Annotated in this window: 57 protein-coding genes (2 of these 57 running past the window's edge); 32 read left to right on the top strand and 25 right to left on the bottom strand. The window is 64.9% G+C overall.

What is annotated here, in order from left to right; genetic code table 11:
• A protein-coding gene (arc, locus tag ACZY1I_RS25895) for a proteasome ATPase (protein WP_463759140.1) crosses the window boundary here: on the top strand, positions 1–1,606 show its 3' portion. It extends 224 nt beyond the left edge of the window; 1,606 of the gene's 1,830 nt are visible here — the last part of the coding sequence; the start codon falls outside the window, past its left edge; it ends in the stop codon at positions 1,604–1,606.
• A 136-nt stretch (positions 1,607–1,742) separates the two neighbouring features.
• Here the strand turns inward: arc and ACZY1I_RS25890 are convergent, their stop codons facing one another.
• Positions 1,743–2,366 (bottom strand): hypothetical protein, encoded by a 624-nt coding sequence (locus tag ACZY1I_RS25890; protein WP_463759137.1) that lies wholly within the window; start codon positions 2,364–2,366, stop codon positions 1,743–1,745.
• 21 nt (positions 2,367–2,387) lie between these two features.
• Positions 2,388–3,566, bottom strand: a complete 1,179-nt coding sequence (locus ACZY1I_RS25885) for a hypothetical protein (protein ID WP_463759135.1) — start codon at positions 3,564–3,566, stop codon at positions 2,388–2,390.
• Positions 3,567–3,780: 214 nt separating this feature from the next.
• On the opposite strand from ACZY1I_RS25885, the gene dop reads away from it, so the two are divergent.
• The 4 genes from dop to prcA all read left to right on the top strand — a co-directional run bounded on the left by dop (position 3,781) and on the right by prcA (position 7,215).
• On the top strand, positions 3,781–5,277 hold the full coding sequence (dop, locus tag ACZY1I_RS25880) for a pup deamidase/depupylase (RefSeq protein ID WP_463759132.1): 1,497 nt from the start codon (positions 3,781–3,783) through the stop codon (positions 5,275–5,277).
• A gap of 110 nt (positions 5,278–5,387) precedes the next feature.
• Positions 5,388–5,582 carry a ubiquitin-like protein Pup gene (locus ACZY1I_RS25875; RefSeq protein ID WP_046188935.1) on the top strand — a complete coding sequence of 65 codons (195 nt, stop codon included), beginning with the start codon at positions 5,388–5,390 and terminating at the stop codon, positions 5,580–5,582.
• Positions 5,579–6,445: a proteasome subunit beta gene (prcB, locus tag ACZY1I_RS25870; RefSeq protein ID WP_463759129.1), complete on the top strand. Its 867-nt coding sequence runs from the start codon at positions 5,579–5,581 to the stop codon at positions 6,443–6,445. The genes ACZY1I_RS25875 and prcB overlap by 4 nt, the downstream gene beginning before the upstream one ends.
• Positions 6,442–7,215, top strand: coding sequence for a proteasome subunit alpha (gene prcA, locus ACZY1I_RS25865; RefSeq protein WP_463759126.1), 774 nt, complete (start codon positions 6,442–6,444; stop codon positions 7,213–7,215). The genes prcB and prcA overlap by 4 nt, the downstream gene beginning before the upstream one ends.
• 33 nt (positions 7,216–7,248) lie before the next feature.
• On the opposite strand, the gene ACZY1I_RS25860 is transcribed toward prcA, so the two are convergent.
• Both ACZY1I_RS25860 and ACZY1I_RS25855 read right to left on the bottom strand, forming a co-directional pair.
• Entirely contained in the window at positions 7,249–8,790 is a 1,542-nt protein-coding gene (locus ACZY1I_RS25860; protein WP_463759123.1) for a PP2C family protein-serine/threonine phosphatase, read from the bottom strand.
• 133 nt (positions 8,791–8,923) lie between these two features.
• Entirely contained in the window at positions 8,924–10,540 is a 1,617-nt protein-coding gene (locus ACZY1I_RS25855) for a PPE domain-containing protein (protein WP_463759119.1), read from the bottom strand.
• Between the two features lie 215 nt (positions 10,541–10,755).
• Here ACZY1I_RS25855 and pafA point away from each other — a divergent pair, with 215 nt between their 5' ends.
• Positions 10,756–12,114 (top strand): Pup--protein ligase, encoded by a 1,359-nt coding sequence (pafA, locus tag ACZY1I_RS25850; protein ID WP_463759117.1) that lies wholly within the window; start codon positions 10,756–10,758, stop codon positions 12,112–12,114.
• A 72-nt stretch (positions 12,115–12,186) separates the two neighbouring features.
• Here pafA and ACZY1I_RS25845 read toward each other — a convergent pair whose 3' ends face one another.
• The 3 genes from ACZY1I_RS25845 to ACZY1I_RS25835 form a co-directional block, all read right to left on the bottom strand.
• Entirely contained in the window at positions 12,187–13,113 is a 927-nt protein-coding gene (locus ACZY1I_RS25845; RefSeq protein WP_463759115.1) for a ferritin-like domain-containing protein, read from the bottom strand.
• Between the two features lie 105 nt (positions 13,114–13,218).
• Positions 13,219–13,389: a CsbD family protein gene (locus ACZY1I_RS25840; RefSeq protein WP_463759112.1), complete on the bottom strand. Its 171-nt coding sequence runs from the start codon at positions 13,387–13,389 to the stop codon at positions 13,219–13,221.
• 131 nt (positions 13,390–13,520) lie between these two features.
• Positions 13,521–13,838 (bottom strand): hypothetical protein, encoded by a 318-nt coding sequence (locus tag ACZY1I_RS25835; protein ID WP_463759109.1) that lies wholly within the window; start codon positions 13,836–13,838, stop codon positions 13,521–13,523.
• Positions 13,839–14,364: 526 nt separating this feature from the next.
• Here ACZY1I_RS25835 and ACZY1I_RS25830 point away from each other — a divergent pair.
• Together ACZY1I_RS25830 and ACZY1I_RS25825 are read left to right on the top strand one after the other, a co-directional pair.
• Complete coding sequence (locus ACZY1I_RS25830) at positions 14,365–15,072, top strand: GAF and ANTAR domain-containing protein (RefSeq protein WP_463759105.1); 708 nt, start codon at positions 14,365–14,367, stop codon at positions 15,070–15,072.
• 67 nt (positions 15,073–15,139) lie between these two features.
• Positions 15,140–15,898, top strand: a complete 759-nt coding sequence (locus tag ACZY1I_RS25825; protein ID WP_463759102.1) for a GAF and ANTAR domain-containing protein — start codon at positions 15,140–15,142, stop codon at positions 15,896–15,898.
• Between the two features lie 21 nt (positions 15,899–15,919).
• Here the strand turns inward: ACZY1I_RS25825 and ACZY1I_RS25820 are convergent, their stop codons facing one another.
• Complete coding sequence (locus ACZY1I_RS25820; protein ID WP_463759098.1) at positions 15,920–16,708, bottom strand: GAF and ANTAR domain-containing protein; 789 nt, start codon at positions 16,706–16,708, stop codon at positions 15,920–15,922.
• Positions 16,709–16,849: 141 nt separating this feature from the next.
• On the opposite strand from ACZY1I_RS25820, the gene ACZY1I_RS25815 reads away from it, so the two are divergent.
• The 6 genes from ACZY1I_RS25815 to ACZY1I_RS25790 all read left to right on the top strand — a co-directional run bounded on the left by ACZY1I_RS25815 (position 16,850) and on the right by ACZY1I_RS25790 (position 23,816).
• Positions 16,850–17,848 (top strand): helix-turn-helix transcriptional regulator, encoded by a 999-nt coding sequence (locus ACZY1I_RS25815; protein ID WP_463759096.1) that lies wholly within the window; start codon positions 16,850–16,852, stop codon positions 17,846–17,848.
• Complete coding sequence (locus ACZY1I_RS25810) at positions 17,845–18,825, top strand: helix-turn-helix transcriptional regulator (RefSeq protein ID WP_463759094.1); 981 nt, start codon at positions 17,845–17,847, stop codon at positions 18,823–18,825. The genes ACZY1I_RS25815 and ACZY1I_RS25810 overlap by 4 nt, the downstream gene beginning before the upstream one ends.
• Before the next feature lie 125 nt (positions 18,826–18,950).
• Positions 18,951–19,214 carry a Sec-independent protein translocase subunit TatA gene (gene tatA / locus ACZY1I_RS25805; RefSeq protein WP_463759090.1) on the top strand — a complete coding sequence of 88 codons (264 nt, stop codon included), beginning with the start codon at positions 18,951–18,953 and terminating at the stop codon, positions 19,212–19,214.
• Positions 19,215–19,239: 25 nt separating this feature from the next.
• A complete protein-coding gene (gene tatC / locus ACZY1I_RS25800) occupies positions 19,240–20,193 on the top strand; it encodes a twin-arginine translocase subunit TatC (protein ID WP_463759087.1) in 954 nt (317 codons plus the stop codon).
• 24 nt (positions 20,194–20,217) lie between these two features.
• Positions 20,218–22,974: a DEAD/DEAH box helicase gene (locus ACZY1I_RS25795; RefSeq protein ID WP_463759085.1), complete on the top strand. Its 2,757-nt coding sequence runs from the start codon at positions 20,218–20,220 to the stop codon at positions 22,972–22,974.
• 95 nt (positions 22,975–23,069) lie between these two features.
• A complete protein-coding gene (locus tag ACZY1I_RS25790) occupies positions 23,070–23,816 on the top strand; it encodes a DUF4333 domain-containing protein (RefSeq protein WP_463759083.1) in 747 nt (248 codons plus the stop codon).
• A 3-nt stretch (positions 23,817–23,819) separates the two neighbouring features.
• Here the strand turns inward: ACZY1I_RS25790 and ACZY1I_RS25785 are convergent, their stop codons facing one another.
• Complete coding sequence (locus tag ACZY1I_RS25785; RefSeq protein WP_463759081.1) at positions 23,820–24,773, bottom strand: 5'-3' exonuclease; 954 nt, start codon at positions 24,771–24,773, stop codon at positions 23,820–23,822.
• A gap of 40 nt (positions 24,774–24,813) precedes the next feature.
• Here ACZY1I_RS25785 and ACZY1I_RS25780 point away from each other — a divergent pair, with 40 nt between their 5' ends.
• Positions 24,814–25,941: a M24 family metallopeptidase gene (locus ACZY1I_RS25780; protein ID WP_463759078.1), complete on the top strand. Its 1,128-nt coding sequence runs from the start codon at positions 24,814–24,816 to the stop codon at positions 25,939–25,941.
• Positions 25,942–25,957: 16 nt separating this feature from the next.
• Here the strand turns inward: ACZY1I_RS25780 and ACZY1I_RS25775 are convergent, their stop codons facing one another.
• Positions 25,958–26,806 carry a DUF5632 domain-containing protein gene (locus tag ACZY1I_RS25775; protein WP_463759075.1) on the bottom strand — a complete coding sequence of 283 codons (849 nt, stop codon included), beginning with the start codon at positions 26,804–26,806 and terminating at the stop codon, positions 25,958–25,960.
• Between ACZY1I_RS25775 and ACZY1I_RS25770 the strand changes: the two genes are divergently transcribed.
• A complete protein-coding gene (locus tag ACZY1I_RS25770) occupies positions 26,805–27,011 on the top strand; it encodes a hypothetical protein (protein ID WP_463759073.1) in 207 nt (68 codons plus the stop codon). The genes ACZY1I_RS25775 and ACZY1I_RS25770 overlap by 2 nt on opposite strands.
• A gap of 1,117 nt (positions 27,012–28,128) precedes the next feature.
• Here the strand turns inward: ACZY1I_RS25770 and ACZY1I_RS25765 are convergent.
• The 5 genes from ACZY1I_RS25765 to ACZY1I_RS25745 all read right to left on the bottom strand — a co-directional run bounded on the left by ACZY1I_RS25765 (position 28,129) and on the right by ACZY1I_RS25745 (position 32,865).
• Entirely contained in the window at positions 28,129–28,671 is a 543-nt protein-coding gene (locus tag ACZY1I_RS25765; protein WP_463759071.1) for a hypothetical protein, read from the bottom strand.
• A gap of 108 nt (positions 28,672–28,779) precedes the next feature.
• Complete coding sequence (locus ACZY1I_RS25760; RefSeq protein ID WP_463759069.1) at positions 28,780–29,721, bottom strand: hypothetical protein; 942 nt, start codon at positions 29,719–29,721, stop codon at positions 28,780–28,782.
• Between the two features lie 115 nt (positions 29,722–29,836).
• Positions 29,837–32,200, bottom strand: coding sequence for a putative alpha/beta hydrolase (locus tag ACZY1I_RS25755; protein ID WP_463759066.1), 2,364 nt, complete (start codon positions 32,198–32,200; stop codon positions 29,837–29,839).
• On the bottom strand, positions 32,182–32,496 hold the full coding sequence (locus ACZY1I_RS25750; RefSeq protein ID WP_463759064.1) for a DUF2563 family protein: 315 nt from the start codon (positions 32,494–32,496) through the stop codon (positions 32,182–32,184). Before ACZY1I_RS25750 ends, ACZY1I_RS25755 begins: the two co-directional genes overlap by 19 nt.
• Positions 32,497–32,601: 105 nt before the next feature.
• Positions 32,602–32,865, bottom strand: a complete 264-nt coding sequence (locus ACZY1I_RS25745; protein WP_463759061.1) for a hypothetical protein — start codon at positions 32,863–32,865, stop codon at positions 32,602–32,604.
• Positions 32,866–32,968: 103 nt separating this feature from the next.
• Between ACZY1I_RS25745 and ACZY1I_RS25740 the strand changes: the two genes are divergently transcribed.
• On the top strand, positions 32,969–34,129 hold the full coding sequence (locus tag ACZY1I_RS25740; protein WP_463759059.1) for a PI-PLC domain-containing protein: 1,161 nt from the start codon (positions 32,969–32,971) through the stop codon (positions 34,127–34,129).
• Positions 34,130–34,143: 14 nt separating this feature from the next.
• Here the strand turns inward: ACZY1I_RS25740 and ACZY1I_RS25735 are convergent, their stop codons facing one another.
• On the bottom strand, positions 34,144–34,554 hold the full coding sequence (locus ACZY1I_RS25735; RefSeq protein WP_463759057.1) for a F420-dependent biliverdin reductase: 411 nt from the start codon (positions 34,552–34,554) through the stop codon (positions 34,144–34,146).
• Positions 34,555–34,588: 34 nt separating this feature from the next.
• Here ACZY1I_RS25735 and ACZY1I_RS25730 point away from each other — a divergent pair, with 34 nt between their 5' ends.
• From ACZY1I_RS25730 to bla, 6 genes are read left to right on the top strand one after another with little or no spacing between them, the layout of a single operon-like run.
• Complete coding sequence (locus tag ACZY1I_RS25730) at positions 34,589–35,338, top strand: SDR family NAD(P)-dependent oxidoreductase (RefSeq protein WP_463759055.1); 750 nt, start codon at positions 34,589–34,591, stop codon at positions 35,336–35,338.
• Positions 35,335–36,504, top strand: coding sequence for a precorrin-6y C5,15-methyltransferase (decarboxylating) subunit CbiE (gene cbiE, locus ACZY1I_RS25725; protein ID WP_463759052.1), 1,170 nt, complete (start codon positions 35,335–35,337; stop codon positions 36,502–36,504). Before ACZY1I_RS25730 ends, cbiE begins: the two co-directional genes overlap by 4 nt.
• Entirely contained in the window at positions 36,501–37,256 is a 756-nt protein-coding gene (gene cobM / locus ACZY1I_RS25720) for a precorrin-4 C(11)-methyltransferase (protein WP_463759309.1), read from the top strand. The genes cbiE and cobM overlap by 4 nt, the downstream gene beginning before the upstream one ends.
• Positions 37,253–37,981, top strand: coding sequence for a cobalt-precorrin-6A reductase (locus tag ACZY1I_RS25715; RefSeq protein ID WP_463759049.1), 729 nt, complete (start codon positions 37,253–37,255; stop codon positions 37,979–37,981). Before cobM ends, ACZY1I_RS25715 begins: the two co-directional genes overlap by 4 nt.
• 39 nt (positions 37,982–38,020) lie before the next feature.
• Complete coding sequence (locus tag ACZY1I_RS25710) at positions 38,021–38,509, top strand: DUF2505 domain-containing protein (protein WP_463759045.1); 489 nt, start codon at positions 38,021–38,023, stop codon at positions 38,507–38,509.
• A 3-nt stretch (positions 38,510–38,512) separates the two neighbouring features.
• The gene (bla, locus tag ACZY1I_RS25705) at positions 38,513–39,421 is read left to right on the top strand and encodes a class A beta-lactamase (protein WP_463759043.1); all 909 of its coding nucleotides are present in this window, start codon (positions 38,513–38,515) and stop codon (positions 39,419–39,421) included.
• Between the two features lie 9 nt (positions 39,422–39,430).
• Here bla and ACZY1I_RS25700 read toward each other — a convergent pair whose 3' ends face one another.
• Genes ACZY1I_RS25700 through ACZY1I_RS25685 form a run of 4 tightly spaced genes read right to left on the bottom strand, consistent with a single transcriptional unit; the run spans position 39,431 to position 42,845 of the window.
• Entirely contained in the window at positions 39,431–40,915 is a 1,485-nt protein-coding gene (locus tag ACZY1I_RS25700; RefSeq protein WP_463759041.1) for a precorrin-2 C(20)-methyltransferase, read from the bottom strand.
• Entirely contained in the window at positions 40,912–41,538 is a 627-nt protein-coding gene (locus ACZY1I_RS25695) for a precorrin-8X methylmutase (RefSeq protein WP_463759037.1), read from the bottom strand. The genes ACZY1I_RS25700 and ACZY1I_RS25695 overlap by 4 nt, the downstream gene beginning before the upstream one ends.
• A gap of 9 nt (positions 41,539–41,547) precedes the next feature.
• Positions 41,548–42,648, bottom strand: coding sequence for a precorrin-3B synthase (gene cobG, locus ACZY1I_RS25690; RefSeq protein ID WP_463759034.1), 1,101 nt, complete (start codon positions 42,646–42,648; stop codon positions 41,548–41,550).
• A gap of 35 nt (positions 42,649–42,683) precedes the next feature.
• Positions 42,684–42,845 carry a hypothetical protein gene (locus ACZY1I_RS25685; protein WP_463759032.1) on the bottom strand — a complete coding sequence of 54 codons (162 nt, stop codon included), beginning with the start codon at positions 42,843–42,845 and terminating at the stop codon, positions 42,684–42,686.
• A gap of 105 nt (positions 42,846–42,950) precedes the next feature.
• Here ACZY1I_RS25685 and ACZY1I_RS25680 point away from each other — a divergent pair, with 105 nt between their 5' ends.
• The 4 genes from ACZY1I_RS25680 (at position 42,951) to ACZY1I_RS25665 (ending at position 47,119) form a co-directional block, all read left to right on the top strand.
• Positions 42,951–43,625, top strand: a complete 675-nt coding sequence (locus ACZY1I_RS25680; RefSeq protein ID WP_463759030.1) for an alpha/beta hydrolase — start codon at positions 42,951–42,953, stop codon at positions 43,623–43,625.
• A gap of 155 nt (positions 43,626–43,780) precedes the next feature.
• On the top strand, positions 43,781–45,196 hold the full coding sequence (locus ACZY1I_RS25675; RefSeq protein WP_463759027.1) for an FAD-dependent oxidoreductase: 1,416 nt from the start codon (positions 43,781–43,783) through the stop codon (positions 45,194–45,196).
• Between the two features lie 16 nt (positions 45,197–45,212).
• Positions 45,213–45,599, top strand: coding sequence for a nuclear transport factor 2 family protein (locus tag ACZY1I_RS25670; protein ID WP_463759024.1), 387 nt, complete (start codon positions 45,213–45,215; stop codon positions 45,597–45,599).
• Positions 45,600–45,661: 62 nt separating this feature from the next.
• A complete protein-coding gene (locus tag ACZY1I_RS25665) occupies positions 45,662–47,119 on the top strand; it encodes a flavin-containing monooxygenase (RefSeq protein WP_463759021.1) in 1,458 nt (485 codons plus the stop codon).
• 19 nt (positions 47,120–47,138) lie between these two features.
• Here ACZY1I_RS25665 and ACZY1I_RS25660 read toward each other — a convergent pair whose 3' ends face one another.
• Positions 47,139–47,675 (bottom strand): PE family protein, encoded by a 537-nt coding sequence (locus ACZY1I_RS25660; protein WP_463759019.1) that lies wholly within the window; start codon positions 47,673–47,675, stop codon positions 47,139–47,141.
• 148 nt (positions 47,676–47,823) lie between these two features.
• Here ACZY1I_RS25660 and ACZY1I_RS25655 point away from each other — a divergent pair, with 148 nt between their 5' ends.
• The 4 genes from ACZY1I_RS25655 to ACZY1I_RS25640 are packed head-to-tail and all read left to right on the top strand — an operon-like array spanning position 47,824 to position 51,541.
• Entirely contained in the window at positions 47,824–48,654 is an 831-nt protein-coding gene (locus ACZY1I_RS25655; RefSeq protein WP_463759307.1) for an ABC transporter permease, read from the top strand.
• Between the two features lie 10 nt (positions 48,655–48,664).
• On the top strand, positions 48,665–49,420 hold the full coding sequence (locus ACZY1I_RS25650) for an ABC transporter ATP-binding protein (protein WP_463759017.1): 756 nt from the start codon (positions 48,665–48,667) through the stop codon (positions 49,418–49,420).
• Between the two features lies 1 nt (position 49,421).
• Positions 49,422–50,432, top strand: coding sequence for an ABC transporter substrate-binding protein (locus tag ACZY1I_RS25645; protein ID WP_463759015.1), 1,011 nt, complete (start codon positions 49,422–49,424; stop codon positions 50,430–50,432).
• A 14-nt stretch (positions 50,433–50,446) separates the two neighbouring features.
• Positions 50,447–51,541, top strand: a complete 1,095-nt coding sequence (locus ACZY1I_RS25640; RefSeq protein WP_463759013.1) for an LLM class flavin-dependent oxidoreductase — start codon at positions 50,447–50,449, stop codon at positions 51,539–51,541.
• A 4-nt stretch (positions 51,542–51,545) separates the two neighbouring features.
• Here ACZY1I_RS25640 and ACZY1I_RS25635 read toward each other — a convergent pair whose 3' ends face one another.
• Positions 51,546–52,376, bottom strand: a complete 831-nt coding sequence (locus ACZY1I_RS25635; RefSeq protein WP_463759009.1) for an SDR family oxidoreductase — start codon at positions 52,374–52,376, stop codon at positions 51,546–51,548.
• Between the two features lie 117 nt (positions 52,377–52,493).
• On the opposite strand from ACZY1I_RS25635, the gene ACZY1I_RS25630 reads away from it, so the two are divergent.
• Complete coding sequence (locus ACZY1I_RS25630; RefSeq protein ID WP_463759006.1) at positions 52,494–54,044, top strand: molybdopterin-dependent oxidoreductase; 1,551 nt, start codon at positions 52,494–52,496, stop codon at positions 54,042–54,044.
• A gap of 4 nt (positions 54,045–54,048) precedes the next feature.
• Here ACZY1I_RS25630 and ACZY1I_RS25625 read toward each other — a convergent pair whose 3' ends face one another.
• From ACZY1I_RS25625 to ACZY1I_RS25615, 3 genes are all read right to left on the bottom strand, one after another.
• Complete coding sequence (locus ACZY1I_RS25625) at positions 54,049–54,252, bottom strand: hypothetical protein (RefSeq protein ID WP_463759003.1); 204 nt, start codon at positions 54,250–54,252, stop codon at positions 54,049–54,051.
• A gap of 34 nt (positions 54,253–54,286) precedes the next feature.
• The gene (locus ACZY1I_RS25620; RefSeq protein ID WP_463759000.1) at positions 54,287–54,577 is read right to left on the bottom strand and encodes a CDGP domain-containing protein; all 291 of its coding nucleotides are present in this window, start codon (positions 54,575–54,577) and stop codon (positions 54,287–54,289) included.
• A gap of 74 nt (positions 54,578–54,651) precedes the next feature.
• Positions 54,652–56,843, bottom strand: the 3' portion of a protein-coding gene (locus ACZY1I_RS25615) for a PE family protein (protein ID WP_463758998.1). It continues 1,306 nt past the right edge of the window; 2,192 of the gene's 3,498 nt are visible here — the last part of the coding sequence; its start codon lies off the right edge, out of view; its stop codon occupies positions 54,652–54,654.

Raw genomic sequence — 56,843 nt, 5'->3', positions numbered from 1 at the left:
AACTCTTAAAGAGGCGCGCCAACAACTTTTGGCGCTTCGCGAAGAAGTTGATCGGCTGGGGCAACCGCCCAGCGGATACGGCGTGCTGTTGGCGGCCCACGAGGACGAAACCGTCGACGTATTCACCTCGGGTCGCAAGATGCGCCTGACGTGCTCGCCGAACATCGAGACCGCGACCCTGCGCAAGGGGCAGACGGTTCGGCTGAACGAAGCGCTGACCGTCGTCGAGGCCGGCACCTTTGAATCCGTCGGTGAGATCTCCACGCTGCGCGAGGTCCTCGCCGACGGCCACCGGGCTCTGGTGGTCGGCCACGCCGACGAGGAACGCATCGTCTGGCTGGCTGATCCACTGGTTGCCGAGGATTTGCCGGAAGGTGTTCGCGACTCGCAGGACGACGACACCCGGCCGCGCAAGTTGCGGCCCGGAGACTCCCTGCTGGTCGACACCAAAGCCGGCTACGCCTTCGAGCGCATTCCCAAGGCTGAGGTCGAGGATCTGGTCCTCGAAGAGGTCCCCGACGTCAGCTACGAGGACATCGGTGGCCTGACCCGTCAGATCGAGCAGATCCGCGACGCCGTCGAACTGCCTTTCCTGCATAAGGACCTGTACCGCGAGTACGCGCTGCGTCCGCCCAAGGGGGTGCTGCTCTACGGCCCGCCTGGTTGCGGTAAGACGCTGATTGCCAAGGCGGTGGCGAACTCGCTGGCCAAGAAGATGGCCGACATTCGCGGCGAGGACGCTCGCGAGGCGAAGTCGTACTTCCTCAACATCAAGGGCCCCGAACTGCTGAACAAGTTCGTCGGCGAGACCGAGCGCCACATCCGGCTCATCTTCCAGCGCGCCCGGGAGAAGGCGTCAGAAGGCACTCCGGTGATCGTGTTCTTCGACGAGATGGACTCGATCTTCCGCACCCGCGGCACCGGCGTCTCCTCCGACGTGGAGACCACCGTCGTCCCGCAGCTGCTGTCCGAGATCGACGGCGTGGAAGGGCTCGAGAACGTCATCGTGATCGGCGCCTCCAACCGTGAGGACATGATCGACCCGGCCATCCTGCGGCCCGGACGCCTTGATGTGAAGATCAAGATCGAGCGGCCGGATGCTGAAGCGGCGCAAGACATCTACTCGAAGTACCTGGTCGAGACGTTGCCGTTGAACGCCGACGATCTCGCCGAGTTCGAAGGCGACCGGACAGCGTGCATCGAGGCGATGATCGAAAAGGTCGTCGAGCGGATGTACGCGGAGATCGACGACAACCGGTTCCTGGAAGTCACCTACGCCAACGGCGACAAAGAAGTCATGTACTTCAAGGACTTCAACTCCGGGGCCATGATCCAGAACGTCGTCGACCGCGCCAAGAAGAATGCGATCAAGTCGGTGTTGGAGACGGGCCAACCGGGTCTGCGTATTCAGCACCTGCTCGACTCGATCGTCGACGAGTTCGCCGAGAACGAGGACCTGCCCAACACCACCAACCCCGATGACTGGGCGCGGATCTCGGGCAAGAAGGGCGAGCGGATCGTGTACATCCGCACCCTGGTCACCGGCAAGTCGTCGAGTGCGTCGCGGGCCATCGACACCGAATCGAACTTGGGGCAGTACCTGTAAAACGAACCGCGTGGGCCTGTCGGTAGCTTCGGTTTGCCGTCACGCCCACGCGATTTCGTTTCGGATAGATCACTGGCCAAGGCGGCGCGCAAAGCTGCCGTCCGCCATCGCAGTTGGTTGGCGAAACTGGCAGCAATCAGCTCACTAAGGAATAGCTGTTGGTCAGATCGTCCTGCAGGACCTCGGCGGACTTGTGCAGCGTGTCAATTCGCAGCTCGTCAGTCAGAACGCGCGTGTGATAGGTCCACCCGGTCGGCAGGCTCAGGCGGTCGCCGAGCTTCAGGAGGTCTCCTCGGGCCAGTTCGGGGTCTACCACCTGGCTCCAGGTCTGCATCACCCATTGCCGACCGTGCGGGTCCTGCAGTTCGTAGATCTGCTGCCCGGCGTCGAAGACGAAGACCGTGTGACGGCTCACCTGATTGACGGTGTACGGGGTCGGGTTCATCGACGACAGCAAGACGGTGGCCTGAAGCAGCATGTCGATGCCGCCGAAGGTCTTGATGATCTGCGGGCCTTTTGAATTCTTCTCGATGTGATTCATCAGCCAATACCGCGGACCGTTGAGAAGTGCTGTGGCAGCGCCGTTTTCGGTCGCGATGGCGTGCGCGTCGAGCGCAGACCATAGCTCCGCGGGGCAGTCATTGAGTGGGTAGCTGTTGTAGACGGTGGCCTGTGGGCCAGCCTCGCCAGGGGTTACTAGGAGTACTTCGCCGTAACGCTTCCCGGATAAATCGGCTGAGTTCGATTGAGGGGCTGACACAGGGTGAACCTAATCAGCCAGCTAGGTGGCGTCAACAGTGGTGTCCGGCGCGGTCGTCACCCGACTGCGGTAGCGGTTGCGGGCGGTCAGGGTGGCGTGCAGATCGTCGATCAGGGGGTCGACGAATGTCGAGCGGTAATCGTCGTCGCCGGCCGCCCGGGCGGCGATGTACATGAAGGTCAACGCGCCAAGGAAAAGACACAGATGGACGAGCGGGTCCGGTACCGGGACCGTGAGGCCCAGCACCGTCGCGTTGTTGGCGGTGGTACGCGCCCATTCCTGGAGTAGCTCGGGCGTGAGCACGATCATGCCGAGGGTCACATAGATCGCGGAGGTGAGGATCGCGACTACCAGAATCTGCGCCAGTTGGGATGCGGCCAGCACGAAGACCACGTTGACGCGTTCGAACTTGGTCAGCGGGGGGCTGATTGGCGGGTCCGGCATGGTCTCAAATGGTGTGTCGGCCAACATTTCAGCGTCCCGGAGAACCGCTGCGGGCGATCTCAGCATCGGTCGTACTCGCTCGGCCGTCGCCGACACCACGAACGCGACCGCGATGCCGGTCAGAAACAACATTGCCAACGCCAAGCGTTCCCCGCTTATTGTCGCGGACATGAGCCAGACGTTGCCGTTGAAGAACACCAAAGTGGTCAGCAGGACCACGGGCAACGCCCGAACCGCGAGCCCGCCGATCATGGTGAGGTGCGAGAGCGTCATCCGTACGGACCAACCGACCACCGACCCGACGCCACAGCCAGTCAGGATCATCATGATTACTGCGGCGACGGCAACATCGGAGAGGTGCGACGGGCTTGTCTCGATGACCACGACGAACGCCACCAGAGTGATCGCTATCGTCGCCGCCATCGCCCGCTTGCGCTGATCAGATATCCGGGACACCAGCCAACCGATAGCGATCATCGCTATCGGGGCCGATCCGATGAGCGTCAGGAGGAACCATTCCTCTGCCGAGGGCTTGCCGTCGATGATGACGTCTTTGCCGCCGGTGACCACCATGAAGGGCAGGGTCCAGCAGTGCAGAGTGGCGTAGGCCGCCAGCCCCGGGGCTGAGCGCGACCAGAGCCGCCGCCACCGCCCGCGGGTCGTCAGCACCGACGGCAGACCGCGTTTCAGGAACCAGCTTTCAGCGTCGTCGGTCGCCGACCCTCGGCGTACCAGCGAGCGAAAAGAAGGGTTCATGCCGGGTCACATTAGCCTCGGCTGAGCTGTTGCGCTGGGCTGTGGTCAGGTTCGCAGGCGCGGTGTTACCGGCACCGAGACACTGCTCTTCGCGCCGAGACTGTCTTGACCGCGTCCTCTCCTCGCGAGACACGACCTGTGTGCAGTGTCGGCGCTAGCAACTCCGGACCATCCCGCGGACAGTCCGCATGGTCACCGGGCCTAGGCTCAAGGCATGCAACGGATTATCGGGACGGAGGTCGAGTACGGCATCTCCTCGCCGTCGGACCCGACTGCCAACCCGATCCTGACTTCGACCCAGGCGGTCCTGGCCTATGCGGCGGCCGCAGGCATTCAACGCGCCAAGCGGACCCGTTGGGACTATGAGGTGGAATCGCCGCTGCGCGATGCTCGTGGGTTCGACCTGAGCCGGTCGGCCGGGCCACCACCAGTGGTCGACGCTGACGAGGTCGGCGCCGCCAACATGATCCTGACCAACGGGGCTCGGCTCTACGTCGACCACGCACACCCGGAGTATTCGGCGCCCGAATGCACCGACCCGATGGACGCGGTGATCTGGGACAAGGCCGGAGAGCGCGTGATGGAGGCGGCCGCCCGGCACGTCGCCAGTGTGCCGGGAGCGGCGAAACTGCAGCTGTACAAGAACAACGTCGACGGCAAGGGCGCCTCGTACGGGACGCACGAGAACTATCTGATGTCTCGGCAGACACCGTTCTCGGCGATCATCGCCGGCCTGACGCCGTTTCTGGTGTCACGGCAGGTGGTGACCGGTTCTGGCCGGGTCGGGATCGGTGCGTCCGGTGACGAAGCCGGTTTTCAGCTTTCGCAACGCTCCGACTACATCGAGGTCGAGGTTGGTCTGGAGACGACCCTCAAGCGGGGCATCATCAACACCCGCGACGAACCCCATGCCGACGCCGACCGTTACCGCCGCCTGCACGTCATCATCGGTGACGCGAATCTGGCCGAAACCTCCACGTACCTGAAAGTCGGCGCGACGGCGCTGGCGCTCGACCTGATCGAAGAGGGCATCGACCTCAGCGATCTCGCGCTGGCTCGCCCGGTGCACGCGGTGCACGCGATCAGCCGCGACCCGTCGTTGCGCCAAACCGTGGCTCTGGTCGACGGCCGCGAACTGACCGCACTTGCGCTGCAACGGATCTACCTCGATCGGGTGGCCAAGTTGGTCGACAGCCGCGATCCGGACCCGCGCGCATCCCACGTCATCGAAACCTGGGCTCACGTCCTCGACCTGCTCGAGCGCGACCCGATGGAGTGCGCCGAACTGCTGGACTGGCCGGCCAAGCTGCGGCTGCTCGAAGGCTTCCGGCAGCGGGAGAATCTGAGCTGGTCGGCACCCCGCCTGCATCTGGTTGACCTGCAGTACTCGGATGTCCGGCTGGACAAGGGTCTGTACAACCGCCTGGTGGCGCGCGGATCGATGAAGCGGCTGGTCACCGAGCACCAGGTGCTCGAGGCGGTCGACAATCCACCGACCGACACCCGCGCGTATTTCCGTGGTGAGTGTCTGCGCAGGTTCGGCGCCGACATTGCCGCGGCCAGCTGGGACTCGGTGATTTTTGATCTCGGTGGTGACTCGCTGGTTCGGATCCCGACGCTCGAGCCGCTGCGCGGTAGCAAAGCGCACGTAGGAGCGCTCCTGGACTCGGTGGACAGCGCGGCCGAGCTGGTAGAACAACTAACCAGTTGAGTGGCTTAAGCCGAGAACGTCGGTGTTGACCGGTAGGGTAGAGAAAAGCCTGCGGGCGTGTGACGCGCGCAGCGGCCTCTGAGCAGGCCACGACATAGCAGGAGGCGGCGATGGCGCAGGAGCAAACTAAACGCGGCGGTGGCGGCGGAGACGATGAAGACCTCACCGGGAGCACTGCTGCGGGCCAGGAGCGTCGCGAAAAGCTGACCGAGGAAACCGATGATCTGCTCGACGAGATCGACGACGTCCTCGAGGAAAACGCCGAGGACTTCGTACGCGCGTACGTGCAAAAGGGCGGCCAGTGACCTGGCAGTCGCCCCACCGCTTACCCATCAATTCAGCACTTCCCGGAACATCAGGTGTAGACCTGTCGTCTTTTGCCGACTATCTGCGGCGTCAGGCACCTGAATTGCTGCCGGCAAGCTTCAGCGGTTCGCCAGTCGGGGACCAGTTGCCGCATGGCACCACCATCGTCGCGCTGAAGTATCCCGGCGGTGTCCTCATCGCCGGTGACCGGCGCGCGACGCAGGGCAACATGATCGCCGGGCGCGACGTGCGCAAGATCCACGTCACCGACGACTACACCGCGACCGGCATTGCCGGCACGGCGGCAATCGCGGTTGAGTTCGCCCGCCTGTACGCCGTCGAACTCGAGCACTACGAGAAGCTCGAAGGCGTGCCGCTGACTTTCGCCGGCAAGGTCAACCGACTTGCCATCATGGTGCGGGGCAACCTGCCCGCCGCGATGCAGGGGTTGGTGGCGTTGCCGCTGTTGGTGGGCTACGACCTGCACGATGCAGACGCGGAGGGGGCCGGCCGCATCGTGTCTTTCGATGCCGCCGGTGGCTGGAACATCGAGGAGGAGGGCTACCAATCGGTGGGCTCCGGATCGATCTTCGCCAAGTCCTCCATCAAGAAGCTGTACTCCCAGGTCGTTGACGGCGATTCGGCGTTGCGGGTGGCGGTGGAAGCTCTCTACGACGCCGCTGACGATGACTCCGCAACCGGGGGACCGGATCTGGTCCGCGGTATCTACCCCACGGCCGTCACCATCGACGGCGACGGAGCAGTGGAAATCCCTGAACGGCGGATCGCCGAATTGGCGCGCGATGTCATCCAAAGCCGTTCGCGTGCAGATACTTTCGGCCCTGACGGCGGTGAGAAGTGAGCTTTCCGTATTTCATTTCGCCGGAGCAGGCGATGCGCGAGCGCAGCGAGCTCGCGCGCAAAGGCATCGGTCGAGGCCGCAGCGTCGTGGCGCTGGCGTACGCCGGCGGCGTGTTGTTCGTCGCGGAGAACCCGTCGCGATCTCTGCAGAAGATCAGCGAACTCTACGATCGGGTGGGATTCGCCGCAGCCGGCAAGTTCAACGAATTCGACAATCTGCGCCGCGGCGGCATCCAATTCGCCGATACCCGCGGCTACGCCTACGACCGCCGCGACGTCACCGGCCGCCAACTGGCCAATGTCTATGCGCAGACGTTGGGCAGCATCTTCACCGAGCAGGCCAAGCCGTACGAGGTCGAGTTGTGTGTGGCCGAGGTCGCACACTACGGCGAGTCCAAAGCGCCTGAGCTGTACCGGATCACCTACGATGGCTCGATTGCCGACGAGCCGCATTTCGTGGTGATGGGCGGCACCACCGAGCCGATCACCAACAAGCTCAAAGAGACTTACGCCGAGAATGCCGATCTTCGCGATGCGCTGAAGATCGCGGTTGAGGCGTTGCGTGCAGGCAGCAACGAAAACGGCCAGTCCCGCGTTGCAGTTGCCAGCCTCGAAGCCGCAGCCCTGGACGTCAGCCGGCCGCGGCGGGCTTTTCGTCGACTCACTCGCCCGATGCTGGAATCGCTTTTGCAGGAACCGGATTCGGGTGAGGCTGAGGACGAGAACGAGGCAGCCGAAGAGTCCGACGCGAAAGACGATTCGTCGAGCTGACCGCCCACGTCGGCAGGCGCAGACCTACCGAGGCTACTTTGCGGTGATCGCCAGTAAGGCGATGTCGTCTTCAGGTCCCAGTTTTGGTATCAACATGGTGATTTCGTCGACCAGGCCCGGGGCACCCATTGAGGCTCGCGCGGCTGCAAAGGCTGCCAGGCTGTCCTGGTCAAATGGATCCGCGCCGCGGCGGGCCTCGACGATCCCGTCGGTGTAGAACAGCAGCGTCTGTCCTCGGCGCAGGTGAATGTCGCATGCGTCGAAAATGACGTTTCGCATCATGCCGACGAGCATGCCCTCGCTCGAGCGGACCTCTTGTGCGTTTCCGCTGATGGGGTCGAGCAGTATGGCGGGTGGGTGACCACCCGTGGCCATGGTGATCCGGAATCCCTGATGGTTCTCGTGCGGCTCGAAGGTTCCGTAAAGCACTGTGCAGAAACGTCGGGGATGCAACTCGCGTAGCAGCACCGAATTGAGCTCGGCGAGACCGTCAGTGGGGTCGCGATAGTGCAGCGCAGCGGATCTCAGGGTGTAGCGAATCAATGACGTCGCCACTGCGGCTTCGACTCCGTGGCCTTCGACGTCACCGATAAAGAATGCCCATCGGTTATCGCCGATTGCGAACACGTCGTAGAAATCGCCGCCGACGCGGCGCGAAGAAGCCGGGTGGTAGTGCGACGCCATCGAGAGGCCCTCGATCTTCGGCAGCGCAGGCGGAAGCAAGGTTCGCTGCAGAACCGACGCATATTCTTCGGTCAGGTCTCGGTCGTACTCGGCGATGCTGCGATCCCGAACTGCGATATCGCGATCCAGTCGCGCGTAGTCGCGGTCGCGCTGGGCCTCGTCGCGAGCCCGTTGAGCGTCGGTGCGGTCTAATCGTGCGCCGTCGCGGTCTCTCTGGGCGTCGTCGAAGTCGCGGCGCGCCGTGTCGCGGGCCCGCCGGGCGGTGTCGAGTTCCAGGCGGGCGTCGTCGCGGTCGCGCCGGGCCGCGTCGCGGTCCCGTTGGGCGGCGTCGCGGTCTACCCGGGCCTCGTCGCGGGCAAATTCGGCTCTATCCCGAAGCGTCCGTTCCATTCCGATGGCTTCGAGCGCGGATCGCCGCGCCTCGAGTTGGTCCATCACCAGAGCGGCCAAATCCTCGAGCGCAGAAAGCTGTTCGTCGGTGGCGCCGTGTGCCGCGGTGTCCATCACCGCGACGGTGCCCAGCCGATGCCCGTCGTAGGTCACGACGGGTGCGCATGCCTGGAACCGGATCTGGTGCTCGCGCACGAAACCATTGCCCGCTGTTGCCGGGGTCGCGAGCGCGTCGCGCACCACGTGGGCAGTACGTGCGTTGGGTGACCCCCACAACCTGTCGTCCCAGGGGATCCGCTGTACGAACGGAAGTCCGAAAACCCCCAGCAGGCAGATGCCGTCACGGCCGATGATCGAAACGGAAGCCATTGGCGCGCTGAACAATCGCGCGGCGAGAGCAGCGGTGCGGGTGAAGATCCGATCGGGGGACGTGTCGAGCACACGGTAACGCTCAACCGCGCGCGCACGTGCCGCGTCGGAGTCTCCGTCCGTAAAAGTCATCTCAGAAATGGTTCGCCAAGTCCTGCGCCGCAGTTACCGTCACACGCCCCGAGGCCCAAAGGGGACTGACGTCACTATAGCCAAACTCGCTACTGGCAGACCGGCGTTTGTCGACGCCGATACCAACGCAAAATTACTTCCAGATGCTCGGCACCATCGGAGTCTTCGGACCGCCACCGAAGTGGTCGCCCGCCAATGTCGTCAACCCGGCCGCCTCGAAAGCGGCGTCTGCGCGAACGGTCCCGGGCAGTCCGAAATGTCCGGCGCCCCGCTCGGATGAAGTAGCAGCGCCGGGTTCGTCGCCAAGTGGGGCGTCAAATTCCGGATCGACCTCGACATCCATGTCCATGAATTCGTCGCCGTGCTGCCGTTGCGTCGTCCGCTTGCGTTGTCGCGCCCGCGCTTGCCGGCGGATCGCCGCCAGTGATTTCGCCGTTGCCGCGGCGCTGTCGGGTTCGGGCGCCTTCCTCTTGGCGCTAACACTGGCACCGGCGGCCATCCCCGAATCGAACCCAATGCTGGGCGGACCCACCACGTAGGGAGGCATGAATCCCGGACCTGTGGCTGATGGTGTCAGCGGCGCCGCTCCGGCGGGGGCGGGGCCACTTGGGGGAGTAGAGGCCGGTGCCGGGGCCGGCGCCGAGGTGGAGACGAATGTGCTTGCGGGAGAGCTCATTCCCGTGGCGGACAGCTCCACGGAGGCCAGCGCGGGTGATGCGGCAGACGCGGTGGGATGCGGTGTCCCCGCCAACCCGGCCAACCCAGCCAGGCCGCCGGCAGCCCCGGCGGGGACCACCATCGCTGCCCCCCCGGCGGCCAGCAGCAGCGGCGATTGCATCACGGCGGTTCCGAGTTGAGCGATGTGGGTCGGCCAGTCGAACACCGAAAGGGCCACGAAATACTGCAGCGCTTGGGCCGGGTTCTGCGACATCTGCATTGTGTCTCCGATGAGTTCGAGACCTCGAGCGAGATACCACATCGGTTGGGTCGCGTCCGCGTAATACTCGTAGTCAAGGCCGTTGAGCAAGCCCGCGCCGGGGTTCCAATCGATGCCGAAGTACTCCAGAATATCGGCGATGAATTCAGTGACCACGTTGGAGACCAACGGATTTCGGATGAGTGGGTCGATGCCGAGACTGTTCAAAAGCGGTTCGAAAGCGCGAAGCAACGCCCGCCCCGGATCCAGGGATGCTGCCGGTGGTGCTCCCGCCGATTTCACGACCTGCGGCGCCGGGTCGGACTGCGGCGTCGATGCGACCGCCGCCGCGGCATTGGCTTGATAGACCGTCATCGTAGTGGCGGCCTGGATCCACATCCGTACGTAGTCGGATTCGTTGAGCGAGATCGGGATGGTGTTGATCCCGAAGAAGTTGGTCGCGACCAATGCAATGTGCGTGGTGCGGTTGGCGGCCAACTCGGGCAGTGTCGGCATCACTGCCAGTGCGGCGGAATAGGCCGCGGCGGCAACCTCTTGCTGGATGGCTGTCGCTGCACTGTCGGCACTGGCTTTGATCAACCACGCCACATAGGGCAAGTGGGCGGCCGAGAAGGACTCCGAGGCTGTACCTTCCCACGAACCGGAACTCACGACCGCCACCAGTTGGCTGACCTCGTCGGCCACTGCGGCGTACTCGACGCTGAGTGAGTTCCACGCGGCCGCGGCCGCCAGTAGCGGCCCTGGGCCAGGTCCCAGGCTCAAGAGCGCGGAGTGGACCTCCGGCGGTGCGGCCATCCACAAGGCCGCTGTCATAACGGACCACCCAGGAGCCGAACCGCAATACCGGCAGAACGAATCACGACATGCGACGTCATGCCAGATGGCCCTCCGAAGGTCGCCGTAAACCAAAGTTTCGCACAGCCTAACTTTTAAATTTGAAACTGCGATACCAGGGTGTTCTGATTTGTGGGCGCCGATCTGGCGCGGCTCTTGACCGTTGCAATTGGGCAGCAAGTACCCTCGATTAGGTGCAGCGACGAATCATGGGCATCGAGACCGAGTTCGGTGTCACCTGCACCTTTCACGGTCACCGCCGCCTCTCTCCGGACGAGGTAGCCCGCTACCTATTCAGGCGGGTGGTGTCGTGGGGTCGCAGCTCCAACGTTTTCTTGCGCAACGGCGCCCGGTTGTATCTCGACGTTGGCAGTCACCCGGAGTACGCCACCGCGGAATGCGACAGCTTGGTGCAGTTGGTCACCCACGACCGGGCCGGCGAATGGGTGCTCGAAGATCTCCTTGTCGACGCCGAGCAACGCCTCGCCGACGAGGGCATCGGCGGCGACATCTACCTGTTCAAGAACAACACTGACTCGGCCGGCAACTCATACGGCTGTCATGAGAACTATCTGATCGTGCGTGCCGGTGAGTTCTCCCGCATCTCCGACGTGCTGCTGCCGTTCCTGGTTACCCGGCAGTTGATCTGTGGGGCCGGCAAGGTGCTGCAGACTCCCAAAGCCGCGACATTCTGCTTGTCTCAACGCGCAGAACACATCTGGGAAGGGGTGTCGAGCGCCACCACCCGCAGCAGGCCCATTATCAACACCCGGGACGAGCCGCACGCCGACGCCGAGAAGTACCGTCGACTGCACGTCATCGTCGGCGACTCCAACATGTGCGAGACCTCCACGATGCTCAAGGTGGGCACCGCGGCCCTGGTCCTGGAGATGATCGAAGCCGGGGTCGCGTTCCGCGACTTCTCCCTGGACAATCCCATCCGCGCCATTCGTGAGGTCAGCCACGATGTCACCGGCAGACGGCCGGTTCGGCTGGCCGGCGGCCGTCAGGCCAGCGCGCTGGACATCCAACGGGAGTACTACAGCCGCGCCGTCGAGCACCTGCAGACCCGCGAGCCCAACCCGCAGATCGAGCAGGTCGTCGACTTGTGGGGTCGCCAACTGGACGCCGTCGAGAGTCAAGATTTCGCGAAGGTGGACACCGAAATCGACTGGGTGATCAAGCGCAAGTTGTTCCAGCGCTACCAGGACCGTTACAACATGGAGCTGTCCGACCCGAAGATCGCCCAGCTGGATCTGGCTTATCACGACATCAAGCGCGGTCGCGGCGTGTTCGATCTGCTTCAGCGCAAGGGTCTTGCGACACGGGTGACCACCGACGAGGAGATTGCCGAGGCTGTCGACACCCCGCCGCAGACCACCCGCGCCAGGTTGCGCGGTGAATTCATCAGCGCTGCACAGGCGGCCGGGCGTGACTTCACCGTCGACTGGGTGCACCTCAAGCTCAACGATCAGGCGCAGCGCACCGTGCTGTGCAAAGATCCGTTCCGCGCTGTCGACGAGCGGGTCAAGCGACTCATCGCAAGCATGTAAAAGCCAGCCCGCCGAGAGGATGGTCTGCGCGAGCAGTATCCGTTCTCGCCGGGCTGGCTGGACGTCTGCAGACTAGTTGTTGCTCGCCTGTGCGAGCTGATTTTCGATGGCCGCAGTAGCTCCTACCCGGCCCTTGTTGTTCTGCTCATAGCGCAATAGCGCGGTGAGAGCGGCCGAGTCGGTGAGCTTTTGCACCTTGGCCTCAACTTCGGTGACGGTGAGGTCGTCATAGTTCTTGACAGGCAGTTCCTCCTCGTTGAGGCCGCCAGTCGCAGCGCGGGTGCGGTGCAGGGTGGTTGCGGTCGCGCGGGCGTCTTTTTCGTCCGCAATCTCCTCGGCCATATCGAGCCCGGCATCGCGACCAGCGGTGAATGAGTCGACGGCAGCGTCGGCGACGGTGTCGGCGCGAGAACGGAGGCGGGCAAGAGCATCAGCAGCGTCGTCGATCCGCGCTGCGGCCCAGCGTGCCGGGTAATAAGCGACCATCGACAATCGACTCGCTGCTTTCTGCACGGGCGTGGGTCGCACTGCGGTGGGTTCTCCGGCGGCCTCTTCGGCCAGCACCGAATTGATCCAGTCGACGGTTTCTTGGTGCGCATCCTGCAGGCGCTGGGCAAGCTGTTGGGTCGCGGCGTGATCGGCGGCGTCGGCAAGTGCGCCGAGATAGCGGGCGCGGTCGAGTAATTGATGCTCGAGGGCGAGGTCGCTGAATAGCGCGCCAGCTAACGGTTGGGCTTGCTCGACCACGGTCTTGGCTAAGGCCGTAGCACGGCCCAGAGCGGGAGTGATCACGTCAGGAACGCCGCCCAGGTCACGTAGCGCTTTTGCGATCAGCTTCGACCGCTGCTGCGCATTCTTCGCGTTGGTGGTGAGTTCTTTGCGCACCTGGTCGTCGCGGGCCTGCACCACGCGCGTTGTCGCGATCTGAGCCTCGGTGTTTGTCAGGTTGTGCAGAATTCGAAGTTGGCCTACGAGCTTGGCGGTGGTTGTGCGGGTCACAATGATTTCCTCAAGTTTCGGGTCTAGTTGTTCAGGTTGATCGTGGTGTTTCGGCGGAAAGAAAAGCCTGCCGCCACAGATGGCGGCAGGCCATAACGCGACCGGTTACTTGAACGCGTCCTTGACGTTTTCGCCGGCCTTCTTGAAGCTCGACTTGGTCTGGTCCTTCTTGCCTTCGCCTTCGGTGTCCTTGTTGCCGGTCACCTTGCCGACCTGTTCTTTGGTCTTGCCGACTGCATCCTCGGCGGCGTTCTTGGCTTTGTCTGTGATTCCCATTAGGGTTTCCCTTCGATGTTGATCAGCCGCGAGATGCGGGTGACCGTGCTGCGATCGCACCGATCGCCTCTAATGCTCCGAGCCGCGCCGCTAGAGCGCGCCTGGATCTAAAGCTTTTGTGTCAGTTGTGATTACGCGTTGCCACGGTAATGGCTACCGCACTTGGCCAACCCGCGGCTGACCATGTAGCCGATGCTGAGCAGCACAACGAAGAACCAGGCCCGGTCGGCCAGGAAGTAGTCGGCATGCCCGTCCGTCGTCTTGACCAGGTATGAAGCGAGCAGGACACCGATGACCGCCACTACGTACACAGCAAACTCGGTTGTCTTGAAGGACGCTTTGGTCTCGAATCCGCCGTGGGCGCGGGCCGGGGCCATATCGGTGTTGTCGGCGCTATAGGCGGTTGGTGCGTCGGCGCGATGTGCGGGGGCAGCGTTGCTGATCGTCATTTTGCTCCTTAAAAGTTTCGAGAGGCTGTCAGTAGCCGGATGCATTGATTTCGGCATACGGATCTGACCATGTATGTTTTACGAAAGTTGTTGAGATGAACTCGGTTTCACGCATGATGAAACTCGCGTGTTGCAGAGGGCGGACCGTCCGGAGCATGGCGGCACATATCCGAAATGGCTGCGATGCAGAAGGCTTGACTTGTTGGACGTTCGGTGTGCGCGAATTTCGCGGCTCTCGACTTGACCGCTCCGAACTAGATCAACAGGGCTAACGCTACGCCCAAGTCAGCCAAATAGCCACTCGGCGATAGGCCGGGAATTAGGCCACGCAGCCGGATGCGGCTGCGGCGATTGGGTTTTCAATAATCGGGTAACCAAGCGGGACTAAAACCTACGAGACCTGGTGCCTCGGGAAATCCGGAGTTGTCGCCATGGAATCGATTTGTTGGTCACCACCGCCGGCGCTGAACCGCCGTGCCGTTACGCCGACGGCGCCCGTTCGCCGCCCACTCTGGTTGGATGTGGTGTGACGATTCATGACCAATTGCTCGCCGCCGTCGGTGGTGAGCGCAGGTCGGAGGCAGCGAACCGACTGTGCGAGGCATGCGTCACGCTGCTTCACGTCGACGCTGCGGCGATCTCGTTGGTCTTCGACGGCGCGAGCACCGGAACGCTGGGAGTCAGCGGACCGCTGGCACAGATGTGTGACGAGCTTCAGTTCACTATCGGTGAGGGACCCTGCCTGGAGTCGGTGGCACTTCGTGCTCCTGTTTTGGTGGTCGACCTAGCTGATCCCAAAGAAGAACGTTGGCCCGCCTACGGGTCCGCGATGTTGGCCAACCAGATACGCGGTGTTTATGCGATGCCGGTGCTGGTAGCCGGCGAATATGTCGGAGCGCTGGACTTGTTCTGCGGCAAGCCGGGTCCGCTGGACAACGGGCAACTGGCCGGCGCTGTCGCGGCCGCCGAACTGGCAGCCATACCCGTGCTCGATCTCCTGGATGAAGACCTGCAGGCCGCGGTGTCGGATCCCAACAGCGATGCGTGGGCCGAACTCAATGCGCTGTCGCGCGTCGAGGTCAGCCAGGCGACCGGGATGCTGATGGCACAGCTCGGCGTCGACGCCACGGAGGCCCTTGTCCGGTTAAGGGCACACGCTTACGCCAACGGGCGCACCGCCATCGACGTGGCGCGCGACATCCTGGACCGTCGACTGCGACTGGAGAAGAATTGATGATGTCACCTGAAGTGGGACAGAGCCTTTCGGCGCGGCTGCAGGTTACCGAGCAAGGGAGCTGAAGGTGAGCGATAGGACACGTGAAACGCAGGTGCTGGACGCTGTCGTGTCGATTGTCAACAGTCTGCTCGACGACTTCGATGTGGTGGAGCTGCTGACCACACTCACCGAACGATGCGCGGAGCTCCTGGATATAGCCGCGGCCGGACTGCTGCTCGCTGACCCGATGCAAAAATTGCATCTGGTGGCCGCGACTTCGGAGAAAACGCGCGACTTGGAGCTGTTCCAGTTGCAGGCCGAGGAAGGACCGTGTCTGGAGTGCTACGCGGACGCGCGGCTGGTTTCGGTGGCGGACCTGGCGGGTGCTTCCAAGCGATGGCCACGGTTTGTGCCCGCCGCCGTCGACGCCGGATTCGCTTCGGTGCACGCGGTGCCGATGCGCGCGGCCGGAATCGTGTTGGGTGCTCTGGGATTGTTTGGTGCTCATTCGGGCGAGTTGGACGACGCGGATCTGTTGGTCGGCAAAAGCCTGGCGCACATCGCGTGTGTGGCGATCTTGCAGGAGCACTCACCAACCGCCTCAGCAGTCATACCGAGTCTGCGCAACGCGCTGGCGGGACGCCTCGTGGTCGAGCAGGCCAAGGGGTTCGTGCGCGAGGTGCTGGACGTGTCGGTGGCCGACGCGTTCACGTTGTTGCGTCGTTATGCGCGTACGCACAATCGCCACTTGACTGATGTCGCGCGTCAACTGATAACCGAGCCTGGTGCCCGTCCCGAAATCCTGGCAGCCATGACGAACCTGAAGGCCGATCTGTCGGCGTGATCGAGCTGTCGAGAAACACCCTCACCTGGTGTGGCGGCCCCGAGCGTGGCGCACCGACTCGTCTACCAGTCGTTTGGCGGCGACATCAATGTTGGTGTTCGTGATGTGACTGATTCCGGCCAACCGGCCGAATGCTTCGTTAGCGGTGGCTCCGGACTCTCCCCGGATGATGCCGATCGCCTGGTCGACGACCGTCCGGTTAGCCAACGCGCGCTGTAGTTGGTCCGCACGATATCTCGCCTCCAGCAGCAGTCGCGCGTTGTGAATCGACACGGCAGCACGCTCGGCGAACTCTTCTCCGACAGCAACGGAGGGCCCGGCGAACGCGTCGGGGCGGTATGCGTACCCACTGATGGCGCCGATTACCTGCTCGTCGATCATGAGCGGCAGTGACATCGCCGATTGAACACCCAGGCGGGCAACCGCCGGGCCGAACCGTGGCCAACGGATGTCGTCGCCGATTGCGCCGCTGGTGCATGGTCGCCGGCTGTGCATAGAGGTAATGGATGGCCCTTCGTCGTGGTCCTCGTACTGGATGGTGTCAATCTCACGGATGAAATCCGTGGACGCTGCCCATACTCGGATGCGCGATTGAGCTCCCGGCAGGTACGCCAGCGTCGCTCCAGCAACGTCGACCCCCGGAATTGCCTGAGCCGCAAAATCACCCACCTTGGCAAGCAACTCGTGGACCGTCAGCGACGTCGTATCCATTCCGGCCAACGCAGCAAGCGCGGTCCCCAACGCGTCATCGACGGCGGCACTTTGCGTGCGACCGGGTTGGTCATCAAATTGAGATACGTGCCCAGTCATGACACCCCCTGGCACCGACAATGGCGCCCAACGGTGGTTTGACGTCATCCGACGATTGCCCGCAAGCTCGGCGCCCAAACTTGCCGACGCGCAGCCCCACGGCATCGGATCTGCGTTGCATCAACCCCTAAGCTCTCAGTAATGACGACCTCGAAAGTCGAACGACTGGTCAACCTCGTCATCGCGTTGCTGTCTACTCGCGGCTTCATCACCGCCGAAAAGATCAGGTCCAACGTGGCGGGCTATTCCGATAGCCCTACCGCGGAAGCGTTCTCCCGGATGTTCGAGCGCGACAAGAACGAACTGCGCGACCTCGGTATCCCGCTGGAAGTCGGCAGGGTGTCCAACCTGGATCCCACCGAGGGCTACCGCATCAACCACGACGCTTACTCGCTGCCTCCGGTCGAGCTGACCCAGGAGGAGGCTGCTGCGGTGGCCGTCGCCACCCAGCTCTGGGAGTCGCCGGAATTGATCACCGCCACCCAGGGCGCACTGCTTAAGCTGCGTGCTGCCGGTGTCGAAGTCGATCCTGACGCTCCGGTCGCCATCGCGTCCCCGCCCGGGGTGCCAGGACTGCGGGGGTCCGAGGATGTGCTCGGAATCCTGTTGTCGGCCATCGATCATCGGCGTGCGGTGCAATTCCAGCACCGTGCCTCGCGTGCGGCGCCGTACACCACCCGCACCGTGGAACCGTGGGGCGTCATCACCGACAAGGGTCGCTGGTACGTGGTGGGTCACGACCGTGACCGCGATGCCGTCCGCACCTTTCGCCTCTCCCGGATCGGTCCCGATGTCAAGGTGATCGGCGAGGCCGGCTCGGTCACCGTGCCCGACGGTGTTGACCTGTCTCAGATCGTCGCCCAGGCGGTTGCAGAGGCGCCCACCGGAGCCAAGGCGACCGTGTGGGTCGCAGACGGGCGCGGCACCGCATTGAGGCGCGCCGGAAAGTCCGTCGGGCCGCGGCAATTGAGCGGTCGCGACGGCGAAGTGATCGAGATCGATATCGTGTTCAGTGACCGTTTGACGCGCGAGATCACCAGCTACGGCGCGGACGCGATCGTGTTGGAACCGCAGTCATTACGCGAGGATGTCCTGGCCCGGTTACAGGACGCGGCCGGCAATGCGGAGGACCGACGATGACGCCCGTATCGACGAGATTGGTGCGGCTACTCAACATGGTGCCGTACCTGCAGGCCAATCCGAGCATCACCCGCGCCGAGGCGGCCGCCAAACTCGGTGTCACCGAACACCAGCTGGACCAGGACCTCACGCAGCTGTGGATGTGCGGCCTGCCCGGTTACGACCCCGGCGATCTCATCGATTTCGAGTTCTCCGGCGACACGGTCAAAGTGACATTCTCGGCAGGTATCGACCGGCCGCTCAAGCTCACATCGCCCGAGGCCACCGGACTGCTGGTGGCGCTGCGTGCCCTCGCGGACGTCCCCGGCGTAGTGGACCCGCAGGCGGCGCGCAGTGCGATCGCCAAGATTGCCGCGGCAGCCGGCGCCGTTGGGCATGATCACACCGCGGCAGCGGTCGACGAACCCGCACCGCTCGAGAGTCGCGCGGCGGCCGCAGTACGTTCCGCTATCCGTGACAAGCGCGCGCTGACCATCGACTACTACGCCGCCTCACACGATTCGCTCACCACCCGGGTCGTCGACCCGATCCGGGTGCTGCTGATCGGCGGCCACAGCTACCTGGAAGCCTGGTCGCGCGAGGCAGACGGGGTTCGGTTGTTCCGGTTCGACCGCATCGTCGATGCCATCGAGTTGGGCGAACCCGCGGCGCCACCGGAGCCGGTTTTGCAAGCGCCGCCCGATACGTCGCTGTTCGACGGCGATCCTGCCTTGCCGTCGGCCACGCTGCTGGTGACGCCGGCAGCGTCCTGGATGCTCGAGTACTACCCGATGCGTGAAGTAGGCGAGCGGCCCGATGGTTCCTGCGAAGTGACCATGACCTACGCCTCTGACGACTGGATGACGCGACTTGTCCTGGGCTTCGGATCGGCTGTGCAAGTGCTGGCACCGGAGTCGCTCGCGCAGCGAGTGCGCCTTGCGGCGACGGCTGCCGTCGACGCCTACCGGGTCGTTGAAACCAGCGCTGAACAGGTGTGACGCTGAATCGCGCCGCATCGACATCGGCTGAAACCGGGCGGCGCGTTGCGCTGGTAGCGTTCGCCTGTCCCAGCGAGGGGCCCTTGCTGCGGTAGCATCGGGGGGAATGTCTGGAGGTAATTAAAGTGGGCAGTCTTCAACCGTGGCACTGGCTGATCCTCGCTGTCGTGGTGATCGTCCTGTTCGGCGCCAAGCGGCTCCCCGACGCGGCACGCTCGTTGGGTAAGTCGCTGCGCATCTTCAAGTCCGAGGTCCGCGAGCTGCAGAGCGAGAACAAGGCCGAATCGCCCATCGATCCTCCCGCGGCGACCCCCACGCCGGTGCAATCGCAGCGCGTCGACCCGCCGGCCACCGCTGAGCAGGGTCGCACCGAGGCTCGGCCGGCGTAGTCCGGCGTCACTCTGACCGAATGTCGTGAAAGGTTCCAGAGTTTCCGCGCGCGTTTTCGGTCCTCTCAAGCGTCTCAACCCACGCAATCGGCGTAGCCGCGCCAACCCTGACGGGACGATGTCGCTGGTCGACCATCTGACCGAACTGCGCACCAGGTTGTTGATCTCGCTGGCCGGGATCTTGGTCACCACCGCCTTCGGTTTTATCTGGTACTCGCACCCGGTCTTCGGGCTGGAGAGCCTCGGGGAGTGGCTGCGGCACCCCTACTGCTCGCTGCCGCAGTCGGCCCGGGCCAGCATCAGCGCCGACGGGCAGTGCCGGTTGCTGGCGACTGCGCCGTTTGACCAGTTCATGTTGCGGCTCAAGGTCGGGATGACGGCCGGCATCGTGCTCGCGTGTCCGGTGTGGTTCTACGAAATGTGGGCGTTCATCACGCCTGGCCTCTATAAGAAGGAGCGCCGCTTCGCGGTGGCGTTCGTCATTCCGGCGGTCATTCTTTTTCTCACCGGCGCCCTACTGGCCTACCTGGTGCTGTCCAAGGCGCTGAGTTTCTTGTTGACCGTGGGTAGTGACGTGCAGGTGACTGCGCTGTCCGGTGACCGCTACTTCGGCTTCTTGATCAACCTGCTCGTGGTGTTCGGCGTCAGCTTCGAATTCCCGCTGCTGATTGTCATGCTCAACGTGGTCGGAATCCTGACCTATGAACGGCTCAAGGCGTGGCGACGTGGCCTGATCTTCGGCATGTTTTTGTTCGCGGCGATATTCACCCCCGGCTCCGACCCGTTCTCGATGACCGCGCTCGGTCTGGCGTTGACTGTTCTGCTCGAGTTCGCCATCCAGATCGCTCGAGTGCATGACAAACGAAAAGCCAAGCGCGAAGCCGTCGCGATCCCCGACGACGAAGCGTCGGAGATCGAGCCGCCCTCGCCGATACCGGCACCGTCGTTGATCGGCGGAACCCATGACGACGTCACCTGAGCCCGACGACCGGACGGCGGTGTTGTGACCGATCTGCCCGAATTGGCCCGGTTCACGGCCGAACTGTCCTTCACGCTCGACGACTTTCAGAGACGGGCCTGCGCCGCACTCGAACGCGGGCACGGCGTGCTGGTCTGCGCCCCGACCGGCGCCGGCAAGACCGTGGTGGGCGAATTCGCTGTCCACCTGGCGCTGGCGGCCGGCGGCAAGTGCTTCTACACCACGCCGATCAAGGCGTTGAGCAACCAGAAGCACACCGATCTGACGGCGCGGTACGGCAAAGAGCGGATCGGTCTGCTGACCGGCGATTTGTCGATCAACGCCGACGCTCCCGTCGTGGTGATGACCACTGAGGTGCTCCGCAACATGCTGTATGCGGATTCACCTGCACTGCAAGGACTTTCGCATGTCGTGATGGATGAGGTGCATTTCCTGGCCGACCGGATGCGGGGACCGGTGTGGGAAGAGGTCATTCTTCATCTGCCCGACGAGGTGCGGGTGGTCAGCCTGTCGGCGACGGTCAGCAACGCCGAGGAGTTCGGTGGCTGGATCCAGACCGTGCGTGGTGATACCACGGTGGTTGTCGACGAGCACCGACCGGTTCCGCTGTGGCAGCACGTGCTGGTGGGTAAACGGATGTTCGACCTGTTCGATTACCGTTCCCTGCCCGGCGGACCCCCGTCGGTCAAGGACAAACCCCAGGTCAACCCCGACTTGCAGCGTCATCTCGCGCACCGGCATGACGCGGACCGGATGTCGGACTGGCAATCCCCGCGTCGAGGCAGAGGAGGCCCCGGACGGTCCGGCGGCCGACCTCAGTTCTTCCGCCCGCCCGCCCGCCCGGATGTGATCGCAACGCTGGACTCCGCCGGGCTGCTGCCGGCGATCACGTTTGTGTTCTCCCGTGCAGGTTGTGATGCCGCCGTCCAGCAGTGCCTTCGTTCGCCGCTAAAGCTCACCAACCAGGCGGAGCGCGCGCGGATCGCCGAGGTGATCGAGCACCGCTGCGGCGATCTTGCCGAGTCCGATCTGGCGGTTCTCGGCTACTACGAGTGGCGGGAAGGACTGTTGCGCGGTCTGGCCGCGCATCACGCCGGGATGTTGCCGGTGTTTCGCCACACCGTCGAGGAGCTGTTCACTGCGGGCCTGGTCAGGGCGGTATTCGCCACCGAAACACTGGCGCTGGGCATCAATATGCCGGCTCGCACCGTGGTGCTCGAGAAGCTGGTGAAGTTCAACGGCGAACAGCATGTGTCACTCACTCCGGGGGAGTACACGCAGCTGACTGGCCGGGCCGGCAGGCGGGGCATCGACATCGAGGGTCACGCGGTCGTGCTGTGGACCCCGGATGTGGAACCGTCCGAAGTTGCGGGGCTGGCTTCCACCCGCACATTCCCGCTGCGCAGTTCGTTCGCGCCGTCGTACAACATGACGATCAACTTGGTGCACCAGATGGGCCCGGAGCAGGCGCATCAGCTGCTGGAGCAGTCGTTCGCCCAGTTTCAGGCGGACCGATCCGTTGTCGGTCTGGTCCGCGGCATCGAGCGCGGCAAGTCGATGCTTGACGAGATCGCCGCCGAAATGGGCGGGCACGAGACGCCGGTTCTCGAATACGCCCGCTTGCGTGCGGAGATCACCGAGTTGGAGCGTGCCCAGTCCCGCGCGTCGCGCCTGCACCGACGCCAGGCCGCCAACGACGCGCTGGTTGCGCTGCGTCGGGGCGACATCATCAACATCAACCACGGCCGCCGCGGCGGTCTTGCCGTGGTTTTGGAAGCTGCTCGCGACACCATGGACCCGCGGCCGCTGGTGCTGACCGAACAGCGTTGGGCGGGTCGGATCTCGTCCGCGGACTATTCAGGTGCGACGCCGCCGGTGGGGACGATGACACTGCCCAAGCGCGTCGAACACCGACAGCCGCGGGTCCGACGCGACCTCGCCTCAGCTCTGCTGTCGGCCGCCGAAGGTCTCAAGGTTCCGACAGCCCGCCGGAACAAGGAGGACACGCACTACGACCCGGAGTTGTCGTCGTTGCGCGAAAAGTTGCGCCATCATCCCTCGCACAACGCTCCCGGGGTGGAGGCGCAGGTCCGGGAAGCCGAGCGCTATCTGCGCATCGAGCGCGACAACGCGCAGCTGCAACGCAAGGTGGCCGCAGCCACCAACTCACTGGCGCGCACGTTCGATCGGATCGTGGGCTTGCTCACCGAGCGCGAGTTCATTCAGGGCCCGGTCGCCGATCCCCGCGTCACCGACGACGGGCGGTTGCTGGCCCGGATTTACAGCGAGAGCGACCTGTTGGTGGCCGAATGCCTCCGCACCGGCGCGTGGGCGGGGCTGAAACCGGCCGAATTGGCGGCGGTGGTTTCGGCCGTGGTCTACGAAACGCGTGGCAGCGACGGACCGGGTGTCCCGTTGGGCGCCGAGGTCCCGACGCCGCGGTTGCGACAGGCGCTGAGCCAGACGGCGCGGCTGTCCAGCGCGCTGCGTGCCGACGAGCACACTCACCGCATCGGCCAGACCCGTGAACCCGACGACGGATTCGTCCTGGTGATCTATCGGTGGGCGCGTTCCGGCGACTTGGCGTCGGCGTTGGCTGCCGCTGAGACGTCGGGCACCGGTTCACCACTGTTGGCCGGGGATTTCGTGCGCTGGTGCCGGCAGGTTCTCGACTTGCTGGACCAGGTTCGCAACGCGGCTCCCGACCCGGATGTGCGGGCGGCAGCTAAGCGCGCTATCAATGACATTCGGCGCGGCGTCGTCGCAGTTGACGCCGGGTAGGCTAAGCCGAAGCTACGGTTACATCCGGAATGTGATCGGCACACGACATACATGGGCCAATGGGTGGCCAGGAAAAATCGGACTGAGGAGTAAGGATGAGCGGACCGCAGGGACCAGACCCCAGGTGGCAGCAGCCCAGCCAGGGTTCCTCGGACCCGACGATGGCCGGCTCTCCATGGCAGCAGGGCCAGCCGGGCGGTGGACAGGATGCGACCTGGCACGCACAGTCGTACCCGGCCGCCGAATATCCCGGCTACCAGCAGCCCGGTGAGCAGGCATATCCGCAGTACCAACAGCCCGGCTACGGATCTGACATCAATTCGCAGGCCACTCAGTTCGGCGGCGTCCCGCAGTTCGGCGGGCAGGCCCCGCAGCAGTACGGTCAGCCGGCTCAGTACGGCCAGCAACCTCAGTACGGGCAACCAGGACAACAACCTGGCCAGCCGGGTCAGTACGCCCAGCCGACGCAGTATCCCGGGTACAACCAGCCCAGTGCCGGCCGTAAGCGTTCGAAGGGGTTCATCGGTGGCGTTGTCGGCGGCATCGCGCTGCTGTTCGTCGTGGTCATCGGCGTGCTCGGGTTTGTGGTCCCCGGCTTCTTCATCACCACCAAACTCGACGTGAGCAAGGCCAACTCGGGTGTTCAGCAAATCCTCACCGACGAGACGAACGGCTATGGCGCTAAGAACGTCAAGGACGTCAAGTGCAACGGCGGCTCCGACCCTGAGGTGAAGAAGGGCGGCACCTTCGACTGCACCGTCAGCATCGACGGCGCGTCGAAGAAGGTGACGGTCACTTTCCAGGACGACAAGGGCACCTACGAGGTCGGTCGGCCCCAGTAGTCCCTAGGGCAGCCCGTCGAGCGCCTTCTGCAGCCGCGCGATCGAGCTGCCAACCCCGTACTGCGTCGCCAGGTCGGCGGTAAGTTTCGGGTCGGCAGCGTGCAGCGGCAGTTTGTCATTGGGCAATGACAGTTTGACCGGAGCGTCGATGGCAACGCGTACCACCTTCTCCGCAGCCTCGATGTAGTCCGACGCTGTACATAGCTTGGTGCGAAGCCCCTTGGCCAACTTGGACTTGGGGTCCTCCGCGGCAGCAACAATCTGCTCCAGCGAGCCGTGCTGAGCGAGCAGGGTGGCGGCCGTTTTCTCACCGATGCCAGGCACGCCGGGTAAGCCATCCGACGGATCGCCGCGTAGCAGCGCGAGTTCGGCGTAGGCCGGCCCGGGGCGATGGGCCGGCACCCCGTACTTTTCGGCCACTTCGGCTGGCCCGAACAGGACGGCCTTCTTCAAGCCTTGACCGATGTAGAGCACTTTGACCGCGACCGGTTCGTCAGTGACGACTTGCAGCAGATCGCGGTCGCCGCTGACGACCACTACCGGGTCCTTGCGTTCCTTTGCGGCCAGCGTTCCCAGCACGTCGTCGGCCTCGAAGCCCTCCGCCCCGGCGGTCGCAATGCCGAACGCATCGAGCAACTCCATGATCATGTCGACCTGCGGGGTCAGCTCGTCGGGCACTTCCTCGATGTCAGGCTCCCCGGCCGGCTCCTCCTCGGCGACTCGATGCGCCTTGTACGACGGGATGAGGTCCACCCGAAACTGCGGCCGCCAGTCCAGGTCCAGGCATACCGCCAGCCTGCTGGGCTGCAGGTCCGTGATCACAGTGGCCACCGAGTCGATGAATCCGCGAACCGCGTTGACCGGTCGACCGTCGGGAGCTTTGATCGACGACGGCACTCCGAAGAATGAGCGGAACCACATGCTGGCGCCGTCGAGCAGCAAGAGGGGAGCGGACATATGGCTCATCCTGCCAGGTTCGCCGGTTAGCCTGGCTGGCATGGACTCTCACCGTTTCGACGCCGCGGTGTACGCCCGCCGACTGGCTGCCGCCGCCGATTTGGCCGCCGAAGCCGGTCTGGCCGGACTGGTGATCACGCCCGGCTACGACCTGCGCTACCTCATCGGTTCGCGGGCGCAGACATTCGAGCGACTCACCGCGCTGGTTGTGCCGGCCTCCGGTGAGCCGACCGTGGTGCTGCCGCGGCTGGAACTAGCCAGCCTTCGGGAGTCCGCGGCGGTCGAATTGGGCGTGAATGTGCGGGACTGGGTCGATGGCGAAGATCCCTATGCGATGGTGAGTGCGGCGTTGGGCGGTGCGAAGGCAGCGGTCGCGGTGACGGACTCCATGCCGGCGCTGCACCTGTTGCCGCTGTCGGATGCGCTGGGCGTGATGCCGGTGTTGGCCACTGACGTATTGCGCACGCTGCGGATGGTCAAGGAGTCGGCCGAGATCGACGCGCTGCGCAAGGCCGGCGCGGCGATCGACCGGGTGCATGCCCGGGTGCCAGGGTTCTTGGTTCCGGGTCGCACCGAGGCCGACGTTGCCGACGATATCTCCGAAGCGATTGTCGCCGAGGGGCATTCGGAGGTGGCGTTCGTCATCGTCGGGTCCGGGCCGCACGGCGCCGATCCGCACCACGGGTTCTCCGACCGCGAGATGGCCGTGGGCGACATCGTCGTCGTCGACATTGGCGGCACGTATGAGCCCGGTTATCACTCCGACTCGACCCGCACCTACAGCATCGGAGAGCCGAGTTCTGATGTGGCGGAACAATATTCGTTGTTGCAGAAAGCTCAGCGTGCGGCGTTTGACCTTGTCCGCCCCGGGGTGACGGCAGAACAGGTGGATGCCGCGGCACGGGATGTGCTGGCGTCGGCCGGGTTGGCCGAGTACTTCGTGCATCGCACCGGGCATGGTATCGGGTTGTGTGTGCACGAAGAGCCGTACATCGTCGCCGGCAATGCGTTGCCGCTGGCCGCGGGCATGGCGTTTTCGATCGAGCCCGGCATCTACTTCCCGGGGAAGTGGGGTGCCCGAATCGAGGACATCGTCGTGGTGACCGAGGATGGCGCGATCTCCGTCAACAGCCAACCGCACGAGTTGGTCGTTGTTCCGGTGGACTGAGTGGGCTACTCGCGCACTATCTCTCGCACGCTCGGAACCACGCGAGGTGGTAATTGGCAGCGTTTTTGTCCCGGGTCACCAGTGCGTCGATAGCTGCGAGTAGTTGCCAGTTGCCGACCTCGTGGGCCTCGACATTGTCCGGATAGCTGTCGAGCACGCGGTTAGTTGTCGTTGAAAGGTGCTCGTGCAGGAACTCGACTTCGGAGTCGAGTACCCCGGTGCCCGACGAAGCGGCCTTGGCAAGCGTGTGGGCCAGCCGCGGCAAGCCGTCACGCCACTGAGTGGCTTGGCTGAGTTCCCAGCCGAGGTCGGCGATCTCGGGCGCGGATCGACGTCGTGGCGAAGTGGGCAGCGGTTCGTACCCAATCTCGATGTGGGTTGGCGGTGTGTAGTTGGCAGCGACGCTGACTTCCCCGAGCAGTGCTGCCAGGTTGCCGCGACGACGGGCCGGCTGCAGCAGGGTCACGGCGGACGGGAGGTCGATGCCCGGCGGAATCCAGCCGCTTGCCAGATCGGTGACCAGGACAGTGGTGTTGTCGGCGCGGTCTCCCGCAGCCCACGCCAGCCTGGGTTGCTGCCGGGCGACCGCGGCCACCAGTCGCTGCAGCCGTGCGCGTGCTATAGCGGCAGCCGATGCCGCGCCGACCGCCGCCCCGCTTGCGGTGGCAGCGACAGCTTGGGCCCCGAGACCTGGTGGTGGTGGCGGGGGAGCGGAAGCGGCGGTTTGGCGGACCACCGTGGGCTGATTCGCGCTGGGCTGGCCGGCCGATGGCGTTACCGGAGCGGAGCCGGGCGCTGCCGGCATCGGCGGGGTACTGGGCGGAGCAGCCGACGGTGCGATGGTCGTCGATACCGCCGGCCTCATGTCGGAACCGTATGTCGGCAGCGACCCTGCGGATTGCGTTGCCATCGGAGGTGAAACAGCCGGTGCCGCAGCGACAATCGCCGGTGCGGCTGGCGCCTCCGAGACGGGCGCATGGTGTGCGGGCGGCGGCGTCTCCATCACTGGGACATGTACCTGGGAGCCGGAATTCGCGGACGTGCCGGCCGCCTGGGCGTGTGATATCTGAGGCTCGGCAGACGTCATGGGCGTCGTGGGAACAGCGTGAGCCGCCGCCGAGAGCGGCGCGCTGGATTCCAAGCCTCTGTTGAAGTTCTGCGCTAGTTCGGCAGGAGTGATTGCTGGGGTGGGGAGCGCTGCCGTGGGCGGGCCGCCCGTTGGCATTGCCAAGGGTGTTGCTGGGGTTACGTGCAACGGTGCCGGTATGGATGGAATGAATCCTGATGATGGAAGTGATGGGGAGGCCCCGGTGCTCCTCAAAGCATTCGATTGTAAGGGCGCCGATAGCTTTCCCGGTGCTGTACTGACCAGTGGCTGCGTACGCAAGTTAGTCGGCAGGCATGCCGCGTCGTTGTAATTTGGCGCTTGGGCAGGACTACGAAAGTGGGTTGATTCGGTCGTCAGATTCCCAGGCAGGGTAGCGTCCGGGGTCGCTCCCGTCTGCTGGTTCGTTGGGTGTAACGCTCCTTGAGTCGACGCATTTCCGGGGATACCCGTAGAGGCGCCTGGAGCGCCCAGCATTTCGCCTACTTGTGTTTCTAGATCCGTCGGGTTATCCCTTGGCCTGAACATCTGGCCAACATCAACGCCTTCGCTTCGGGCAAACTCGCGAGCCGATTGGTGAGTCCCGTCTGCGTCAAGAATTCTCTGAATCGCATCCAATATATTTGCGCTGTATTTTGCGGCATTGAGGCTCGCAAGTGTTTTGTATCGCGTTATCGCCGCGAGAATCTGAGCAACTTTCTCGGCCCGCGATAGCTTCGAATCTTGTATCCCCTTGATTTCCCGGTTGCCCTCTTCCGCCAATGTCGTCAACGCCTGTCGTAGACTCACGATGCTGTCGAAGGCTGTACGGTAACTCGATGCCTTTACAGCACTTTTTTCAGCGATGTGCCGGGCCCGGAATTCCCCGCGTCGAAATGCTTCGCGGAGATCATCAATGGTGATACCGCGTTGTTCGGCTAACGACGCTAGTTGAGCGTGCTTCAACGCATCCGCGAAATCGTAGAACCTGGTCTTGACGCTTTCCCTGGCAGTCTCACCATGTTGAAGAGAAAGGAGTTGTTGATCACTAGGCCAGTGATCGCCCACGAGGATAAATGACCACTCTCCGGGAGGGAGATCCGTCACTTACAAAGCCTGTCGATTGTGGATGTGGGTTCCTCCGCTGAACGCCGCAAGGAATTTATTTCGGTTTCGCCGGAATCGGCGAGGTAATTAATCGTGAGTTCTTGATACACACCTGCAAGCTTGCGTGTTGCCGATGCCAGTTCAGGGGGAGTTGCCGGCTCCGCGGTCAGCTTGGCGAGGATGTAACGCCCGCCGACGTCAAGCGCCTGTCGCGAACTCGTGGCGACGGCGAGGCTGGCAGTCGGGTCGTTGTTGGCGTCGCGTGCTCCGGCGACGGCGAGCGCTTCGCGTACTTCCCGATAGGCCCCACAAACCTTCCCCTTCGCCTCCGCGACCTGCTGACTCGAATACGACGTCGGCGCGATGACCGCCTCATTCTTCGGCAGCGGCCGAAACCAGGCCCCGATAGCGATGCCAATCGCCAGCAGAGCAACACCCAGCGACGCAGCGGCCAGCCACCGCGAAGGTTGACTGCGCGCGGGCAGTGCGGAGTTGGGCCAGGGCGGTGGATCCGAAGGCACTGGGGGGACGTGTGACACGCTGGGATCGTATCTTTCAGACAGAGATTCGCCACTCACTCTTTGCCAGGGACGGACCTTTTAGGCCTCTGAGCACCGTGGGAGAGTGAAACTCTTCGTTTGCGGTCCTTAACGAGCGCCGTCGTCGTCGCGGGTGTCAGTGGGCAACAGAATCCGCCGGGTGGCAATCGGTTTGCCGTCGACATGCTTGACCACTGCGGGTTTGGGCGGTGGCGTCGTGATGCGTCCCTGAACCGGTGCGCCGTTCTTGACGGTTGGACCGACGATGCGTTTGGTGTCCGGCTTGGAGTCGCCGCCTCCACCAGCTGCGCCCTGCATGGCACCTGGCGGCATCATCGGCATCGCACCCATCGAACCGCGCTGTGGCGCTGCCGGTTCGGGGCTCACGGGCGGCGCAACCGACACGGCTTGAGACGACGCGGGTACGGTTCCGGCCGAGGGAGTCGGAGGTGGGCCGAGCATCGCGGTCGGCGTGGTGCCCTCGATCTCACCGCCACCACCTCCACCGCCGGCGCTGCCGCCCCCTCCGCCACCTGTCGCCGAGAACTCGCGGTCCCCATCGCCAAGCTCGTCTCCGCCATCCAATTCCGCGCGCCCGCCCTCACCGGCACCCTGCTGCAGCATGCCCATGCCCGCCTGCGCGAGCTGTTGAGGGATCTGACTCAACGGTTGCAGCACCGCACCGAGGGCCCCGGCGATACCTCCCGCGATTCCCGAGGCCATCTGCGGCATCTGCTGCAGCATCTGGGACATCTGCCCCGACTCGCCGACACCGGCCAACTGGGTGGCGGCCTGCCCTTCATTGGCCGGGAACTTGGCCAGCGCATCGGTGATCTTCGCCTCGCGCTCGTCGTGGCCGGCCTGCGCTTCGCCGTTGTCGTCAGGATCCCCGGCGTTTGCGGCCGCGCCCAGCGCTCGCAGCAGTTGACTGATATTCGAATGGCCCGTAGCCAGCTGATCAGGCGTTATCGTCGGTGGCGGCGGTATCCCGAGCAGCTGTGAAAGCTGGTCGAGCATGACTTTCAGCTGCTGGTCGCCGTCTCCACTCATCGCACCCTTCCAAGCGTCGGTACCTGGACCCCAACGCTCGGCGCCCCTGGCATGCGGGTGATGCTATCGCCGTTCGACCATCTGCGTTATTCAGCTTCCGTGCGGCCCGCGGCTGCTACCTCTTCAACGAGTCCGCCGGAGCGACGATCGCGTTGTAGCGGTCGATCATGTATTGATCGGGTATTGACGGCCGACCGGGGCCGTCGCCGTATATTTGTCTGAACATATCGATCAACCCACGGCTGAGAGCCTGGTCATACTCGCCGGATCGAAAATAGATGTGCCTGCTTTCCAATTCTTCAGGACTGGCGATCCGTCCGTCGATCAGATACTGCGGCGGAATCCCATCGGCACGGTATCCCAAAGCTATTACAGCATTGAGGATTTCGCGATCGGCACGATCAATTGACATGTTGGGCAAGGTATGATCGATCAGCCCCGTTCCCACCGGCGCTGATCCGACCATGTCGTGCTCAATAGCTTGACCAACGATTCCTATCAGAGGCGACGCGAACTTTCCGGCTCCCGGAATCAACCCTGCAACCCCGCCAACCGTCTTGACTCCCAACTCGTATGCGGCTTTCTTGTGGTCGTACTCGTCACGCTGAGCGGCTTCATCGCTGGCGTGGTGATTCTGGGCCTCGGCTTGTATCGCGTTGTGAATACCTAGATTCACCAATCCGCGCACGGTCACGGCATCGTGCAGCCTAGCGTTGTAGCTGTCCATATTCGGTACGTGCCTCAAGATGTCCTGTGCGTAATTAGCTTCTGTGCTGATGGCCAGGCGGTCAGCGTGTCCATTGAAGTAGTCCGAAGCCTCTTTGTCAGTACTAAGCACCGAAAAGATGCCCTTCGCGACGGGCATCGCGCCGTTCGCACGGTCTTCGGCGGGGTCTACGGAGTCGAATTCGGCTATACCGCCGGGTATGTCGGCGATATTGGCAATGTATGGGGTGAGTCCGTGCGCCAAGCCGCGAACCAACAGCGGGTTCACTTCACCCAGGGTGTGGTTACCCGGAAGATGCAGTAAATCGGATCCCGGTGTGCCCAGGTAGATGCCATACGCACGGGCCGCGTCGGCAGCCAGCTGAGCCTCGGGTCCCCGAGATGCTCCTTCTGTCCAATCAAAGAGTGCTGCAACAGCTTTGCCCTGATCTGACCAGGAATGGTGCGTGATATTGGTCAGAAAATGGTTACCTTCAGCTCCAGTCAGTGCATCGTGGACCACTTGGTGATCCGGCGCGACTGCCCCTAGGAGGTCCATGACTGCGATCTCGAACGGGTTGCCGTGACCATCCCGGCCGGGACTCACTGAATCCAGCTGCCAGTATGTTGCGGCAATGGTGGTCGACGCTTGGCGCATCATCGCTCGATCCAACCCAGTATTTCTCTGGAAGATTGGGTTGCCGTCTTTGACGATATTGCCGACAACTGTCATGCCTCGAAGTGACCAGTCCCATGGCGACGTGAGAGCGCGCTGGATCCATTCGGGCAGTTCGGCCTCGCTTCCCTTGACCGTGTTTGTGCCCTGCACTGCACCATGTTTGAGCTCAGTCTTGGGAAACTGGATCGCAGGATTACTCATCAGCTGCCATGAGTTGGCGATGAGCCCACGCTGCTCACCAAGACGTTGTTCGGCGGCATAGAGGTCATCGGTCGTCATACCATGCTGCTGAGCCTGCAATTGGCTCAGTACCGAAGCTTGTTCGGCGGTCAGCGGCGCCGTCCCGGCTAGCTGCTCAGGGGTTATCCCGTTCAACAGGGCGTTCACCCGCGCAGCCGCTACCTTGTCACCGGCGAGCGCTGCATGTACATCTCGCTCGGCCTGATCGGGTGTCTCCTGCTCATGTCCATCGAGCCCGCCGATTACTGCGGCGTCGTAGCCGTCTTCGACCCGAAGGCTCGTCATCGAACGCTGCAGCTTTCTGGTGTAATCGCCGCGAATCGCTTCGACCTGGTGCAAGGCTGCCGCCGTGTCATCGATGGCACGCTGTTCTAGATCGAGAATCGCCTCGCCAAGGGCCATACTTTGCGTCATTGACAGATTGCCGGCATTCTCCATGCCGATCGCCTCGCCGAGTTCATGGTCCACATGTTCGAGCAGTCGCTCCAAGTCCGCGATCTGTCTTGCTGCGACCCGTTGCGCCGCAGCAAGATTCGCTGCAACGCCTTCTAGATCCGCCGCAATCTTGGGAAGCTTCGCGGCCTGCCCACCTAGCGATTTAGTCACTCTCTGCACTTCGGCTGCATCGTTGATTGGATGGTCGCCATTTTCGCGATTCCAGGCGGCTTCGAAGCGCCGTCGCGCCGCATTGAAGGCGGCCTCGGCTTCAATCGTGGATTGTCCCGCGTCATGAAACGCCTGAGCCAGAGACGAGATCTGTCCCGGGTGCCCACTTTGCAGCGTTCGGTTGACCGCCCACGGGTCTCCGCCAGCTTCGGCGACCAGATGTTTGACGCTTATAAAGCAGAGCAGCACCGCACCTCGCGAAGGTTCCTCGCGTTGTGATCCTCCATCGCGGCGAAGTCCGCGGCCGCCCGATGTGCGTTATCGCCCACGGCCGCAAGGTCTGTTTTGTGGCCGGATAAGACCCGCAGATGGTGGGATTGCGCCGATTGAGCCGCTTCGTGAAATGCCGCAGCCGCGGCAAAGTCGCCGAAGATTTGCGCGGAAGGCGATTCCCGCGACAGGCGCGCTAGGGCCCGGTGCGTGTATTCACCGGCCCGGTGCGAACCCCGCGCACCAGAGTGCAGTAACTCAGGATCGACAAGCACCGCATTCCCCTTCGAAGTCAGTTGGCGTCAAGCGTTCCGAGGCTAAGGTCTGCTCCGACGGCCCGCAATTCACTGGCAGCGCGCCAAGCCGTCGGGCGGAGGTGCTCACGAAGTGATCTCAACACTTCTACGCTTCGACAACATTTCTCGTGGCCAGCGCGAAGCCGTGCCAGGGTAGCGCATGCCCAGCGCTCCATGGCTGAAGTGCTTGGTCGTGATGAGTGCGTTGATGTTGGCAACGACGTCGGCGCCGCCGGTGACTGCCGACGTCAACGACGTGCCGACGCCGGCTTCATCCACTGCGCCGTGCAACGCGATCAGTCCCTTCGCGTTTCCCTGCGTCGGGACGGGGAAGTTTGCCGACGCCATGGCCGCGGAGTGTCGCCGTATCGGAGTGCCTGACAACCTGTGCCTGGTTCCGTTGTCCCACAAAGTGACTCAGGCTGCTACGGCCGCATATCTACAATCATGGGTGCACCGCGCGGCGCGGTTTCAGTATGCCCTGGGCGATTCGGTGCCGTTCCGGGACGCTCAGTGGATCGGTACGCACAATTCCTTCAACAGCCTCGCGCATCAGTTCACGCCGTCGCACGCCGACTCCAACCAGCAGCTGTCGATGACTCAACAGCTCGACATCGATGCTCGCAGTATCGAATTGGATCTGCACTACATTCCACAGATTGACCAGCTCGGCGGGCGCGGTGTCGCGGTGTGCCACGGGCGCGGGCCGAAGCAGGGAAACCTGGGCTGCACCACCGAGCCGCTGCTCACCCAGGTGCTGCCGGACATCACCTCTTGGCTCAACGCGAACCCCACCGAGGTCGTCCTGATCATCGTCGAAGACCAATTGTTTGAGCCGACGGCCTACGCCTCGGCACTGTCCACCCTGGAAGCCGGCTTGGTCCGCCCCAACGGGACGAGTCTCATCTATCACCCCAATCCTGCGGATATCACCCCAAACGGGTGCGCCTATTTCCCGCGAGCCATCTCGCGCAACGACGTCCGGGCCGCCGGCGCACAAGTCGTGCTCGTCAGCGACTGTGTCCCCAACTGGGGTAGCACCGTATTCAACTGGTCGGGCGAGGAACTGCAGAGCGGCGATACTTTCGGCTACCAGCCCTACCCAAGATGTGATGCCACCTACGGCCCAACCGACTACGCCAACAACATCATTCGCTACTACGAGGACTCGACCTTCATCTCGGCGTTGATCAATCCGAGCCGGCCGCCGAACAATCCCGCAAAGCTCTCACCCGTCAAAGCGCAGTCGATGACCAACTGCGGAGTCAATCTGTTCGGCTTCGACCAATTGCTGCCCGAGGACGGGCGCATCCAGGGGACGCTGTGGAGTTTTGCGCAAGATGAACCGCGGGCCGGCGCTGGCCAGTGCACGCTGCAGCGAACCGACGGACACTGGGTAGCCGCGCCCTGTACCGACCCGCATCCCGCCGGTTGTGTGTCCGGGACGGGCATCTGGTCGGTGACGGGTGCGGTGCCATTCGCCGGCGCTCCGGCAGCCTGTTCGGGGATGGGGTTGACCTTCGGGCTACCCCGCACCGGCGTCCAGAACTCTCGTCTGTACACAGCGGCGGGTGCCGCCGGCGGTGCGTGGGTGAATTACCCGATTCCGTAACCCGAAACCGAGGGCTACTCGCCGCGGTCCAGCAACTCCGACGAGCCCAGCACCCGTTCCACCTGGACCTCGATCACCACGCGGCGCGGGTTGGCCCGCGGCGTGCGGTAGCGCTGGGCGTAGCGCAACTCGGCATCCCGAATGGCGTCGATGTCTTTGTTCACCGCAGCCCGGCCCTCGAGCGACAACCACCGGGCGCCGTCGACCTGGCTGAGTACCGCAACGCCGCCACGGTCGGCGTTGACGGCTTTCTGGGAACCGCCGGTCGTGATGACCCGAGCGATGTGGGTCTTGGGGTCGAAGGTGAATCCCACCGCCACCACATGTGGCGAATTGTCGGCCCGCAGCGTCGTCAACATCGCCAGATGACGCTCGGAGAGGAACGCCAGAGCGTCGTCGGTAAGCCGCGTAGTGGTCTTGGCCATCGCCCTTCACGCTAGCGCAGGCAATAATCACTGCGTGGACGACACGGGCGTTGGTCCGGTAGTAATTTTCGGCGGTCGCAGCGAGATCGGTATCGAACTCGCGCGGCGCCTGGCTTCGGGAGCGACGGTGGTGCTCGCGGCGCGCAACGCCGACCGACTCGCCGATGAAGTGGCCGCGGTGCGTGAGGCGGGCGCTGTTGCGGTGCACGTCCGCGAATTCGACGCCGACGACGTGGCCTCCCACGGACCGTTGGTCGATGCAATCGTCGCCGAGCAGGGTGGCATCGGCACGGCGGTGCTGGCCTTCGGAATACTCGGCGACCAAGCCCGCGCCGAGGCCGATGCGGCGCATGCCGTCGCTATCGTGCACACCGACTACATCGCCCAAGTCAGCTTGCTCACCCATCTTGCGAACGCGATGCGACGGGCCGAAAAAGGAAACCTGGTGGTGTTTTCCTCCGTCGCCGGGGTGCGAGTGCGCCGGGCCAACTACGTCTACGGTTCGGCCAAGGCCGGTCTGGACGGCTTCGCCAACGGACTGGCCGATGCGCTACACGGCACCGGAGTGCGATTGCTGCTCGCGCGCCCCGGCTTCGTGATCGGGCGTATGACGGAGGGTATGACGCCGGCACCGCTGTCCAGTACTCCTGACCAGGTCGCTGCGGCAACCGCCCGGGCTCTGGCCCGGGGCCGACGCAGCGTGTGGATCCCGTGGGGGTTGCGGCCGATGTTCGCCATGCTGCGACTGCTGCCGCAGTTCGTCTGGCGCAGGATGCCGCGATGATCGTCGTGGTCGGCATCGGTGCGGACGGAATGCCGGGACTATCCGAGTCGGCCAGGTCCGAATTGCGGAGAGCCACAGTGATTTACGGATCATCGCGACAACTTGAGTTGCTCGACGGCACGGTTCAAGCGACGCTACGCAAGTGGCCCTCGCCGTTGGTGCCCGCGTTGGAAGGGCTGGCCACCGTTGCGGACGACGTCCATGTCGTTGCAAGCGGTGATCCGCTGCTCCATGGCGTCGGCGGCAGCCTGATTCGGTTGCTCGGTGCCGACCGGGTGCGGGTCCTGCCGCATGTGTCGGCGGTGAATCTGGCGTGCGCCCGAATGGGCTGGAACGTGCACGACACCGAGGTGATCAGCCTGGTGAAGGCCCCGCCGAGCACCGCACTACGCCGCGGCGGCCGGGCCATCGTGCTGTCCAGAGGGCGCGCGACGCCCAAGGCGCTCGCGGTACTGCTCGACACCCACGGCCGCAGTGAGTCGGCACTCACCTTGCTCGAACAACTCGGTGGTCCCAACGAACGCCGCCGCCACGGCACCGCCCGGGAGTGGGCCGAACAAGCCTCGGACGACATCGACGATCTCAATGTCGTCGCCGTCCACTTCCTGCCCGACGAGCGCACCTCGTCACTTCCCGACGGCGCATTCGCCCATGACGGTCAGATCACCAAGCACGGGATCCGCGCGGTCACCTTGGCGGCGTTGGCGCCGCGGCCGGGGGAGCGGCTCTGGGATGTCGGTGCGGGCTCGGGCAGCATCGCGGTCGAGTGGTGTCGCAGCGGGCAGGGCTGCACGGCCGTCGCGTTCGAGCGTGACGAGCAGCGTCGCGGCAACGTGGTGTTCAATGCGACTGCGCTCGGCGTCAGCATCGATGTGCGCGGCGACGCGCCCGACGGATTCGACGCCGCTGGGCGGCCCTCGGCGATCTTCATCGGCGGCGGTGTGACCCAGCCCGGCCTGTTGGACGCCTGCCTCGGGAACCTCGACGCAGGCGGGCGTCTGGTCGTCAACGCGGTCACCGTCGAGTCGGAAGCCGTGGTGGCACAGGCATTTGCGCAGCACGGCGGCGATCTGAGGCGGTTTCAGCACTACCAGGCCGAACCGCTGGGCGGCTTCGCCGGCTGGCGTCCGCAAATGCCAGTGACGCAGTGGGCCATGACGAAGTGACGGTGTACTTCATCGGTGCCGGGCCGGGTGCCGCCGATCTGATCACCGTCCGTGGCCAACGGCTGCTCGAAAGGTGCCCAGTCTGCCTGTATGCCGGGTCGATCATGCCGAAAGATCTTCTCGCGCAATGCCCTTCCGATTGCACGATCATCGATACCGGCCCGCTGACACTCGACCAGATCATCACCGAACTCGCCGACGCCGATGCCGCCGGCCAGGACGTGGCACGGCTGCACTCCGGCGACCCATCCCTCTACAGTGCGTTGGCCGAGCAGTGCCGGCGACTCGACGAGTTGGGCATCGGCTACGAAATCGTCCCGGGTGTACCGGCTTTCGCTGCCGCCGCAGCGGCGCTCAAACGAGAACTGACCGTTCCAGGCGTCGCGCAGACAGTGACATTGACCAGAGTCGCAACGCTGTCCACGCCCATGCCGCCCGGTGAAGAACTTGCCGGCCTGGCCCAAGCCGGAGCCACCCTGGTTCTGCACCTGGCCGCGGCGCAGATCGACGTCATCGTTCCGCAGTTGCTGGCCGGCGGCTACCGCGCCGAAACACCTGCGGCGGTAGTCGCTTTCGTCAGTTGGCCGCAGCAGACCGTGCTGCGCGGCACGCTGGTCGGCATCGCCAAGCAGATGCACGACGCCGCCATCACCAAGACGGCTGTGATCGTCGTCGGCGACGTGTTGGCGGCCGAGGGTTTCACCGACAGCTACCTGTATTCGCGGGAGCGCCGCAGCAAAGGCGCGCATTGATGCGGGTGCTGCTGCTCGGTGGCACTGCCGAGGGGCGCGCGTTGGCGAAAGCACTGCATCCACAGGTCGACATCGTCAGTTCGCTGGCCGGCCGGGTGCCCGATCCGGCGCTGCCGGTGGGCCCGGTGCGTATCGGCGGCTTCGGCGGTGTGGCCGGGTTATGCGAATGGTTGCGGGACGAGCGGATCGACGCCGTCGTCGACGCCACCCACCCGTTCGCGGCTACCATGACTGCTCACGCCGCGCAGGCATGCGGGCAACTGCGGATCCCGTATCGGGTGCTGGCTCGCGCGCCGTGGGATCCGGGCGAGGCGACCGTGGTGTCGTCGGACATCGAAGCGGCGGAAGTAGTAGTACAACAACATTATTCACGTATCTTTCTCACCACCGGCCGATCCGGGACCGAGGCGTTCGCGGACAGCGACGCCTGGTTTCTGATCCGCGTGGTCACCGAACCCGACGCCGCCACACTGCCGCGGCAACACCAGTTGGTGTTGTCCCGCGGGCCGTATGACTACGACGGCGAACTGCAACTCCTCAACCAGCATCGCATCGACGCATTGGTCACCAAGAACAGCGGCGGTGAGATGACGCGAGCCAAGTTGGATGCCGCAGCCCACCTTCGGATCCCCGTGGTGATGGTGGCGCGCCCGCCGCTGCCCCCCGGAGTCGATACAGTCGACACCGTCGACGCGGCCGCCCAATGGGTATCCACGCTCGGCTAACATATCGAGACCCGTGCGATCGAGGCTTAGGGAGGACCAATGGCCCAGGCCAGCAAGCAGTTCGTGTGCAACTATGACGCTCCGCTCGACGACGTGATGGCGATGTTGCTCGACGCGGAATTCCGCACCAAGGTCTGCGAGGCCCAAGGCCTGCTGTCCTATGACGTCTCGATCACCAACGAGGGCGACACGACGCTGGTCAATATCGACAAGCGGCAGCCGATGGCCGGACTGCCGTCAGCAGCCACGAAAGTATTGGGCGCCAACACCGACATTCAGCAGCGCGAAACCTGGACCGGCAACGAGATGACCCTCACCCTCGAGATCCCCGGTAAGCCCGGCAGCGGCACCGGCAACGTCCACGTCGTCGCCAAAGGCGACAAGACGGTCGAGACCGTCGGGATCGACGTCACCGTGAACGTCCCGCTCGTCGGCGGGAAGCTTGCCGGCATCATCGTCGACCAGTTTGTGGCCGCGATGGAGGCCGAGTACGCCGTCGGCAAATCCTGGCTGGCCGGCGAACGCTAGGCGATGCACACGGATCTCACCCGACGGCAGCTGCTGCTGGCCGCGCTGGTCCCACTGGTGGGCTGTGCGCACCGCGCGAGCAGCGAGCCTTCCACCCGGACAACGGCGACCTCACCCGCGAATTTGTTCGCCGGCTTCGAGCAACTCGAGCGCAAGTACGAGGCGCGCGTCGGGGTGTACGTGCTGCCCGCGACCGGCGCCGGCGCCGTGATTGCCTACCGAGCGGACGAACGGTTCGCGTTTTGCTCCACCTTCAAGGCGCCGCTGGTAGCGGCGGTGCTGCACCAATATCCGCTCAGCCACCTGGACAAGGTGCTCACCTACACCCGCGACGACATCAATTCCACGTCGCCGGTCACCGAGCAGCACGTCGACTCTGGAATGACCATCGGGCAACTGTGCGACGCGGCAATTCGCTACAGCGATGGCACCGCAGCCAACCTGTTGCTGGCCGATATCGGCGGACCCGCGGCGTTCACCGGTTATCTGCGCAGCCTGGGGGACAACGTCAGTCGGCTTGACCAGCCAGAGCCCGAGCTCAACCGGGACGCCCCCAACGACGAGCGCGACACCACCACCCCGCACGCGATCGCCCAAGTCTTCCAACAGTTGGTTCTCGGCGACGCCCTGCCGTCGGAAAAGCGGGCGATGCTCACCGACTGGATGGCCCGCAGCACTACCGGTGCCAAGCGGATCCGGGCGGCGTTCCCGGCCGACTGGAAGGTTGTCGACAAGACCGGATCGGGCGACTACGGACGAACCAATGACGTCGCGGTCTTGTGGTCGCCGGCCGGCGTACCCCACGTCGTCGCGATCTACTCCGACTTCATCGGCGGAGGGTATGACGCTCAACCCAATGACACGTTCGTCGCCGACGCCGCGCGCATTGTGGCGCCCGCGCTCGGCGCCTAGCCGAGGCGCTTAACCCGGGTAGCGTCGCGGGGTGAACACCTGGTCGCCGAAATCTGTTGTTTGCCATTGGGTTTGAGAAGAACCGATGATCAGCAGGCAGCGCATGTCGACGTCGGTGGGCGCCAAGTCGGCCAACCGCACCACGCGCACATCTTCATCCGCGCCGGATACGTTGCGGCCGATCACCACTGGCGTGCCCGGGTCGCGGTGGGCCAGCAGCAGGTCTCGCATCGCGCCCACCTGCCAGGTCCGCGTCTTCGAAGCCGGGTTGTAAATCGCTAACACCAAATCCGCTGCGGCTGCGGCTGATACGCGCGCGGCGATGACGTCCCACGGCTTGAGCCGGTCGGACAATGAGATCACCGCATAATCGTGGCCCAGCGGCGCACCCACCCGACTGGCCACCGCCTGTGCGGCCGTCATCGCCGGAATCACCCGAACCTGCACTGTCGGCCACTGCTTGGCCTCCTCGAGCACAGCGGTGGCCATGGCGAACACGCCGGGATCGCCCGACGACACCACCGCCACGGCGTGGCCTTGTTCGGCCAGCGAGCACGCCAATCGGGCGCGGGCAGGTTCGTCGGTGTTGTCGCTGGCATGTCGGCGCTGACCGTCGCGGACGGGGACGCGATCGACGTAGGTGCGGTAACCGATCAAGTCGGTGGCATTCGCCAGTTCGCGCCTGCTCTGCGGCGTCATCCACTCGATGCTGCCGGGCCCCAGGCCCACCACCGCGACCGTCCCGGTGGTCGAAGCGCGACGCCGACCGCCCGGCAGCATGGCCAACGAGAAATACGGCACGCTCGACTCGTCAACGTCGGCCGCCGGCAGCACTCGCTGTCCCGGTGTGCTGGCCCGCTCCACGTAGAACGTGTTGTCGAGCTGGCCGGACGCCGAGAGTGCTTCGCGCACATTGTGATACGACCGGCCGAGCTTCAGGATCACCGCCGCGTCGGCATCGGCCAGCCGGCGGGTCAGTTCGCCCACCGGCAACGTCCCGGGCAGGATCGACAGCACCTCGTCGCCGGCGACCAAGGGGGTCGCGAGGGCAGCCGAGGCGGCACTGACCGACGTCACGCCCGGCACGATCTCCGCGTCGAACCGCTCTGTCAGCCGGGTGTGCAGGTGCATGTAGGAGCTGTAGAACAACGGGTCACCCTCGGCGAGGAGTGCCACATTGCGGCCGGCGGCCAGGTGCGCGGCGATCCGCTCGGTGGCTGCAACGTAAAAGTCTTCGAGTGCCCCGGCGTACCCGCCGGGGTGGTCGGTCGTCTCGGTGGTCACCGGATAGACCAGGTGCTCTTCGATCTGGCCGGGACGCAGGTAGGGTTCGGCGATCCCGCGGGCGATGCTGCGGCCATGGCGGGCACTGTGATAGGCCACCACATCGGCCTCGCCGATCACCCGGGCCGCCTTGACGGTCACCAACTCCGGATCGCCGGGTCCTAGACCGACTCCCCACAGCGTGCCTCTGGTGTTCTGGGGATCCGTCATTCGCGCTCGGTCGCTATCGCATTGACGGCCGCGGCGGCCATCGCACTACCGCCGCGGCGCCCCTGCACCACCAGATACGCCATGCCGCGCGGGTGGTCGATGAGCTCCTGCTTGGACTGGGCGGAGCCGACGAACCCGACCGGCCCGCCGAGCACTGCCGCCGGCACCGGGGCTCCCTCGTCGATCAGTTCCAACAATCGGAATAAGGCAGTGGGGGCGTTGCCGATGGCGACGACGGCGCCTTCCAGTCGGTCCGCCCACAACTGCACTCCGGCGGCGGAGCGGGTGGTCTGCTGGTCAGCGGCCAGGCCGGCGGCACGCGGATCGGCGACCAGTGACACCACCTCGTTGCCCGCGGGAAGCCGCGCACCGGTGATCCCGGCGGCGACCATCGACGAGTCACACAGCACCGGTGCGCCCCCGCGGAGGGCTTCCGCGGCCCGGGTGACGACGTCGTCGGTGTAGGCGACGTGTTCAGCGACGTCGACCTGCCCGCAGGTGTGGATCAGACGGACGACCACCCGCGCCACGTCGGCGGGAAATCGGGTCAGGTCTGATTCGGCGCGGATCGTCGCGAACGACTGCCGGTAGATCTCCGCAGCGTCGCGGATGTAGTCGAGCACCCGCCCACCTTATGACCTGAGCATCCGGTATCCGGGTCCGGTAGCGACCAACACCTCGCCGTGCACCGGGCTGCCGCACGCCCGCTCGCACCCGACGAAGTGCCGATGCACCGGATAATCCGGGTCCAACGACTCTGCCGCGTCAGTCCGAACGTCCGCGACCGAATGCGCACAACCAGGGCTTCCGGTGCATGCGCTGATGTTCAGCCAGGGGGAGTTCTCATCGAACACCAGGCCCAGCGGGGCCAACACCCGCAACGCAGTGTCGGCGACGCCTTCGTCTAGATCACACACCAGCACCGAACGCCACGGCGTGATCACCAAGGGGGCCTCGATCGCGGCCAGAAACTCCGCGACACGGGCTGGCAGCATCCCCAGCGGCACCGCGGCGCCCAGCGCAACCCGACCGTCGTCCTGGGGTATCCAACCCACGGGCGGTCTGGTGGCGGGTGGGAATGGGGCGCCCAGCTCCGCACTGGGTAGCAGCACGTCTAGGTCGGCGAGTTCGCTTATCCGCCAAGCCTTTCCGCGTATCTCGACGAAGCGCAGCGCGACCTCGATCAACGTGGCGATCATCGCGTCGAGGTCGCGAGCCCGTATCCCGGTGTCACTGCCGCTCAACAGCAGGCCAGGCCCCTCTTCGAAGACGTGCACACCCGCGTCGGCGCGCAATCCAGACACATCGCCACGACCGTCGTCGAGGCTGAACCAGAATCTGCCGCCCAATTCGGCGAGGCGGGGTTCGGCGCAGAGTGCCGTGTCCAGTTCACCCACCCACGTCCGTAGATCCGCATCGCCGCCGACCCGGCCGGTCAGCGGTGACGCCACAATATTGCGCACGCGTTCGTGGGTGGCCGACGGCAGCATTCCGGCGCCGGCGATCGCCTCGGCAACTCTTACGACATCGGAGATCGCTCGAAGTTGGACGTTGCCTCGGGCGGTCAGCTCCAACATTCCCGATCCGAATTCCTCGGCGACACCGGCCAGCGTCGTCAGTTGCGCGGCGGTGAGTATTCCGCCCGGCAGTCGGACCCGCACGAGGGCACCGTCGGCGGCCTGGTGCACCTGCAACGCACCGGGGCAGGCGTCGGCATCGCGCCATCTGGCCACCAGCCCAACTTACGTGAGGGTCCGTGCCCCCGGACTCAGTGATCGTGGCCTTCGTGGTTGTGGTCGTGCGGGACAGCCTGGTGCAGCTGGGAATACAGGGCGTCGCAGCCCGACAGCGTTGAGGCGGCGAAAATTGCGGCCGCGGCCACGGCTGCAACCTTGGCCGTCAGCACGACTCTCCTGGTGGAAGTGCTCATGAATTGGTTCCTCTCAATCGATGGATGCGCAACGAAGGTTATTGAATATGATTTTCATTATCAATACGTTCTGTTTGGACTCATTGAATTGGGGCACCCGGTGGCGTGCGAACGCTGGAATACGCGCCTGGGCGCCTAGCCGATGTCATCGGTGATGAGGCGCAACCGGTCGTCCTGCTCTGGCATGGCATGCAGTCCAATGCGCGCGCCGCGGTCCGCCCACTCGCCGGGCTACTCGCCGGCCACGGGGCCACCGTGGTCGCGCCGGATTGGGACTCGCATTCCGACGACGGCGGTCGCGCTGATCTATTGCGTTCGGTTGATTTCGCCCGCACCCTGGGCAGCGACGCAGAGGGGATTGTGCTCGTCGGGTGGTCTCTGGGGGGAGCCGCCGCCGCGGGCTTGACGCTCGACGCCGCCGGCCGCGACGTCGTTGTCGTGCATACGTTTTGCCTGGCCGGCGCGTTCATGGTCCGCGAGCCCATCACGGCTCGGAAGGTCACCGACGACTTGCCTACCGACCGCGCCGGCACACCAATTACGTTGTTGCACGGGCTGTCCGATGATGTGGTGCCGGTGGCGGCCAGTCGAGACTTTGCCTCGGCTCTGACGCGGGTCGGTTGGCCGGTGGAATTAGTCGAAATATCGGCGGACCACGGGTCGATCGCCGGAGCCGAGTACGACGCGGTCGCGGATCGCTACGAGGCTGGCCGAGGCGAGTCCGCCCAACGGGTGGCTGTTGAGGTCGCGGCTCGGATCGCGGCATCGCTTCACCGCTGAGCGAAACCACAAAAAACTTCCGTGTTCGATGAGACGGCGGATCTCCGCAACTGAGGCCCGACGCAAAAATGAGGTAGCCGGTTACTCTATTGGCCCCCCTCGTCCCCGCAGCACACTTCGAACGGTCCATCGTCTAGCGGGTTCAGGGGTGTGCAATGCAGCAACATCGTGGTCATGCAGTGGTGCTGGGCGCCAGTATGGGCGGCCTGCTGGCGTCCCGGGTATTGGCCGACTTCTACGAGCGGGTGACCGTCGTCGAGCGCGACATCCTGCCCGTCGATCCGGTGAACCGGCGTGGTGTCCCGCAGGGCAGGCTCATTCACGCGTGCCTCGCACGACTTTCCCAGGTGCTCGACGAGCTGTTCCCCGGCTTCCGCGAGGACCTCTTGGCCCATGGTGTGACCCGCTGGGACGACGGCGACTTCTCGAAACTGGATTGGTCGTTCGGGGAACACCGCCTGGTGCGGTCCGGGCACGTGGCGACCGCGCCAAAGATCATCTCCCCGAGCCGTCCCGTTCTGGAATGGTATGTGCGTCAACGTGTTCGGGCAATTCCGAATGTCACATTCCATGAGGGTCACGACGTCATCGGCCTCACCGCAACCCCCGACCGTCGCCGGGTCACCGGTGTGCAGGTGGTGGATCGGGCGTACGACTGCGCCAAGACGCTGACCGCCGATCTGGTGATCGATGCGACCGGGCGTGGGTCACGGACCCCGGTCTTTCTGGAGCAACTCGGTTACGACCGTCCCGAAGAGGACGAGGTGACAGTGCACCTGGCGTACGTGTGCCAGCTGCTACGTATTCCTCCCGGCGGGATCAAGGAACATATGATCGCGCGTTTTCCTGCCCCTGGGCGGCCGAGGATGTTCGCGCTGATCGGCTACGAAAACAACTCCTGGATGGTCCTTGCGGGCACCATGGCAGGTGTCGAACCGCCCCGGGATCACGCGGGAATCCTCGAGTTTGCAGACGAACTGGCACCCCCGCACGTAGCGGCGGCGCTGCGGGCTGCCGAGCCGATCGGCGGTGTCGTCGCGCATCGGGTCCCGTCGAGTCGCTGGCGGCGATACGACAAGATGCGCCGGCTGCCCGAAGGTCTGCTGGTGGTCGGCGACGCGGTCTGCAGCTTCAACCCGATCTACGGACAAGGCATGACCGTCGCGGCCATTGAAGCGACGGTGCTGCGCGACTGTCTGCTTCGGGCAGCTGGCGGCGGCGTCGGGGACCTCGCGCGTCGCTTCAATCGTCTCGCCGCGAAGACCGTGCGGGTGGCCTGGCAGACCGCAGTCGGCTCCGACCTGTCCCTGCCCGAAGTGCCCGGCCCCCGACCGATGTCCATGCGGGTCAGCAATGCGTGTCTCGAGCCGGTGATGACCGCCAGCGAATCAGATCCCGTCGTCGCGGCGCAGTTCATGCGGATCACCGCCATGCTCGACGGGCCGATGCGGTTGCTCAGGCCCTCGATCCTGCTCCGCATCCTGCGGGCGCAGCACCGCCGACCAGACCTGCAGTCCATACCTGATGAGTCAGGCGACCCCCTGGTGACGATCACACGCCGCGCAGTGTGAGAGAGGAAGAACGCCAGTGACGAACCGGAATATCGAGTCGATCAGGAAGGGCTACGACGCCTTCGGTGTCCGAGATCTGGAAACGGCCCTGAGCGTCTTCGATGACTCAGTGGAGTGGATTGTCAACGGGGAAAGCAGCATTGGTGGCACCTACACCGGCAAAGCCGAGGTCGCCGAACTGTTGGCGCGGGTGGCGGAAAAGGTTATTCGAATCGAGCCGACGCGATTCGTCGTCGAAGGTGACTTTTTCGTGGTCCTGTCCGAACTGCACTTCGGATCGGACGTCGCTCGGCAGGCCGACATATATGTGTTCCGCAACTTGAAGGTCGTCAGGGCCAGAACCTTCGGAGACACCGCCTTGCAAGAACGAATCTTCGGCCCCAGTCGGATCGCGGCAGGCTAGCAACCGGCCGGTTCCGCAGTGAGCGGCGTACCGTGCAGTTCAGCCGACGTTCGGAGGTTGTGATGGGGCAACAGCGGCAAATCAGGGTCGCGATCATCGGCGCGGGCATGTCCGGCATCTGTATGGCGGTAAAGCTGCAAGACGCCGGCATCGACTCGTTCACGATCTTCGAAAAGGCCGATGACGTCGGCGGCACCTGGCGCGACAACACCTATCCCGGTCTCACCTGCGATGTCCCGTCGCGCTTCTACTCCTACTCGTTTCGGCCCAACCCGCAGTGGTCGTGCTTCCTGCCGCCCGGCCCGGAGATCTTCGCGTATTTCCGCCAAGTGGCTGAGGAACGGGGGATTCGACGCCACATTCGGTTCGGCGCTGACGTCACCGCGGCCCGTTACGACGACGGGCAGTGGCGACTCACCACCGCTGAAGGCGAGGAGACGTTCGATGTGCTCGTCACCGCGACCGGGTTCCTGCGGGTGCCGCGTTATCCGGACATTCCGGGGATGCAGACGTTCGGGGGACCGGCATTCCATTCGTCGCGTTGGGATCATTCGGTTTCCCTGTCGGACAAGCGGATCGGCTTGATCGGTACCGGCTCGACCGGTACCCAGATCACCGCGGAACTGGGCGGGAAGGTACCCGCGCTGAAGATCTTTCAGCGCACTCCGCAATGGGTCTATCCCATGCCCAACGGTCAATACTCGGCTCTGACCCGGGCGGCACTGTCCCGGTGGCCCGCGTTGAACCGATGGCCTTACCTGTTCTGGGGAATGTTCCTCACGCGTGTGTTCAGTCGCGCGATGATCCGTCCCGGATGGCAGCGCCGGATGATCCAGGCAATGTGCCGTTGGAATCTGCGGTTTTCGGTGCGCGATCCCGGATTGCGGGCCAAGCTCACGCCCGATTACCAGCCAATGTGCAAGCGGCAGGTGATGGCCGGGCACTTCTACCGTTCGGTGCAGCAGTCTGGCGTCGAGGTGATCACCGACGGAATCGACCACATCGAGCCACGCGGCATTCGCACCACCGACGGCGTCCTACACGAGGTGGACCTGCTGGTCTACGCCACCGGGTTCGACGCTCGCGCCTATGTGCGCCCGCTGGACGTGATGGGCGAGGGCGGAATTACCTTGGACGAGCTCTGGGCCGACGGCCCGATGGCTTACCGGTCCATCGCGGTGCCAGGATTTCCCAACCTGTTCATGCTGATGGGACCGCATTCGCCGATCGGCACCCAATCGTTGGTGCCGGTCGCCGAGGATCAGGCCGACTATGCGATGTGGTGGATCAACGAGTTGCGCAACGGTCGGGTGCGCGCCGCGGCGCCGACCGAGGCGGCCACCAAGGAATACAACGAAGCCATGAAAGCCGACATGCCGCAGACGATCTGGGTCACCGGCTGCAGCAGCTGGTACATCGGCAAGGACGGTCTGCCCGAGTTGTTCCCGTGGACGCCGGAGACTCACCGTGAACTGCTGCGCCAACCCGAGGTCGGCGACTTCGACGTACGCACCGCCTGACGCGGCTGATCCGGTCTGGCTACAGGAACGGGTAAAAGAAGATCCGCCAAATCTCGTCTGGCGGAAAAGCTTCCGGGAAGAACGCCGAGAAAATTATGTAAAACGGCAAGAGGGTAAAGGCGATGGGGAGCCAGAAGGGAAAGAGAAAGAAACCCACTATCCGTTTCATCAAAGATTCGAAATAGTTGTTGATTGCAAGGTTGATTGAGTCGTACCACGGGATGCCAGTGGCGGCGGGGGCCGCAGCCGCGGTCGCCGGGCCGAGCAATGCGGCGCTGGCGGCCTCGGCGCTGGCATAGGCGCTCGCGCTGGCCGTCAACTGCTGCACGAACTGCTGGTGAAACGTCGCGGCCTGCCCGGACACCTTCTGATAGTCGCCTGCGTGCTCGGAAAACAACTGCGCGATGCCCGCAGACACCTCGTCCTCGGCGGCAGGTAACAGGGTAAGAGTCGGCGTCGCCGCTGCGGTGCGCGCAGCATCGACCGCCGACTCGATAGCTGCTAAATGTGTTGCAGCCACATCGATCAACTGTGGCGCTGCCAATACGTACGACATGGTTGTCCCCCCGGAAAAGTCAACACTGGTTCGTAGATTTGCAAGTCTAGAGGGTCGATTTGTAATCGCGGGCCAGTTCCCCAAACTGTGTTGCCTTCAGGCCGACGCAAACCCTTACCCCGCTCACGTGGAACGCTTTAGCGTCGACATGGTGAGCATTGTCGCCGCGCTCGCCCCCGCATCGAGCGAGATCCGCAACACTCAAGTGGCCGGCCCGAGGGGGCGCTGGGCGCACCGAAAATGGGAAGTCCTGCGTTGGGCATCTCCGGTGTTGCTGCTGTCGTTATGGCAGCTTGGCAGCGCTATCAAGCTGATTCCGGAGGATGTGCTGCCTGCGCCATCCCTCATCGCAGAAGCTGGACTGGAATTGCTGCGTAACGGCCAACTCGGCGATGCGCTGCGGGTATCGGGAGTCCGGGTTGCCGAGGGCCTTGCGCTTGGCGCTGCGGTGGGAATCGTGCTGGGAGCCGCCGTCGGCTTGTCCAGCTGGTTTGAGGCGACCGTCGACCCCCCGATGCAGATGATCCGCGCGCTGCCACATCTCGGTTTGATTCCGTTGTTCATTCTGTGGTTCGGGATCGGAGAGCTGCCCAAGGTATTGCTGGTCGCGTTGGGCGTGACGTTCCCGCTGTACCTGAACAGTTTCTCCGCCATCCGTCAGGTTGATCCTAAATTGTTCGAAACCGCGCAGGTGCTGGGTTTTTCGTTCTGGCAGCGGTTCACAAGGATCATCGTGCCCAGTGCGGCTCCGCAAGTATTGGTCGGTGTCCGGCAGTCCCTGGCCATCGCGTGGCTGACGCTGATCGTGGCCGAGCAGATCAACGCGGACAAGGGAATCGGCTTTCTGATCAACAATGCCCGCGATTTCCTGCGCATCGACGTCATCATCTTCGGACTGACCGTCTACGCGCTGCTGGGCATCATCACCGACGCGGCCGTCCGGCTCCTCGAGCGCCGGACATTGCGGTACCGACACTGAAAGGTCCACTTTGACAGCGACTCTAGAGCCCAGCACGGCGAGGCGAGCACCGGCCGAGGTTGCCGGCGAACTGCGGCACGTCGACAAGTGGTACGGCTCCCGTCACGTATTGAGCGATGTCTCACTGCAGGTGCGAACCGGCGAGATCGTCGCACTTGTGGGTCGCAGTGGTTGCGGCAAGTCCACGGTGCTGCGGGTGCTGGCTGGGCTGTCGGACGACCATCGCGGCGATCGTTTCGTGGCCGGTGCGCCAGCGCTGGCTTTTCAAGAGCCGCGCTTGTTTCCCTGGCGCGATGTGCGGACCAACGTGGGCTACGGACTGACCCGCAGCAGGCTGCCCAAGGGGCAGGTCCGGCAACGCGCCGACCGTGCGCTGGCCGATGTGGGGCTGGCCGATCGCGCCGACGCCTGGCCGCTGACGCTGTCTGGCGGTCAGGCGCAACGAGTTTCACTGGCTCGCGCGTTGGTCGCCGAGCCGCAATTGCTGCTGCTCGATGAACCCTTTGGAGCGCTGGACGCGTTGACCCGGCTGACGATGCGCAAGCTATTGCTGGACCTGTGGCGTCAGCACGGGTTTGGTGTCCTGCTGATCACCCACGACGTCGACGAAGCCGTAGCCCTGGCCGATCGCGTGCTGATTCTCGAGGAGGGCCGCGTCGCACACACGTTGGCGATCGAAGAGCCGCGCGGTTCGCCCGGCGACCCGGGTGCCCATACCGAGCAATATCGCGCTGAGTTGCTCGACCGTCTCGGCGTGCGGCGATGACATGACGCGAAACTTGATCGCGCTGATCGCGCTGCTGGCCCTGGTTTTGACCGGATGTGTTGCGCGGGCCGGTAATGCCGGCCCGCAGGCGGCACCCGCCGCCGTTCCCTTGTCGCAGTTGGCGGATCTGACGCTGCAGATCGGGGACCAGAAGGGTGGGACGGAGGCGCTGCTGCGCGCCGCCGGGCAACTCGACGGACTTCCGTACCGGGTTGCATTCGCGACATTCACGTCGGGTCCGCCGCAGGTCGAGGCGGCCGCCGCGGGCAAGATCGACTTCGCGATCATGGGCAACACGCCACCAATCTTCGGTGCGGCCAGTAACGCAAGAGTCAAGGTGGTCGCCGCCTATGCCGGCGGCGGGCCGGGCAACCGGATATTGGTGCATGCAAATTCGCCGATCACCTCGGTCGCAGACCTGCGCGGCAAGTCGGTCGCGGTCGGCAAGGGCAGTTCGTCGCACGCCAATTTGCTCGCTCAACTCGACAAGGTTGGTTTGAAGCCGGCCGACGTCAAATTGGTCTTCCTGCAGCCCGCCGACGCCTTGACGGCTTTCAATCAGAATCAGGCCGACGCGTGGGCAATATGGGATCCGTTCACGGCGCAGGCTGAGCAGCAGATCCCGGTGCGCAGCATCGCTGAAGCGACCGGCGTCACCAACGGCGACTGGGTGGGCCTCGCGTCGGATCAGGCGCTGGCCGACCCGAAACGCAACACTGCGCTTTCGGACATCTTGGTCCGCTTCGCTAAAGCCGCTAAGTGGGCGCAGGCACACCCGCAGGAATGGGGCCAGTACTACGCCACCGCAGTGGGATTGGACCCGCAGGTTGCGGTCGTGGCGGCGAACCGGAGCCTGCGACTGCCCACGGAGCTCAGCGACGATGTGATCAATTCAGAGCAGCGGTTGGCCGACCTATTCGCCGCGTCGGAACAAATCGGATCGTCACCTCGGTTCGTCCATTGGGTGGACCGCCGGTTCAACGAGGCGTTACGGCCCAACCTCATCAGCTGATACAGAGGAGAACTATGACGGCGAAATTCTTCTGGTTCCTTCCGACGACCGGTGACAGCCGCTCGATTGTCGGCGGATCGCACGCCTCGTCACACCACACCGTCTCGGCAGGTCACCGCAAGCCCAGCCGGCGATACCTGGCCGAAGTGGCTCGCGCCGCCGACAGACTTGGCTTCGAAGGGGTGTTGACACCTACCGGCACGTGGTGCGAAGACGCCTGGTTGACCGCGGCGGCGCTGCTCTCCGAAACCGAGCGGTTGAAATTCTTGGTCGCTTTCCGACCCGGCCTGGTGCCACCGACGCTGGCCGCGCAGCAGACTGCGACGCTGCAGAGGTTCTCCGAGGGTCGCGTGTTGCTCAACGTCGTCAGCGGCGGCGACGACAGCGAGCAGCGCCGGTTCGGCGACTGGTTGAGCCACGACGAACGCTATTCCCGCACAGCGGAATTCCTGCAGATCGTCAGTTCCATCTGGCGGCAAGAGTCTGTCGACTTCATCGGCAAGCACTACAAAATCGAGGACGCCCGAGTCTCGGAGCCACCGGATCCGCTGCCGCACATTTACTTTGGTGGATCCTCGCCGCCCGCGCTGGATATCGCCGCCGAATTCGTCGACGTCTACCTGACCTGGGGTGAACCGCCGCAAGTGGCGGCGGACAAAATCGCGAAGGTGCGGGGATTGGCGGAGTCGCGGGGCCGCACCGTGCGGTCCGGGATACGGCTGCACACCATCAGCCGTGATTCGTCGGAAGCGGCATGGGCGGTCGCCGACGAGCTCGTCAATGAGTTAACCCCCGAGCAGATTGCGAATGCCACTGAGCTGCATTCGAAGTCGCAGTCCGAAGGGCAACGCCGGATGACCGCGTTGCACGGTGGCCGCCTCGACCAGTTGGAGATCTACCCGAACCTGTGGGCCGGGGTGGGGCTGGTCCGCGGCGGCGCGGGCACCGCGCTGGTGGGTAGCCACGAGGAGGTGGCGAACCTGATCGTGGAATACCACTCGCTCGGCTTCGACGAGTTCATCCTGTCCGGTTACCCGCATCTGGAGGAGGCGTACTGGTTCGCCGAAGGGGTGTTGCCGATTCTGCGCCAGAAGGGTGTTGCCTCCTAGCGGCTCAGGAGGTTCCCGTCCGCCGGGCATAACCTGTGCGCTTGCTGGCGTCGACGTCGCTGGTGAAGACGCGCCCGCTGCCCATGACGCGTCCCATCGCCTCAGCCAACAGTTGTGGCATCAAGCGCTGCGCGGACACCGTGATGCCGATGGAGCGCGGAACAATCACGCGGGGAGCCGGTTTGGCGATCACGCCGACGACCGCCTGGGCGATGTCTTCAGGCTCGGCGTTCTTGAAGCCTTTCGCGTGTCCGATCCCGGAGGTCATCTCGGTATTCGTCAGGGTCGGCATGATCGCGGAGAAGTGGACACCGCTGCCGCGGTTCTCCATCCGCACTGTATCGGTGTACCCGAGCACGGCATGCTTTGTGGCGCAATAGGTTGCGATTCCCTCGGTCGGTAGCACGCCGCCCAACGAGGCGATGTTGATCACGTGCCCGCGACGACGGGGCAGCATGCGTTGCGCCGCCAGCTTGGTGCCCAGGATCACGCCGAACACGTTGACATCGAGCAGGCGCTGCGTGATCGCGTCATCCTCGTCGACCCCGCTGCCCACCGCGATCACGCCGGCGTTGTTGACCACGACGTCCAGTGACCCGAGCTCGTTCTCCGCCGCGTCGAGGAAGTCGGTGAACGACGCGCGTTCGGTGACATCAAGTTTGCCTGCGACAGCCAACCCCAGCCGATCACCCGAAGCCTTGACGGCGGCTTCGTCGATGTCCCCGATCGCCACTTTGGCGCCCAAATTGTGCAGGGCAGCCGCGATTGCCAAGCCGATTCCGCGAGCGCCACCGGTGACGGCAACGACCTTTCCGGCCACATGGTCAGACTTCATCGCTCTACGGTACGACCTCGCGATTGTCTCAGTACATCCACATTCGATATGGTGGGATTTCTGTTGTGCAGCAGAGCTTTTGCGATTCGGCGAAAGGGCGCGAGTAGAGTCGCTTCGATGACGACCTCCTCGTCCAAAGAGTCGATGATTGCCGGGGTTGCCGCCGCAGCGGTCGCACTCGGGGTCGCCCAATTGGTGAGCGTCCCGTTCGGGGCAAGGGCCGATGCGCGCACGGCCGTGGGCTCGGCCGTGGTCGACCTGACCCCGGGGCCGGTCAAGGAGTGGGCGATTCAGACCCTCGGCACGATGGACAAACCGTTCCTGGCGATCGTCGTGCTCATCGTGATCGCGACGATCGCGGCGATCGCCGGCAGTTTCGAAACGCGGCGCCGACCATTCGGCAGCGCCGCGATCGCCGCGGCCGGTGTACTCGGATGCATCGCGGTGCTGTCGAGGCCCGGTACCTCAGCACTCGACACCATCCCCACCCTCGTCGGCACCGCCTGCGGCATCGGGGTCCTACGCCTGCTCACTGGGCGGTCTTCGCGAGATCCGGAAGTGGTGGACGATGAGGCTGCCGGTGCAGACCAACCGGACGTTGGCCGGCGCAAGCTGGTGTCTTACGGATTGCTCGGAGTCGGCGTCCTCAGCGGAGTGCTCGGCACGGTCCTCACCCGAGTGGTGCATTCGGTGGCGGCCGACCGCAACACATTCGCCTTGCCCCGGGCGCGATCGTCAGCGCCACCGATTCCTGCTGAAGTGCAGCCGAAAGATGTTGAACTGCCTAGCTTTATCACCCCTAGTGCCAATTTCTACCGGATCGACACGGCGCTCAGTGTTCCTCAACTCAGCCACGGCGACTGGCGACTGCGCATTCACGGAATGGTGGATCATGAAACCACCTACAGCTTCGACGATCTCGCCGGGTTCGACGTCGTCGAAACGGTGACAACGCTGACCTGTGTGTCGAATCCCGTTGGGGGAAATCTGATTTCGACCGGCGTCTGGACTGGCTACCGAGTGGCTGATCTGCTGGCGAAGGCCGGCGTGCACAAGGACGCCGACATGGTGCTCTCGACATCTGTCGATGGGTTCACCGCAGGAACGCCGGTGGAGGCCCTCACCGATGGCCGCGAGGCGCTACTGGCGGTCGGTCTCAACGGTCAGCCACTGCCGGTCGAGCATGGCTATCCGGCGAGGTTGGTAGTGCCCGGACTCTACGGATACGTGTCGGCCACCAAATGGGTCGTCGACCTGAACCTGACCCGCTTCGACAGGGCAAAGGCGTATTGGACGCGGCAGGGCTGGGCAGCGCGTGGGCCGATCAAGACCGAGTCGCGGATCGACGTGCCGAGAAACGGTCAGCGGGTCCCGATAGGTCCCGTTGTGTTCGGCGGTGTCGCCTGGGCACAGAATCGTGGCATTCGGGCCGTGGAGGTCCGCATCGGTGACGGTGCGTGGCAGCCGGCAGCGTTGGGCGCCAGCTACTCCAATGAGACCTGGCGACTGTGGAGCTTCCCCTGGCAGGCGCAAAGTCCTGGAAAGCAAGTCATCACTGTGCGTGCCATCGACAACACCGGAGCAGTTCAGACGGAAGACCGGGCCAATCCCGAGCCCGATGGAGCCACCGGCTGGCACTCGGTGAAATTCACCGTCGCCGAGAGGTGAATCCCTAGTTTTTGGAAGAGATTTTTCGCCAACTGAACACGGCGACCGCGACGCCGATCAGCGCCGTGATCGGGCCGATGATGGACCAGGTCGTGGTGTTGCTCATCGGGCTTCCACCAAGCACTCCGAACCCCTGCAACGCCCAGATCACGCCGAACAACGCAACGATCAACCCGACCGCGAAGGTAACGACGAAACCTCGGCTCATACCCGGACCCTACGCGCTGCGGCCGATAGGCGGCTCAGTCGTCGATGTGCACCGGCGGGTCAGCGAGCGTGAAATCCGCTGGGCGTTGGTCAGGGCCCAACACATCGCAGTGCTTCTCGGGCGCCAGGAAGGAACTGGCGCCGCGAGCCTGCCAGGCCGCAACTGCCACGCAACGTTGCCAGGTGCCGTCAGGCTGGATGGGTCCGTCGCACTTGCTGATATAGCCGCCGCCGTACTGGCAGCCTGCGCTGGCGGGCGGCGCCGCGGCGATCAGCCCGAAAGCCATCAGAACAACAGCCAGTCCGCCAACGATGCAGTGCTTCATTGTGGTCTCCCGTCGACAACCCAGGAGAATGACGCTACCGCTTCTCCGGCTGATTTTGCTCGCATCGGCACCGCCTAACCGTGTTTGCCGGAGTCCCCGGGAGTGCCCGGTCCACCGGAGACTCCGGTGCCCGCCGGGCCGGCTCCGCCGCTGCCGCCGTCACCGGCGCCGCCTAGGGCACCGCCGACACCACCCAGGCCACCGGTGCCGCCGTCGGCGCCGTCGCCGCCGTCACCGCCGGTGCCGCCCCCGCCGCCCTTGCCCGTGGGGCTGGTCGCGACGCCGCCGGTGCCGCCGGCACCGCCCTTGCCGCCTGCGCCGCCGGCACCTCCGTTGCCGGTGCCGGTCGCCGCGCCGCCGAGACCGCCGTTGCCGCCCAGTCCGCCCGCACCGGCGGCTCCGCCGTTGCCCGATGCGGTTCCGCCCGTGCCGCCGTTGCCGCCGACACCGGCCGTGGCACCGGCGCCACCTCCGCCGCCGTTGCCTCCGCTGTCTGCGGTCCCACCCGCGCCGCCAGTGCCACCGGTGCCGCCACCGCCGCCAGCGCCGCCAGGGCCGGTCGCACCGGTCGGGGTGCCGCCCGTCCCGCCGGTAGCGGCAGCACCGCCGTTCCCGCCAGCGCCGCCATTGCCCCCGCCGGTTGCGTTGCCGCCCGCGCCGCCGATGCCGCCGGCGCCTGCCTTGCCGCCAGTGCCGCCAACGGTGGTCCCATCGCCGCCGACGCCACCGCTACCGGCACTGCCACCGGTGCCGCCAGTACCCGCGTTGCCGCCGGCCGTCGCGTTACCTCCGGCGCCTCCGGCGCCGCCGTTGCCTCCGGCGCCGCCAGCGACCGGGGTGGCCGTGCCGACGGGGCCAGGACTGCCGTTTCCGCCGTTTCCGCCATTGCCGCCGGTGCCAGCGTTGCCGCCCTTGCCCGCGGCACCGGCCCCTTGGCCTGCGACACCGCCCGTGCCACCCGCACCGCCTTGGCCGCCATTTCCGCCAGGGCTGGTGACTGCGCCCGAGGTGTTGCCGGCGCCGCCGTTACCGCCGTTGGCGCCGTTTCCTGCCTGGCCGCCGTTGCCGTTGGTCCCGCCGGCAGCGGCGCCGCCACCTTGCCCCCCGTTGCCACCGGCCCCACCTGCGCCACCGGCCCCGCCGGCAGTGGGGCTGTTAGTCCCCGCGCCGCCGTTGCCGCCGGTGCCACCGTTGCCGCCGGTGCCGGTGCTGCCAGCGATACCGCCGCTACCACCGGTGCCTGCGAGTCCGCCCGCCCCTGCCTGGCCGCCGGTGCCCCCGTTGCCCCCATTGACGTCTGCGGTCCCGGTCGGTCCGTTGCCACCCGCCCCGCCGGTGCCGCCCGTACCGCCTAGGCCGCCGTTGCCATTGATGCCGCCGGCCGTGCTATTGCCGCCGGTACCGCCGGCGCCGCCGCCGCCTGCGGTGCCGCCATACCTGGGACTAGCAGGGCTGGCATTGGCAGCGCCGCCGGTGCCGCCGGTGCCGCCGGCCCCCGCGTTACCGCCGTTGCCGGCGGCGCCGGCACCGGTACCGGAGTTGCCGCCACCGCCGCCCTTGCCGCCGTCTCCGCCGAAGCCGCCGAACGGACCGACACCGCCGGTTCCGCCGTTGCCGCCGCTCCCGCCATGGCCGCCACTGCCGTTGGTCCCGCCGGTTCCGGCCGTTCCGCCATCCCCGCCGCCGCCGCCCACTCCACCCAGGCCGCCTGTGTACGCATTTTGGTAGCCGGTTCCGCCGCCGCCCCCAGTGCCGCCAGCGCCGCCGGTTCCGCCGTTGCCCGACGCTCCGCCGGTTCCGCCGGTACCCGAGGCTCCGGCAGCTCCGCCGTTGCCGCCTTCGCCACCTGCGCCGCCGACGCCGGGAAACTTGGTTGCGATTGGGGCGCCGTCGCCGCCATTGCCTGCTCCGCCGCCGCTGCCGCCGGCACCGCCGTTTCCTCCGGTGCCGTTCATCCCGCCTGCGGCAGTGTTGCCGCCGAGTCCGCCTTGACCGCCGGCGCCGCCAGCGCCACCGGCGTATCCGTCGGCGTTGAGCGTCGGGTTGTTAGCACCCTTGCCGCCGGCGCCCCCGATACCGCCGTCGCCACCGGACCCGCCGTTGCCCACGCTGCCGCCGGTGCCGGTGCCTGTACCGGCCGTGCCGCCGGCTCCCGCGTTGCCGCCCTTGCCGCCATTTCCACCGGCTTGACCGTCACTGTTGACGCCGGCGGTGCCGTCAGCACCCGCGCCGCCTGTCCCGCCCCGTCCGCCCAAACCACCGTTGC

The organism is Mycobacterium sp. IDUB_37, assembly GCF_055419245.1.
The sequence above is the reverse complement of the archived record's forward strand: the minus strand, read 5'-3'. Positions and strand labels throughout refer to the sequence as shown.

Excerpts from the sequence above, each read along its gene's own strand:
- ACZY1I_RS25775 (WP_463759075.1), bottom strand. The coding sequence starts at position 26,806 with ATGAGGCCGGCGGTATCGACGACCATCGCACCGTCGGCTGCTCCGCCC.
- ACZY1I_RS25660 (WP_463759019.1), bottom strand. The coding sequence starts at position 47,675 with ATGTCGTACGTATTGGCAGCGCCACAGTTGATCGATGTGGCTGCAACA.
- ACZY1I_RS25780 (WP_463759078.1), top strand. The coding sequence starts at position 24,814 with ATGGACTCTCACCGTTTCGACGCCGCGGTGTACGCCCGCCGACTGGCT.
- ACZY1I_RS25630 (WP_463759006.1), top strand. The coding sequence starts at position 52,494 with ATGACGACCTCCTCGTCCAAAGAGTCGATGATTGCCGGGGTTGCCGCC.
- bla (WP_463759043.1), top strand. The coding sequence starts at position 38,513 with ATGCACACGGATCTCACCCGACGGCAGCTGCTGCTGGCCGCGCTGGTC.
- ACZY1I_RS25745 (WP_463759061.1), bottom strand. The coding sequence starts at position 32,865 with ATGGCGTCGGCAAACTTCCCCGTCCCGACGCAGGGAAACGCGAAGGGA.
- ACZY1I_RS25770 (WP_463759073.1), top strand. The coding sequence starts at position 26,805 with ATGTCGGAACCGTATGTCGGCAGCGACCCTGCGGATTGCGTTGCCATC.
- dop (WP_463759132.1), top strand. The coding sequence starts at position 3,781 with ATGCAACGGATTATCGGGACGGAGGTCGAGTACGGCATCTCCTCGCCG.
- ACZY1I_RS25700 (WP_463759041.1), bottom strand. The coding sequence starts at position 40,915 with ATGACGGATCCCCAGAACACCAGAGGCACGCTGTGGGGAGTCGGTCTA.
- ACZY1I_RS25815 (WP_463759096.1), top strand. The coding sequence starts at position 16,850 with ATGACGACCTCGAAAGTCGAACGACTGGTCAACCTCGTCATCGCGTTG.
- ACZY1I_RS25840 (WP_463759112.1), bottom strand. The coding sequence starts at position 13,389 with ATGGGAATCACAGACAAAGCCAAGAACGCCGCCGAGGATGCAGTCGGC.
- ACZY1I_RS25710 (WP_463759045.1), top strand. The coding sequence starts at position 38,021 with ATGGCCCAGGCCAGCAAGCAGTTCGTGTGCAACTATGACGCTCCGCTC.
- ACZY1I_RS25620 (WP_463759000.1), bottom strand. The coding sequence starts at position 54,577 with ATGAAGCACTGCATCGTTGGCGGACTGGCTGTTGTTCTGATGGCTTTC.
- ACZY1I_RS25860 (WP_463759123.1), bottom strand. The coding sequence starts at position 8,790 with ATGACTTTTACGGACGGAGACTCCGACGCGGCACGTGCGCGCGCGGTT.
- ACZY1I_RS25685 (WP_463759032.1), bottom strand. The coding sequence starts at position 42,845 with ATGAGCACTTCCACCAGGAGAGTCGTGCTGACGGCCAAGGTTGCAGCC.
- ACZY1I_RS25645 (WP_463759015.1), top strand. The coding sequence starts at position 49,422 with ATGACGCGAAACTTGATCGCGCTGATCGCGCTGCTGGCCCTGGTTTTG.
- ACZY1I_RS25675 (WP_463759027.1), top strand. The coding sequence starts at position 43,781 with ATGCAGCAACATCGTGGTCATGCAGTGGTGCTGGGCGCCAGTATGGGC.
- ACZY1I_RS25875 (WP_046188935.1), top strand. The coding sequence starts at position 5,388 with ATGGCGCAGGAGCAAACTAAACGCGGCGGTGGCGGCGGAGACGATGAA.
- ACZY1I_RS25655 (WP_463759307.1), top strand. The coding sequence starts at position 47,824 with ATGGTGAGCATTGTCGCCGCGCTCGCCCCCGCATCGAGCGAGATCCGC.
- ACZY1I_RS25640 (WP_463759013.1), top strand. The coding sequence starts at position 50,447 with ATGACGGCGAAATTCTTCTGGTTCCTTCCGACGACCGGTGACAGCCGC.
- ACZY1I_RS25835 (WP_463759109.1), bottom strand. The coding sequence starts at position 13,838 with ATGACGATCAGCAACGCTGCCCCCGCACATCGCGCCGACGCACCAACC.
- ACZY1I_RS25810 (WP_463759094.1), top strand. The coding sequence starts at position 17,845 with ATGACGCCCGTATCGACGAGATTGGTGCGGCTACTCAACATGGTGCCG.
- ACZY1I_RS25635 (WP_463759009.1), bottom strand. The coding sequence starts at position 52,376 with ATGAAGTCTGACCATGTGGCCGGAAAGGTCGTTGCCGTCACCGGTGGC.
- ACZY1I_RS25760 (WP_463759069.1), bottom strand. The coding sequence starts at position 29,721 with ATGAGTGGAGACGGCGACCAGCAGCTGAAAGTCATGCTCGACCAGCTT.
- ACZY1I_RS25735 (WP_463759057.1), bottom strand. The coding sequence starts at position 34,554 with ATGGCCAAGACCACTACGCGGCTTACCGACGACGCTCTGGCGTTCCTC.
- ACZY1I_RS25790 (WP_463759083.1), top strand. The coding sequence starts at position 23,070 with ATGAGCGGACCGCAGGGACCAGACCCCAGGTGGCAGCAGCCCAGCCAG.
- ACZY1I_RS25820 (WP_463759098.1), bottom strand. The coding sequence starts at position 16,708 with ATGACTGGGCACGTATCTCAATTTGATGACCAACCCGGTCGCACGCAA.
- ACZY1I_RS25785 (WP_463759081.1), bottom strand. The coding sequence starts at position 24,773 with ATGTCCGCTCCCCTCTTGCTGCTCGACGGCGCCAGCATGTGGTTCCGC.
- ACZY1I_RS25625 (WP_463759003.1), bottom strand. The coding sequence starts at position 54,252 with ATGAGCCGAGGTTTCGTCGTTACCTTCGCGGTCGGGTTGATCGTTGCG.
- ACZY1I_RS25665 (WP_463759021.1), top strand. The coding sequence starts at position 45,662 with ATGGGGCAACAGCGGCAAATCAGGGTCGCGATCATCGGCGCGGGCATG.
- ACZY1I_RS25885 (WP_463759135.1), bottom strand. The coding sequence starts at position 3,566 with ATGAACCCTTCTTTTCGCTCGCTGGTACGCCGAGGGTCGGCGACCGAC.
- cbiE (WP_463759052.1), top strand. The coding sequence starts at position 35,335 with ATGATCGTCGTGGTCGGCATCGGTGCGGACGGAATGCCGGGACTATCC.
- ACZY1I_RS25855 (WP_463759119.1), bottom strand. The coding sequence starts at position 10,540 with ATGACAGCGGCCTTGTGGATGGCCGCACCGCCGGAGGTCCACTCCGCG.